The 56114-nt window shown below is 70.4% G+C and carries 50 protein-coding genes (1 of these 50 cut by a window edge); 22 read left to right on the forward strand and 28 right to left on the reverse strand.

Features of this window, described 5'->3' with window-relative positions:
* Nucleotides 1-13 precede the first annotated feature (13 nt).
* Nucleotides 14-1543, forward strand: a complete 1530-nt coding sequence (locus ACTWPT_RS23835; RefSeq protein WP_443179647.1) for an MFS transporter — start codon at nt 14-16, stop codon at nt 1541-1543.
* 35 nt (nt 1544-1578) lie between these two features.
* Nucleotides 1579-2250 (forward strand): DoxX family membrane protein, encoded by a 672-nt coding sequence (locus ACTWPT_RS23840; protein WP_443179648.1) that lies wholly within the window; start codon nt 1579-1581, stop codon nt 2248-2250.
* Between the two features lie 123 nt (nt 2251-2373).
* Here ACTWPT_RS23840 and ACTWPT_RS23845 read toward each other — a convergent pair whose 3' ends face one another.
* Nucleotides 2374-3321: a DMT family transporter gene (locus tag ACTWPT_RS23845; protein WP_443179649.1), complete on the reverse strand. Its 948-nt coding sequence runs from the start codon at nt 3319-3321 to the stop codon at nt 2374-2376.
* A 111-nt stretch (nt 3322-3432) separates the two neighbouring features.
* Between ACTWPT_RS23845 and ACTWPT_RS23850 the strand changes: the two genes are divergently transcribed.
* Both ACTWPT_RS23850 and ACTWPT_RS23855 read left to right on the forward strand, forming a co-directional pair.
* The gene (locus ACTWPT_RS23850; RefSeq protein ID WP_443179650.1) at nt 3433-4464 is read left to right on the forward strand and encodes a LacI family DNA-binding transcriptional regulator; all 1032 of its coding nucleotides are present in this window, start codon (nt 3433-3435) and stop codon (nt 4462-4464) included.
* A 117-nt stretch (nt 4465-4581) separates the two neighbouring features.
* Nucleotides 4582-6423: a ricin-type beta-trefoil lectin domain protein gene (locus ACTWPT_RS23855; protein ID WP_443179651.1), complete on the forward strand. Its 1842-nt coding sequence runs from the start codon at nt 4582-4584 to the stop codon at nt 6421-6423.
* 16 nt (nt 6424-6439) lie between these two features.
* Here ACTWPT_RS23855 and sthA read toward each other — a convergent pair whose 3' ends face one another.
* Complete coding sequence (sthA, locus tag ACTWPT_RS23860) at nt 6440-7855, reverse strand: Si-specific NAD(P)(+) transhydrogenase (RefSeq protein ID WP_443179652.1); 1416 nt, start codon at nt 7853-7855, stop codon at nt 6440-6442.
* Between the two features lie 60 nt (nt 7856-7915).
* Here sthA and ACTWPT_RS23865 point away from each other — a divergent pair, with 60 nt between their 5' ends.
* A complete protein-coding gene (locus tag ACTWPT_RS23865; RefSeq protein WP_443179653.1) occupies nt 7916-8746 on the forward strand; it encodes a PhzF family phenazine biosynthesis protein in 831 nt (276 codons plus the stop codon).
* Here the strand turns inward: ACTWPT_RS23865 and ACTWPT_RS23870 are convergent.
* From ACTWPT_RS23870 to ACTWPT_RS23895, 6 genes are all read right to left on the reverse strand, one after another.
* Nucleotides 8724-9572 carry a biotin-dependent carboxyltransferase family protein gene (locus ACTWPT_RS23870; protein ID WP_443179654.1) on the reverse strand — a complete coding sequence of 283 codons (849 nt, stop codon included), beginning with the start codon at nt 9570-9572 and terminating at the stop codon, nt 8724-8726. The genes ACTWPT_RS23865 and ACTWPT_RS23870 overlap by 23 nt on opposite strands.
* Nucleotides 9569-10183, reverse strand: a complete 615-nt coding sequence (locus tag ACTWPT_RS23875; protein WP_443179655.1) for a 5-oxoprolinase subunit B family protein — start codon at nt 10181-10183, stop codon at nt 9569-9571. The genes ACTWPT_RS23870 and ACTWPT_RS23875 overlap by 4 nt, the downstream gene beginning before the upstream one ends.
* Entirely contained in the window at nt 10180-10935 is a 756-nt protein-coding gene (locus ACTWPT_RS23880) for a LamB/YcsF family protein (protein ID WP_443179656.1), read from the reverse strand. The genes ACTWPT_RS23875 and ACTWPT_RS23880 overlap by 4 nt, the downstream gene beginning before the upstream one ends.
* A 36-nt stretch (nt 10936-10971) precedes the next feature.
* On the reverse strand, nt 10972-11751 hold the full coding sequence (locus ACTWPT_RS23885) for a thioesterase family protein (protein ID WP_443179657.1): 780 nt from the start codon (nt 11749-11751) through the stop codon (nt 10972-10974).
* Nucleotides 11752-11776: 25 nt separating this feature from the next.
* On the reverse strand, nt 11777-13327 hold the full coding sequence (locus ACTWPT_RS23890) for a hypothetical protein (protein ID WP_443179658.1): 1551 nt from the start codon (nt 13325-13327) through the stop codon (nt 11777-11779).
* A gap of 265 nt (nt 13328-13592) precedes the next feature.
* Nucleotides 13593-13817 (reverse strand): hypothetical protein, encoded by a 225-nt coding sequence (locus tag ACTWPT_RS23895; RefSeq protein WP_148441341.1) that lies wholly within the window; start codon nt 13815-13817, stop codon nt 13593-13595.
* 154 nt (nt 13818-13971) lie between these two features.
* Here ACTWPT_RS23895 and ACTWPT_RS23900 point away from each other — a divergent pair, with 154 nt between their 5' ends.
* The 3 genes from ACTWPT_RS23900 (at nt 13972) to ACTWPT_RS23910 (ending at nt 18747) form a co-directional block, all read left to right on the forward strand.
* The gene (locus tag ACTWPT_RS23900) at nt 13972-14541 is read left to right on the forward strand and encodes an HhH-GPD-type base excision DNA repair protein (protein WP_443179659.1); all 570 of its coding nucleotides are present in this window, start codon (nt 13972-13974) and stop codon (nt 14539-14541) included.
* 217 nt (nt 14542-14758) lie between these two features.
* A complete protein-coding gene (locus tag ACTWPT_RS23905) occupies nt 14759-16852 on the forward strand; it encodes a SpoIIE family protein phosphatase (RefSeq protein ID WP_443179660.1) in 2094 nt (697 codons plus the stop codon).
* Between the two features lie 242 nt (nt 16853-17094).
* On the forward strand, nt 17095-18747 hold the full coding sequence (locus ACTWPT_RS23910) for an RNA polymerase sigma factor (protein ID WP_443179661.1): 1653 nt from the start codon (nt 17095-17097) through the stop codon (nt 18745-18747).
* Nucleotides 18748-18813: 66 nt separating this feature from the next.
* On the opposite strand, the gene ACTWPT_RS23915 is transcribed toward ACTWPT_RS23910, so the two are convergent.
* Nucleotides 18814-19560, reverse strand: coding sequence for a YaaA family protein (locus tag ACTWPT_RS23915; protein ID WP_443179662.1), 747 nt, complete (start codon nt 19558-19560; stop codon nt 18814-18816).
* Nucleotides 19561-20005: 445 nt separating this feature from the next.
* Here ACTWPT_RS23915 and ACTWPT_RS23920 point away from each other — a divergent pair, with 445 nt between their 5' ends.
* The gene (locus ACTWPT_RS23920; RefSeq protein ID WP_443179663.1) at nt 20006-20704 is read left to right on the forward strand and encodes a GNAT family N-acetyltransferase; all 699 of its coding nucleotides are present in this window, start codon (nt 20006-20008) and stop codon (nt 20702-20704) included.
* Nucleotides 20705-20803: 99 nt separating this feature from the next.
* On the opposite strand, the gene ACTWPT_RS23925 is transcribed toward ACTWPT_RS23920, so the two are convergent.
* The gene (locus ACTWPT_RS23925; RefSeq protein ID WP_443179664.1) at nt 20804-21034 is read right to left on the reverse strand and encodes a DUF7455 domain-containing protein; all 231 of its coding nucleotides are present in this window, start codon (nt 21032-21034) and stop codon (nt 20804-20806) included.
* Between the two features lie 247 nt (nt 21035-21281).
* On the opposite strand from ACTWPT_RS23925, the gene ACTWPT_RS23930 reads away from it, so the two are divergent.
* The gene (locus ACTWPT_RS23930) at nt 21282-23348 is read left to right on the forward strand and encodes a DNA gyrase/topoisomerase IV subunit B (RefSeq protein WP_443179665.1); all 2067 of its coding nucleotides are present in this window, start codon (nt 21282-21284) and stop codon (nt 23346-23348) included.
* A gap of 217 nt (nt 23349-23565) precedes the next feature.
* Here the strand turns inward: ACTWPT_RS23930 and ACTWPT_RS23935 are convergent, their stop codons facing one another.
* Nucleotides 23566-24060, reverse strand: a complete 495-nt coding sequence (locus ACTWPT_RS23935; protein WP_443179666.1) for a beta-class carbonic anhydrase — start codon at nt 24058-24060, stop codon at nt 23566-23568.
* Nucleotides 24061-24200: 140 nt separating this feature from the next.
* Between ACTWPT_RS23935 and ACTWPT_RS23940 the strand changes: the two genes are divergently transcribed.
* On the forward strand, nt 24201-24518 hold the full coding sequence (locus ACTWPT_RS23940; RefSeq protein WP_443179667.1) for a hypothetical protein: 318 nt from the start codon (nt 24201-24203) through the stop codon (nt 24516-24518).
* A 232-nt stretch (nt 24519-24750) separates the two neighbouring features.
* On the opposite strand, the gene ACTWPT_RS23945 is transcribed toward ACTWPT_RS23940, so the two are convergent.
* Nucleotides 24751-25314 carry a thioredoxin family protein gene (locus ACTWPT_RS23945; protein ID WP_443179668.1) on the reverse strand — a complete coding sequence of 188 codons (564 nt, stop codon included), beginning with the start codon at nt 25312-25314 and terminating at the stop codon, nt 24751-24753.
* Between the two features lie 42 nt (nt 25315-25356).
* On the opposite strand from ACTWPT_RS23945, the gene ACTWPT_RS23950 reads away from it, so the two are divergent.
* The gene (locus ACTWPT_RS23950; protein ID WP_443179669.1) at nt 25357-25728 is read left to right on the forward strand and encodes a VOC family protein; all 372 of its coding nucleotides are present in this window, start codon (nt 25357-25359) and stop codon (nt 25726-25728) included.
* A 196-nt stretch (nt 25729-25924) separates the two neighbouring features.
* Here ACTWPT_RS23950 and ACTWPT_RS23955 read toward each other — a convergent pair whose 3' ends face one another.
* Nucleotides 25925-26749, reverse strand: a complete 825-nt coding sequence (locus ACTWPT_RS23955; protein ID WP_443179670.1) for a TauD/TfdA dioxygenase family protein — start codon at nt 26747-26749, stop codon at nt 25925-25927.
* A 548-nt stretch (nt 26750-27297) separates the two neighbouring features.
* Here ACTWPT_RS23955 and ACTWPT_RS23960 point away from each other — a divergent pair.
* Both ACTWPT_RS23960 and ACTWPT_RS23965 read left to right on the forward strand, forming a co-directional pair.
* Nucleotides 27298-29817, forward strand: coding sequence for a DNA gyrase/topoisomerase IV subunit A (locus ACTWPT_RS23960; protein ID WP_443179671.1), 2520 nt, complete (start codon nt 27298-27300; stop codon nt 29815-29817).
* A 201-nt stretch (nt 29818-30018) separates the two neighbouring features.
* On the forward strand, nt 30019-32136 hold the full coding sequence (locus tag ACTWPT_RS23965; protein ID WP_443179672.1) for a RecQ family ATP-dependent DNA helicase: 2118 nt from the start codon (nt 30019-30021) through the stop codon (nt 32134-32136).
* 40 nt (nt 32137-32176) lie between these two features.
* On the opposite strand, the gene ACTWPT_RS23970 is transcribed toward ACTWPT_RS23965, so the two are convergent.
* Complete coding sequence (locus ACTWPT_RS23970) at nt 32177-33070, reverse strand: carbohydrate kinase family protein (RefSeq protein WP_443179673.1); 894 nt, start codon at nt 33068-33070, stop codon at nt 32177-32179.
* Between the two features lie 167 nt (nt 33071-33237).
* On the opposite strand from ACTWPT_RS23970, the gene ACTWPT_RS23975 reads away from it, so the two are divergent.
* The 4 genes from ACTWPT_RS23975 to ACTWPT_RS23990 all read left to right on the forward strand — a co-directional run bounded on the left by ACTWPT_RS23975 (nt 33238) and on the right by ACTWPT_RS23990 (nt 39439).
* Nucleotides 33238-36216, forward strand: coding sequence for a bifunctional acetate--CoA ligase family protein/GNAT family N-acetyltransferase (locus ACTWPT_RS23975; RefSeq protein WP_443179674.1), 2979 nt, complete (start codon nt 33238-33240; stop codon nt 36214-36216).
* A gap of 120 nt (nt 36217-36336) precedes the next feature.
* Entirely contained in the window at nt 36337-36927 is a 591-nt protein-coding gene (locus tag ACTWPT_RS23980; RefSeq protein ID WP_443179675.1) for a DUF5998 family protein, read from the forward strand.
* Between the two features lie 412 nt (nt 36928-37339).
* A complete protein-coding gene (locus ACTWPT_RS23985; RefSeq protein WP_443179676.1) occupies nt 37340-38515 on the forward strand; it encodes an alkaline phosphatase family protein in 1176 nt (391 codons plus the stop codon).
* Between the two features lie 69 nt (nt 38516-38584).
* Complete coding sequence (locus tag ACTWPT_RS23990) at nt 38585-39439, forward strand: sulfurtransferase (RefSeq protein ID WP_443179677.1); 855 nt, start codon at nt 38585-38587, stop codon at nt 39437-39439.
* On the opposite strand, the gene ACTWPT_RS23995 is transcribed toward ACTWPT_RS23990, so the two are convergent.
* The 4 genes from ACTWPT_RS23995 to ACTWPT_RS24010 form a co-directional block, all read right to left on the reverse strand.
* Nucleotides 39379-42030, reverse strand: a complete 2652-nt coding sequence (locus ACTWPT_RS23995; RefSeq protein ID WP_443179678.1) for a CHAT domain-containing protein — start codon at nt 42028-42030, stop codon at nt 39379-39381. The two genes, ACTWPT_RS23990 and ACTWPT_RS23995, sit on opposite strands and share 61 nt — an antisense overlap.
* Before the next feature lie 46 nt (nt 42031-42076).
* Nucleotides 42077-42532: a hypothetical protein gene (locus ACTWPT_RS24000; protein ID WP_443179679.1), complete on the reverse strand. Its 456-nt coding sequence runs from the start codon at nt 42530-42532 to the stop codon at nt 42077-42079.
* A complete protein-coding gene (locus ACTWPT_RS24005; RefSeq protein WP_443179680.1) occupies nt 42529-43059 on the reverse strand; it encodes an RNA polymerase sigma factor in 531 nt (176 codons plus the stop codon). The genes ACTWPT_RS24000 and ACTWPT_RS24005 overlap by 4 nt, the downstream gene beginning before the upstream one ends.
* Nucleotides 43060-43131: 72 nt before the next feature.
* The gene (locus ACTWPT_RS24010) at nt 43132-44145 is read right to left on the reverse strand and encodes a S8 family peptidase (protein ID WP_443179681.1); all 1014 of its coding nucleotides are present in this window, start codon (nt 44143-44145) and stop codon (nt 43132-43134) included.
* A 164-nt stretch (nt 44146-44309) separates the two neighbouring features.
* Between ACTWPT_RS24010 and ACTWPT_RS24015 the strand changes: the two genes are divergently transcribed.
* Nucleotides 44310-44804 carry a DUF3145 domain-containing protein gene (locus ACTWPT_RS24015; protein ID WP_443179682.1) on the forward strand — a complete coding sequence of 165 codons (495 nt, stop codon included), beginning with the start codon at nt 44310-44312 and terminating at the stop codon, nt 44802-44804.
* A gap of 177 nt (nt 44805-44981) precedes the next feature.
* Nucleotides 44982-45590 carry a dihydrofolate reductase family protein gene (locus ACTWPT_RS24020; protein WP_443179683.1) on the forward strand — a complete coding sequence of 203 codons (609 nt, stop codon included), beginning with the start codon at nt 44982-44984 and terminating at the stop codon, nt 45588-45590.
* 55 nt (nt 45591-45645) lie between these two features.
* On the opposite strand, the gene ACTWPT_RS24025 is transcribed toward ACTWPT_RS24020, so the two are convergent.
* The 9 genes from ACTWPT_RS24025 to ACTWPT_RS24065 all read right to left on the reverse strand — a co-directional run bounded on the left by ACTWPT_RS24025 (nt 45646) and on the right by ACTWPT_RS24065 (nt 53826).
* Entirely contained in the window at nt 45646-47070 is a 1425-nt protein-coding gene (locus ACTWPT_RS24025) for an acyl-CoA carboxylase subunit beta (RefSeq protein WP_443179684.1), read from the reverse strand.
* Nucleotides 47071-48303 (reverse strand): beta-ketoacyl-ACP synthase II, encoded by a 1233-nt coding sequence (gene fabF, locus ACTWPT_RS24030; RefSeq protein ID WP_443179685.1) that lies wholly within the window; start codon nt 48301-48303, stop codon nt 47071-47073. It abuts the gene before it with no gap.
* A gap of 36 nt (nt 48304-48339) precedes the next feature.
* On the reverse strand, nt 48340-48579 hold the full coding sequence (locus ACTWPT_RS24035; protein ID WP_443179686.1) for an acyl carrier protein: 240 nt from the start codon (nt 48577-48579) through the stop codon (nt 48340-48342).
* Between the two features lie 77 nt (nt 48580-48656).
* Nucleotides 48657-49613 (reverse strand): beta-ketoacyl-ACP synthase III, encoded by a 957-nt coding sequence (locus tag ACTWPT_RS24040; protein WP_443179687.1) that lies wholly within the window; start codon nt 49611-49613, stop codon nt 48657-48659.
* Nucleotides 49610-50506, reverse strand: a complete 897-nt coding sequence (locus tag ACTWPT_RS24045) for an ACP S-malonyltransferase (protein ID WP_443179688.1) — start codon at nt 50504-50506, stop codon at nt 49610-49612. The genes ACTWPT_RS24040 and ACTWPT_RS24045 overlap by 4 nt, the downstream gene beginning before the upstream one ends.
* Nucleotides 50507-50609: 103 nt before the next feature.
* Nucleotides 50610-51737 (reverse strand): PucR family transcriptional regulator, encoded by a 1128-nt coding sequence (locus tag ACTWPT_RS24050; RefSeq protein WP_443179726.1) that lies wholly within the window; start codon nt 51735-51737, stop codon nt 50610-50612.
* Nucleotides 51738-51829: 92 nt separating this feature from the next.
* Nucleotides 51830-52261, reverse strand: coding sequence for a DUF350 domain-containing protein (locus ACTWPT_RS24055; RefSeq protein ID WP_443179689.1), 432 nt, complete (start codon nt 52259-52261; stop codon nt 51830-51832).
* 26 nt (nt 52262-52287) lie between these two features.
* Nucleotides 52288-53433, reverse strand: coding sequence for a glutathionylspermidine synthase family protein (locus ACTWPT_RS24060; RefSeq protein WP_443179690.1), 1146 nt, complete (start codon nt 53431-53433; stop codon nt 52288-52290).
* A 3-nt stretch (nt 53434-53436) separates the two neighbouring features.
* Entirely contained in the window at nt 53437-53826 is a 390-nt protein-coding gene (locus ACTWPT_RS24065) for a hypothetical protein (protein ID WP_443179691.1), read from the reverse strand.
* A gap of 101 nt (nt 53827-53927) precedes the next feature.
* Here ACTWPT_RS24065 and ACTWPT_RS24070 point away from each other — a divergent pair, with 101 nt between their 5' ends.
* Nucleotides 53928-54950, forward strand: coding sequence for a PHP domain-containing protein (locus tag ACTWPT_RS24070; protein ID WP_443179692.1), 1023 nt, complete (start codon nt 53928-53930; stop codon nt 54948-54950).
* Here the strand turns inward: ACTWPT_RS24070 and ACTWPT_RS24075 are convergent.
* Complete coding sequence (locus tag ACTWPT_RS24075; RefSeq protein WP_443179693.1) at nt 54947-55312, reverse strand: YciI family protein; 366 nt, start codon at nt 55310-55312, stop codon at nt 54947-54949. The two genes, ACTWPT_RS24070 and ACTWPT_RS24075, sit on opposite strands and share 4 nt — an antisense overlap.
* 268 nt (nt 55313-55580) lie before the next feature.
* Here ACTWPT_RS24075 and ACTWPT_RS24080 point away from each other — a divergent pair, with 268 nt between their 5' ends.
* Nucleotides 55581-56114, forward strand: the 5' portion of a protein-coding gene (locus tag ACTWPT_RS24080) for a helix-turn-helix transcriptional regulator (RefSeq protein WP_443179694.1). The gene runs 195 nt beyond the window's last position; the window shows 534 of its 729 coding nt (coding positions 1-534); its start codon is at nt 55581-55583; its stop codon lies off the right edge, out of view.

Here is a 56114-nt window from a genome sequence, read left to right on the forward strand (position 1 = left end):
TGCAAGGAGGCCCATGACCGTCACACAGGCCGCACCCCTCGTACGGACTGCCGATCGCGGGCGCGGTGACCACCGCTGGTCCATTCTTGTTCTGCTCTGCCTGAGCCTGCTGCTGATCACGGTCGACGCGACGGTCCTGCACATCGCGGTGCCCGCGCTCACGGCCGCGCTTGAGCCCTCGGCGGTGCAGCTGCTGTGGATCATCGACATTTACTCCCTGGTGGTCGCGCCGCTGCTGATCATGTTCGGCACGCTCGGCGACAGGTACGGGCGCAAACGGCTGGTCCTGTGTGGCTTCGTTCTGTTCGGTGTGGCCTCGGCGGCGGCCGCGTTCGCCCCGACGCCGCTGACGCTGATCCTCGCCAGGGCGCTGCTCGGCGTCGGCGGCGCCATGATCATGCCGGCCACCCTCTCGCTCATCCGCCAGGTGTTCACCGACCGGCGCGAGCGGGCCATCGCGCTGGGCGTCTGGAGCGCGGTCGCGGCGGCCGGGGCGGCCGTCGGGCCGCTCATCGGCGGCGTGCTGGTCGGCTTCTGGTGGGGCGCGGTGTTCCTCATCAACGTGCCGATCCTGCTGGTGCTGCTGCCCGCCGCCGTACGCCTGCTGCCCGAGTCTCCCGTGCGCAAGGGACGGCCCTGGGACGCCGTCAGCGCGGTGCTGTCGGTGCTCGGGATCCTGGCGTTGGCGTGCGGGCTGAAAGAGGCAGGTTCGGGCAGTCTGATGCCGCTGTGGGCGGCCGTGCTGGTGTTCCTGGCCGGGCTCGCGCTGCTGGTCGTGTTCGTCCGGCGGCAGACCCGGCTGCGGGTCCCGCTGCTGGAGGTCGGGCTGTTCCGGCGGCGCGAGTTCACGACCGGTGTGGCCGGCGTGCTGCTCGGCGTGTTCGCGCTGGTGGGGCTGCAGCTCATGCTCGCCCAATACCTGCAGCTCGTGCTGGGCGACAGTCCGCTGCGTGCCGCGGTCAGGATGTTGCCGCTGGTGTTGTCGGCCATCGTCGGCGGGCTCGCCGCGGCCCACATCCTGCCCAAGGTCGGCATGCGGGCCACGATGAGCGGCGGCCTCGGGCTCGTCGCGCTGGCCCTGACCCCCACGCTGAGCTGGGGCGTCGAGGGTCACCCCGTGATGCTGGCGATCTGCTTCGTCGGCATCGGGTTCGGCGTCCAGGTGGCGCTGCTGGCCGCCTCCGACACGATCATGACCTCTGCCTCGGAGTCCCAGGCGGGCGGCGCCGCGGCCATCGAGGAGACCGCGTACGAGCTGGGCGCGGGCATGGGCGTGGCCGTGCTCGGCACGATCACCACGATCGTCTACGCCCCCGGACTGCCTGCCGTGCCCGGAGTGTCCGAGGGCGGCATGGACAAGGCCAGGCAGTCACTCGCCGCCGCCGCGCACGTCGCGGACGAGGTCGGCGGCAGCGCGGGCGGTGCGCTGCTCGACGCCGCCCGGTGGGCCTTCGTCAACGCCCTGCACACGACCGTGGTCGTGAGCGTCGTTCTGCTGAGCCTGACCGCCGTAGCGGTGGCCATGCTGCTCAGCCGTGATTGAGGTGTGCCATGTCCCCGTTAGGGCAGACAATTACCGTGAAACAGGTCCTTCGTGATCTTGCCGCATTAGTCGCCCGCGTCGGCGTGGGCGGTATTTTCTTCGCCAACGGCTGGACCAAGCTGGAAGACGGTCTGATCAACACCGGGGCGAAGTTTCTCGAGCAGGGCGCGCCCGCTCCCCAAGCCTGGGCCACGGTCACGATGCTCGCCGAACTCATCGGCGGCGCGTTACTGATCGCCGGGCTCGCGGTCTCCGCCACCGGGCTCATCCTGTTCGCCGAGGCCCTGGCGGTGTTCCTGGTGGCGCCACCGCTCAATCCGATCAGCATGAACGAGCTGATCCTCCTGGGCGCGGCGTCCCTCCTGCTCGCCGTCGTCGGTGCCGGGCGGGTGTCGGTGGATCACATGGTGGTGATCCGGCGGAGGGAGTCGGAGGCGGCGGAGGAGTTCGCCGCCGACAACGAGGCGGACCAGGTCATCGCCTCGCTCCGCGCCCCGGACACGTCCGCCCCGGCCAAGGCTCCGGAGGACGAACCGCCTTCGGAGGCGTCACCGACCGACGACACGGCCCCGCACCCCCGCCCCCGCGGCCAAGCGGCCGAACCCAAGCGGGGCGACGACCCGGCATCCGCTCCGGCGCCGGGTGACACGCTGGTGGCGGGCCGCAAGAAACCCGCCCCCCGCGGTCGCCGCCCCACCGCCGACTGACCCACTCTCGCGAGATCGGCGTCCCCGCCCGCCCGGGCCGTGCTCCAGCCGCCCGCCGTCATGGGCGGCGCGACCACGGGCCGAGCCGAGTGCGGGGCCCGGCCGACGTGCCCGGAGCCCGGCTCAGGCGGCCGGGGCGGTGGCGCGTTCGCGGGACCTCCTCAGGGCGCCCTGCGTGAGAGCGATGGCGGCGAGGATGATGACCGCGCCCACGGGCTGGTTCCAGCTGATCGTCTCACCCAGCACCACCACGCCGGACGCCGCCGCGAACACCGGCAGCAGGTACGTCACCGTCGACGTCGTCGTCACCCCCGCCCGCGCCTGCACCCAGTACAGCAACAGATACGCCAGCCCCGTTCCGAGCCCGCCGAGGGCCGCCAGGCTCCACCACACCGAGGCAGGCGCACCGAAGTCCACCAGCGGTACCCCCGCCACCACCGTGATGGCGGCGAGCTGGAAGGTCCCCGCGACGAGCTGCCCGGCCGCCAGCGCCACAGCGGGCTCAGGACGGCGCCCGGTGATGAATCGCCCCATGTACGCGCCCCCGACCCCGTAGCACAACGCCGCCCCGAAGCAGGCCAGGCTGCCGCCCAGTTGCCCGCCGTCCATCGGCTGCCACACCCCGAGCACTACCATGACCCCGGCGAATCCCAGCCCGAGCCCCGTCACCCGTCCGGGCGTCGATCGCTCGGCACGCAGCATGAGCGTGAAGGCCAGCGTGCAGAGCGGCGTCGTGGCGTTCCAGATCGCGGCCACCACCGACGAGACGTACTGCTCGCCGTACGCGAACAGCGTGAAGGGGAGCGTGGTGAGCACCACGGACGCGATGAGGAAGTGTCCCCAGAGGCGGGGATCGCGGGGGAGCGACCGCCGGGAGATCGCGAGCGCGACGAGCAGGACGGCGGCCCCGATGGCCATCCGGCCGAACGACACCTGCAGCGGATGCAGCGATCCCACCGCGACCTTGATGAAGAAGAAACTGTTGCCCCAGATGGCCGCCAGCACCAGGAATCCCGGCAGCCACCCCGTCACGGTCTTGCTCCGCACGTACGCCTCCCGTTGATGAACCATCGAGAGCGTAGTGATCGGAGCGCCGGAGCACGTAGGGATATATCCCTATTTCGGGGCCTCAGATCACGCAGACGCGTATGGCTATCCTGAGCGGCGGGAGAGGGGGTGCGGATGGCCGGGGCTCGGCGGGCACGGGCGACGGTGCGTGACGTCGCCGCCGAGACGGGGCTGTCCATCGCCACGGTGTCCCGGGTGCTCAACGGCGGCGCCAACGTCGCGCCCCACACCCGCGAGCTGGTGCTGCGCGCCGTCGGCAAGCTCGGCGACCAGGCGCCCAGACCGCGCACCGGCCCGGGGGCCGACGCCGTGCCCGGGGCCGTGTATGTCCGCTGCCCGTACGTGCTCACCGACTATTTCGGGCTGATCGTCTCCTCAGTGGGGGAGACGATCGAGCTGCACGGCCGTCAGATGGTCCTCGGCGCGGGCGAGGCCGGCCAGGGCGCCGCAGTGCTGCCCGGCCTGCCGGACCGGCCAGGTGTCGCCGGCGCGATCCTGATCCTGCCTCCTGAGCGGGGCGACGAGCTCGTACGCCTGCGCGACCGTGGTTTCCCGTTCGTGGTGATCGACCCGAGCACCCCGGCGCCGAAGGACGTCCCCGCGGTGTCGGCCGCCCATTTCGCGGGCGCGCGGGCCCTGATGGCGCACGTCGTCGGGCTGGGCCACCGCAGAGTCGGGATCATCGGCGGCCCGGTGGCGTGGTTGTCCAGCGAGGCCAGGCTGGCCGGCTACACCGCCTCGCTGGCCGACGCGGGCGTGCTGCCCGAGCCCGGCCTGCTGCGCAGCGTGCCGGAGCCGACCATCGAGCACGGTCAACGGGCGGCCGGCGAATTGCTCGACCTGCCGGAGCGGCCGACGGCGCTGGTGGCGTTCAACGACAAGATGGCGGTCGGCGCGTTGCGGGCGGCCGCCGAGCGCGGGCTGAGCGTGCCCGGCGACCTGTCGGTGGCGGGTTTCGACGACATCGACGTCAGCCGGGCGACATCGCCGCCGCTCACCACAGTCCGCCAGCCCTTGCAGGAGATGGGCCGGATGGCGGTCACGCTGCTCATGCGCCTGCTCAGCAGGCACGCCGTGGAGGCCCTGCACGTCTCCCTGGCCACGGAGCTGATCGTCCGCGGCTCCACCGGGCCGGCCCCGCGCTGATCGTTTCATTTGTTACACGACTTGACGGCGCACTTTACTCATGTTTTTCTAAGTAAAGTTTCTTGTCTGTTTCATTTGTTTCAAAGGCATCACCCCCCAGCCAGAAAGGACTCAGCCATGTCCAGAATCCTTCTCGCGCTGGCCTGCGCCGCCGCCTTATGGCTGGCCGCGCCCGCCCCGGCGCTCGCCGCCGGCGAGCAGGTGAACATCTGGCTCACCACCACCTCCGACTCCGGAGGCCGGAACGTCACCCGCGGCCTGCAGCAGCAGAGCCCCATCACCTTCGGTCCCGCGGGCGGCAGCGCCAATCACACGATCACGGTCAACGAGAGCACCACGTACCAGCAGTTCGAAGGCGGCGGCGCGTCGATCACGGACACCACTGCTTATCTGCTGCGCGGCGGCCCCGTCAGCGCGGCCACCCGGGACGCGGTGATGCGCAAGCTGTTCTCCCCGGCCGACGGCATCGGCCTGTCGTTCGTCCGCAACCCGATCGGCGCCTCCGACCTGTCCCGTCCCGGCATGGTCTCGCTCGACGACACCTGCTGCGACCTGAACGACTTCGGCGCCAACGGCTACGACACGAACGTCCGCCTGCTGACCGCCCAGGCCAAGCAGCTCAACCCGGCGCTGCGGGTCAAGGGCGTGCCGTGGAGCGCCCCGGGCTGGATGAAGGACAACGGCCGGATGGACCAGATGGGCTGGTTGAAGTGGGAGTACTACGGCATGTACGCCCAATACCTGGTCAAATACGTACAGAGCTACCAGGCCGCCGGCATCCCGGTGAACTACATCTCGGTCCAGAACGAGCCCAATTGCTGCCAGGCCGCCAACCCGCCGGCCATGAACTACCCGGGCATGTCCTGGAACGCCTCGGGCCTCATCGAGTTCACCAAGAACTTCGTCTACCCGGCCTTCCGCGCCGCCGGGATCACCACGAAGGTCCTCGTCCACGACTGGAACTACGGTGACTACGGCCAGATCGGCAGCCCGATCCTGGCCGACGCGGCGCTGCGCAACGACCCGCTGTTCGGCGGCATCGCCTGGCACGGCTACTGGGGCGACCCGGCGGTCGGCACGCAGGTGCACGATCAGTACCCGTCGGTACCGCAGTTCAGCACCGAGCACTCGGGTGGCACGTGGATCGCCAACCAGCACAACGAGGACATGGCCGACATCGTGACCTACGCCCGCAACTGGAGCCGCAGCCTGGTCAAGTGGAGTCTGGCGCTCAACCAGTTCATGGGCCCGCACAACGGCGGCTGCGGCACCTGCACCGGCCTGATCACGATCCAGGAGGGTGGCGACCGCGCCGGACAGGTCGACTACACGATCGAGTACTACACGACCGGCCACCTCACCAAGTTCGTCAAGCCGGGCGCGTACCGGATCGCCTCGACCGCGAACGGCACGGTCCAGAACGTCGCCTGGCGCAACCCCGACGGCTCCAAGGCCCTGATCGCCCACAACGGGGGCGCGTCGGCCCAGTCGATCAGGGTCGACTGGGGCGACCAGTCCTTCGTGTACACGCTGCCCGCCCGCACCACCGCCACCTTCACGTGGTCCGGCGGCCAGGGCACGAGCGGCGGGCCGATCATCGGCCTGGCCGGCAAGTGCATCGACGTGGCCGGCGGCAGCAGCGCCGACGGCACCCCCGTCCAGCTCTACACCTGCAACGGCACGCCCGCCCAGCAGTGGACCCGCCCCGGCGACGGCACGCTGCGCGCGCTCGGCAAATGCCTCGACGTGGTCGGCCACGGCACCGCCGACGGGAGCAAGCTGCAGCTGTGGTCGTGCGGCGGCGGCGCCAACCAGCAGTGGACCTACACCTCGGGCCGCGACCTGGTGAATCCGGCCGCGGACAAGTGCGCCGACGTCACCGGCAACACCAGCGCCGACGGCACCCGTCTGCAGATCTGGACCTGCACGGGTGCCGCCAACCAGAAGTGGACCCTCTGACAGGAGCGGGCCCGGTTCACATGCCTGCTGTGAGCCGGGCCACCGTCCGCATCTTGTTCATCGCGTCCAGCGCCGCCACCTTGTACGACTCCGCCAGCGTCGGATAGTTGAACACCGCGTTGACCAGGTAGTCCACGGTCCCCCCGCACCCCATCACGGTCTGCCCGATGTGCACCAGCTCCGTCGCCCCCGTGCCGAACACGTGCACGCCGAGCAGCCGCCGGTCCTCGGAGGACACCAGCAGCTTGAGCATCCCGTACGAGTCGCCGATGATCTGCCCCCTGGCCAGTTCCCGGTAGCGCGAGATGCCCACCTCGAACGGGATCTTTTCCCGGGTCAGCTCGTCCTCCGACTTCCCGACGAAGCTGATCTCCGGGATCGTGTAGATCCCGATGGGCGGCAGGTCGGCCAGTTCCTCGACCGGCTCGCCGCATGCGTGCTGGGCGGCCACCCGGCCCTGTTCCATCGAGGTGGCCGCCAGCGCGGGGAAGCCGATCACATCGCCGACGGCGTAAATGTGGGGGACGGGCGTGGCGTAGTTGTCGTCCACCGCGATCCTGCCACGCGCGTCGGCGGCCAGGCCCGCCGCCTCCAGGCACAGTTCTGAGGTCTTGCCCTGCCGCCCCGCCGAGTACATGACGCAGTCGGCCGGGATCTTCTTGCCGCTCTCCAGCAGGGTCAGCGCACCTCCTGGGCGACGCTCGACGGCGGCCACGTTCTCGCCGAACCTGAAGGTCACGGCCAGGTCCCGCAGGTGGTACTTCAGCGCCTCGACGATCTCCAGGTCGCAGAACTCCAGCATGCGCTCGCGCCGCTCCACGACCGTCACCTTGGTGCCGAGGGCGGCGAACATGGAGGCGTACTCGATGCCGATGACCCCGGCCCCCACCACGACGAGCGTCTCGGGCACCCGCTCCATGTGCAGGATCGCGTCGGAGTCGATGACGGTACTCTCGTCGAACTCGACGCTGTCCGGGCGGGCCGGCGACGTGCCGGTGGCGATCACGACCTTGTCCGCGGTGACCTTCTTCTCCGTGCTCTCGTCGTCGTCGTGGACGATCCCGATCGTGTGCGGGTCCAGGAACCTGCCGGTGCCGTGCAGGACGGTCACGTGGTTGCGGGCGAGCTGGCTGCGGATGACCTGGATCTCCCTGCCGATGACGTGCTGCGTGCGCATCCCCAGGTCCGCGACCGTGATCTCCTCCTTGACGCGGTAGCTGGCGCCGTACAGCTCGCGCTGGTTGAGGCCCGTGAGGTAGAGGACCGCCTCCCGCAGGGTCTTGGAGGGGATCGTGCCCGTGTTGATGCACACGCCGCCGATCATGTGCCGTTTCTCGACTATCGCGACGCGCTTGCCGAGTTTCGCCGCCGCGATCGCGGCCTTCTGCCCACCAGGTCCGGAACCCAGGACCACAACATCAAAGTCCGCCACACCGTACAGTCTGGGGGCGGCGTGTTAACGAGGAAAGACCTGTCTGGGAGACTCCGACGTATGTTGCGCGCTTTCACCCAGGTCGATGTGTTTCCCGCCACTCCGTACCTCGGCAACGCGCTCGCGGTCGTGCTGGACGGCGAGGGGCTGAGCACAGAGGAGATGCAGCGGTTCGCCAAGTGGACGAACCTGGCCGAAACCACCTTCCTGCTGCCGCCCACCGCTCCCGAGGCCGACTACCGGGTACGGATCTTCACCACGGAGACCGAGCTGCCCTTCGCCGGGCACCCGACGCTGGGCTCCTGCCACGCCTGGCTGGAGGCCGGGGGCGTGCCCCGCGCCGAAGGGCAGATCGTCCAGGAGTGCGGTGCCGGGCTGGTACGGCTGCGCAGGATCGACGGGCGGCTGGCGTTCCAGGCGCCGCCGCTGGTGCGCTCGGGACCCGTGGAGCAAGAGCTCGTCGAGCGGATCGCCGATTCTCTCGGGATCGAGCGCGGCGACATCGTGGCCGCGGAGTGGGCGGACAACGGTCCCGGCTGGGTCGGCGTGCTGCTCGCGGACGCCGACTCGGTGCTCGCGCTGCGGCCGGGTCCGGTGCCGTGCGAGGTGGGCGTGGCGGGGCCGTACCCGGAGGGTGCGACCTGCGCGTTCGAGGTGCGAGCCTTCATCCCGCACCGGGGCTCCACCGTGGAGGACCCGGTGACCGGCAGCCTGAACGCCTCCTTGGCCCAGTGGCTGCTGCGCGCCGGCCGGGCCAAGGCTCCTTACGTGGCCGCCCAGGGCACCGCGATCGGGTATGACGGACGGATCCATATCTCCGCCGGCTCGCCGGACGACGTCTGGGTGGGCGGCGCGGTCATCACGTGCGTCACCGGCCGGGTCGAGTTGTGAACCGCACCTCGTCGCCCGGCCTGAGCTGAGCGGCGACCGCCAGATCCGCGGCGCGTACGACGGCGATCACCGGATAGCCGCCGGTCGGCGGGTGGTCGGCCAGGAACACGATGGGCTGCCCGCTCGGCGGCACTTGGACCGCCCCGGCGACCATGCCCTCGCTCGGCAGCTCGCCCTCCTTCGCCCGGGCCAGCTCCGGCCCGCGCAGGCGCACGCCGACGCGGTTGCTGTCCTGGCTCACGGTGTACGGGCGCGCGCACATCTCCTCGAGCGCCTCATGTGCGAACCAGTCGTCGCGCGGCCCCGGCAGCACCCGCAGCACGGCCGGCCGCGGCTCCGGCAGCGGCGCCAGGTCCACCGAGATCACGCCCTCCGGCCGGCCCACCGGCAGCAGCGTGCCCGCCCGCAGCGGCTCGGGACCCAGCCCTGACAGGGAGTCGGTGGACCGGCTGCCGAGCACCGGCTCGACCGCGATCCCGCCGCGCACCGCCAAATACGTCCTCAGCCCCCACTCGGGCATCCCCAGCCGCAGCTCAGCCCCCTCAGGAACCCAGAACGGCACCCCCATGCCCGCGCCCTGGACGGGACCGGCCGGCACCGCCGCCCCAGCCAGCGCCACCCACGCCCCCGCGCGGAACCGCAGCCGCGCCATGCCGAACGTCAGCTCGATCCCCGCCGTCCCCTCGGCGTTGCCCACGAGCCGGTTCGCCAGCCGCAGGCTCGCTGCGTCCGCCGCCCCCGAGTGCGGCACCCCGAGGTGGGCATAACCGGGCCTTCCAAGATCCTGAACGGTCGCGTACGGACCCGGCGCCAGTACCTCGATCATGCCCGCTCGAACCGCACACGCATGCCAGGACGGAACAACGAGGGCGGGTCAGCCTCCACGTCCCACACCCGCATGGACGTGCGCCCCAGCAGCCGCCACCCGCCGGGCGAGGCACTCGGATAGACCGCCGAATACGGCCCCGCGATCGCCACCGACCCGGCGGGCACCGACGTGCGCGGCGTGTCCAGCCTGGGCGTCTGCAGCACCGGGTCCAGCCCGGTGAGGTAGGCGAACCCGGGCGCGAACCCCAGCCACCCCACCACCAGCTCACGCCCCGCATGCCGGTCGATCACCTCAGCGACGGAGATCCCGGCCAGTGCCGCCACGGAATCGAGATCCGCGCCGTCATAGACCACGGGAATCGTCACGACCGGACCCTCGACTGCCCCGGCCCGCTCCTTGCCGCGCTCCCGCGCGACGAGCGCCTCCAGCCGCGCCCGCAGCCGTGCCTGGTCCGCGCCCGGAGCCACGAGCAGGACGGTGTCCGGTCCCGGCACGATCTCCACGACCCCTTCGGGCCGGTCCTCCCGCAGCGCCGCGTCCAGCCGGTGCGACAGTTCCAGAGAGCCCGTCTCCACGAGCAGCCCGTGCTCCCCGGCCGTCCGGATCACGCGAACGCCTGCAGGACCACCCCGGCCGTCAGCAATGCGTCCCGCACCCCCTGTGCCAGCCGGACGGCGTCAGGCGTGTCTCCATGGACGCAGATGGAACGGGCGGACATCGGTACGGAACTCCCGTCCACGGCCGTCACAGAGCCTTCCACGGCCATCTGGAGGGCACGCTGGGCCACCACCGCGGGGTCGTGGAGCACGGCGCCCGGCTCCCTGCGCGGGACGAGCGTCCCGGCAGAGGTGTACGCGCGGTCGGCGAACGCCTCGTTCACCGTCGGCACGCCCTCGGCCGCCGCCACCTTGTGCACGACCGAGCCCGGCAACGTGAGCACCGGCAAGGAGGGGTCGTAGTCGGCCACAGCGTCGATCACCGCCGCCGCCTGGACCTCGTCGCGGACGATCCGGTTGTAGAGCGCGCCGTGCGGCTTGACGTACGACACCCGGCCGCCCATCGCCCTGGCGATGCCGTCCACGGCCGCGAGCTGGTAGAGGACCTCGGCGCACAGCTCCTCGGGCTCGACGTCCATCTCCCTGCGGCCGAAGTGCGCCAGGTCGCGGTAGGACACCTGGGCCCCGATCGTCACGCCCCGGTCCACGGCCGCGGCGCAGGTGCGCCTGATCGTGACGGGATCGCCGGCGTGGAAGCCGCAGGCCACGTTGGCGCTCGTGACGATGTCGAGCAGCGCGAGGTCGTCGCCGAGGCGCCAGATGCCGAAGCCCTCGCCCAGGTCCGCGTTGAGGTCGATCACCATGGCACCATCATGGCAACTCTCCGTCATCTTGGCGCCTCATCTCGGCGCGACGAACAGTGTCTGAGTCGCCGTGCCCACCTGACCGCTCCCGTCGTACAGGGTGGAACGGGTCAGTCCGCGGCCGGACGGGCCGATGACGGTCTCGGCGTCCATACATATCCACTCGCCCTCGGGGGAGCGGAACAGGGAGATCGTCAGGTCCACGTTCACGAACACGTGGGTGGTGAAGTCGACGGCGAAGCTGACGCCGTTGCCGCTGTCGGCGAACACCGCCAGCCGCTCGAGCGAGGTCATCTCCTCGCCCTCGACCAGCGGGATCGTCAGCCTGCCCCACACCGTGGCCGGGCCGAGCTCCATGGGGCCGCCGGCGACGAACCGCCAGTCGAGCGCCTTGCCGTACCCGAACCCGGAGCCCAGCCACGAGCGCGCGTGTTCCTCCGAGCGCGGCGGCACGGGAGCGGGCGGGCCGGGGACCGGCGTCGCGGGCGTGCCGGCCTCGCGGAGCTCGCGGATCCGCCAGGCGCTCGCCCTCGCGTACTCGCGGCCGCCGGACGACACGCTCGCCGTGAGGCATTGGACGCGCTTGCCGTCGCGCGCCACGTCGGTCGCGATCTCCAGCTCGGCCACCGGCACCGGCGCGAACACGTCCACCACCAGCCTGGACAGCTCCAATCCCGGGCGCGGCGCCGTGCGGGCCAGCTCGTGGACGATGAGCGCGGTGACCGGGCCCATGTGCTGGGTGGCCGGGTCCCAAGGGCCCTGCGTGTGCTCCGAAGCCAGGTAGCGGCCCTCAGCTAGGCGGGCGTACATCGACATAGAAGAGAGATTTTAGATAGAAATTCTAGATTTCGTCGGGGATGTCGGCGATGTCGTCGAGGGCCGCGGCCAGCTCGTCGGGGTCGCCGCCGATCCGCTCGGCGATCTCGATCAGCACATGGAGCACGTCGTGGCGGTCGTGGCCGAGGTCGAGCAGGCGCTGCGCGGCCTCCCACAGCTGCGGCGGGTCGCCCTCCCACAGCCGGGTGGCGATCTCCTCGTGCCAGGCCAGGTGCTCCTGATCGATCGTGCCGCCGTGGTCGATCTCGAGTAAGGTGCGCCGGTCCGCCTCGTCGGCCGGGTTGAGCCGGTCGAGCTCGATGCCGTTGTGCGTGCCCTGCAAATAGGGGAACGCGAAAACCCGCCTGGCCAGCGCCGACAGGTCGCCGTCCGGCAGCAGCCGCTCCAGCAGCACCCGGTCGAGCCCGAACGACGTCGGATCCCGATAGGCCTCAGGGAACTTGCCCGTGGCCTCCCACACGGCGTCCAGCGTGGCCTTGAGGCCCTGCTCGGGCAGGTCCGTGCGATGCGCGGCGAAGCGCACCCACGCCGACAGCACGTGGGGCATCGCCTCCTGCTCGGTCACGCTCAGCATCACCTTGCGCGGCAGCCAGTCCAGCAGGAACGTCTCGCACTTGGTCGGGCTGACCCGCAGCGGCCGGTTGAAGTCCTGCTCGCAGCCGTAGTCGATGATGTGGTCGGCGCACTGGGAGGCGGCCGAGGGGTCCGACAGGTGCTCGGCCGCGTCCGAGGCCAGGAACTCCGCCGCCAGCATGGCCCGCCGTTCGCGGCTGTAGGGGGCCTCGATGTGCAGCGGGGCCGGGCGCTTGCGGCCGGGTGGCAGCGCCTTGAGCCGGGCGCGGGCGAAGGCGTGGTAGGCGCTGTAGCTGTCGCTCACCGGGGGCGGCGTCTTGGGCTCCCTGGTGGCCTTCATCGCCGACTCGAGCAGCGCTCTGGCCTGCTCGGGCTGGATCTCCTCGAACAGCAGCATCGGGTTGCCCGCCGCCTCGGCCCTGGCTTGCTCGATGAGCTTGTCGACCTGAGAGGACACCCAGGCGTCGCGGGCCATGCCGCTCATGTTGTAGTCGACGACCATGACCAGCGCGTGCCGGTCCGTCAGCTGCGATGTTTCGTTCCAGCGGTAGGCGAAGGTGCAGATCACCGTGTCCTGGTCGCCGTAGGCGTCGCGGGAGACGTAGCAGCCTGCGGGCTTGACGGCGCCGACCTTGTCGGCCCAGCCGGGCCTGGCCACCCCGGACTCCATCATCGCCAGCGCGGCGCCCTCGGCCTTGGCGCCCTGGCGGGCGGTGCCCAGATACGCCAGGCAGATGAGCAGCGTCAGCGAGGCCGGCGTGCCGGCCTTGGCGGCGTAGTCGACGAGCCCCTCGCCGAGCACCTGCTCCACGTCGCCGCCCCTGACACGCCTGCCCCACCAGGCTCCGATCATGTCGGAGACCATCAGCTCCGCGTCCAGGGGGGTGCGTACGGCGAGCAGCTCGCGGGCCGCCTGCACCATCTCCTTGAACACGTCGTCTGGAGGGGTGCTCTCCCGGGGATCTCGTCGGTGTCGGCGCACACCCTCACTCTCTCGTATTCCAGGCGCAAACGGCGCGGAGATCTCGGCCTGGTGACCCCGATGTTATCGGGGTCCCGTCGTGCCGGAGGCGCATATGGGCAGTGTGCCTGAGGCCGATATGGGGCGCATATAGGGCACTGTGCCGGAGGCGCATATAGGGCGCCGTCCGGGAGGCGGGAGTAGGAGTGCCGTGCCGGGGGCGCGCGAGTAGGGGCTGTGCCCGGGGCGCTGCGCCCTGGGCGCGCCGTGCGGCGCTGCTGCGCGGCTATCGCAGGCCGCGCGGCGGAGGCGCCGAGTTGACGATGGCGAGCAGGTGCTCGCGCGCGATGCGTTCCACGATCTCGGGCGTCGCGGAGATGCCGAGATGCTGGGCGCACGCGCACACGTCCGCGACACAGCGGTCGATCGTGTCCACGGGTACGGTCAGGAACTCTTCGGCCAGCCTGAGACTGACCGGCTCCCGCAGGAACCGTGTGGCCAGAGCGAGCATAGATGTGAGATTCCTCTGGAGACCCAGGGGCAAACCCCCAGGAATGTCTGCAGGGCGACTTGCGCTCTCATTTCACCTTTTCTCGGGCGTGTGTCAAGCCTCCTCGGGGGCTGTGTTCACGTCACCGCGTGCCCATTCATGCGAAGCTGTCTCCATGCGCATCCAGCTCGCCCAGCAAAGCGAGGCAGACGAGCTCCTCGGCCGCAACCCGCTCGCCCTGCTCGTCGGCATGCTCCTCGACCAGCAGATCCCCATGGAGTGGGCGTTCACGGGGCCATACACCATCTCCCAGCGGCTGGGGCACGACCTCACGGCCGCGGAGATCGCCTCGTATGATCCTGAGGCGTTCGCCGCGCTGCTCGCCGAGAAGCCGGCCGTGCACCGCTACCCCAAGTCTATGGCGGCCAGGGTCCAGCAGCTCGCGGCCTACCTTGTCGAACACTACGACGGACAGCCGGAGAAGATCTGGGCGGATGCCGCGGACGGCAAAGAGTTGCTGAAACGACTCATGACCCTTCCGGGATACGGCAAACAGAAAGCCCAGATTTTTTTGGCATTGCTGGGGAAGCAGTTGGGGGTCCAGCCATCAGGCTGGCGTGAGGCAGCCGGAGCCTACGGCGAGGAGGGGTCACACCGATCGGTCGCCGACGTCGTCGACGCCGAGAGCCTGGTCCGCGTGCGTGCCGCCAAGCAAGAGGCCAAGCGCGCGGCGAAGGCCGAGTAGCTGCGCTGTAACCTGATCTTGCTGCGCGACGTGGAGCGATTTTGACAGGATGCGTTGACCTTAGAGGCGACCGGGCCGCGGCGGGGGCTTCCGTCCGCACATGCCCATCGCCGATGATGTACTGCAGAATCCGGTCGCCCGGAGCTGCGCTACGCCGATACACGACTATGGAGATGTGCCGCGTGGGAGACCCTGGCACGCGACGGAGGTGCCGACCATGAGCGCCGAGACCTCCGTTCCCCGTCCCCGGGAGTCGGATGTGGACATCTCAGACTCCGCCCTCTTCCAGGGCTTGCTGTCGGAAGCCGAGTTCGCCTTCGCGTTCTTCGACGGCGACACCCGCGTCCAGCGAGTCAACGACGTGTTCTGCGACGTCGTCGGCGTGCCCGCCGAGCGCATGCTCGACCGGCAGCCCGTCGAAGTGCTCGCCGCCGACCTCAGCCAGATCATCACCCACGCCGTGCAGGCCGTCATCGAGACCGACGCGCCGGTCACCGAGGGCCGCGTGCGCGTGCGGTCGGCGGAGGGCGACACCAGGCACTGGTCGCTGTCGTTCTCGCCGGTCCACGACGAGGCAGGCGAGCTGCAGGCGATCGCGCTGGTCGGGCTGGACGTGACCGAGAGCCGCCAGACCGAGGAGGCGCTGCGCCGCAGCGAGGAGCGCTACCGCTCGCTGGTGGAGGCGCAGTCCCAGCTGGTCTGGATCACCTCGCCCACCGGCGCGGTCGTGGAGGACGCCCCGCAGTGGCGCGCCATCACCGGCCAGGGCTTGGAGGAATACCTCGCCAACGGCTGGCTGGAGGTCGTCCACCCCGAGGAGCGCCAGCAGACCGAGGAGGCCTGGCGCGAGGCGCTGCGCGGGCGGACCATGTTCGAGTGGAACTACCGGGTGCGCACCCGGGCCAGCGGCTACCGCCACTTCGAGGTGCGGGCCGTGCCGATCATCAGGCACGGCAGGGTCGTCGAATGGGTCGGCGCCAACACCGACGTCACCCCTCAGCGCGAGGCAGAGGAGATGCGCGGCAGGCTGACCGACCAGCTCGGCGCCGCCGCCCTGCGCACCGCCAGGCTCCAAGGCGCCACCGCCATGCTGGCCGAGGCGCTGACCGTCGAGCAGGTGGTGCAGGTAATCATCGACGTGGGCCGCACCGCCCTGGCCGCGGACCGCTCGGCCGTGGCGCTGCTCGACACCGACCGCGCGGCGCTCAAGCTGATCAACGGCGAGGGCATCCCCGAGGCGTCCGGCGCCTTCGGCGAGGAGATCCCGCTAGCCAGCTCCAGTGTGATGACCATGGCCGTCAACAGCCGCAGGCCCGTGTTCGCCGAGTCGACCGACAGCCTCAAGGCGCAGCTGCTCGAGGCCGGAGGCGACGAGGAGGTCCTGGCCAACTACCTGGCCACCAGCGATGAGCGGGCCTGGGTGGGGCTGCCGCTGCTGGCCGCAGGGCGGGCGCTGGGAGCGCTCCGATTCTCCTTCACCCGGCCGGTGAAGATCTCCCAGGAGGACGGCGTCTTCCTGGAGGCGCTGGCCGGCCAGTGCGCGCTGGCGGTCGAGCGGGCCACCCTGTTCGAGCGCGAGCACCGCACCGCCGAGACGCTCCAGCGCAGCCTGCTTCCTGACCGCCTGCCCGTGGTCAAGGGCCTGGAACTGGCCCAGCGCTTCCGCTCGGGCAGCCGCCACGTCCAGGTCGGCGGTGACTGGTACGACGCCTTCGTGCTGCAGGACGGGCGCGTGGCGGCCGTCGTCGGCGATGTCATGGGCAAGGGCGTCAAGGCCGCGGCGGGGATGGGCCGCATCCGCAACGCCATGCGGGCGCTGGCGCTGACCAACCCGCCGCCCGCGGCCGTGCTCACCGGCCTGGACCGCGTCTTCGAGGCCACCGAAGAGGAAGAGCAGGTCACGACCCTTGCCTACATGGTCGTGGAGCCCGTGACCGGTGAGGGCACGCTGGCCCTGGCCGGCCACCCGCCGCCCGTGCTGGTCTCTCCCCAGGGCACGGCGATCCTGTGCGACGCCGAGCCCGGCACTCCGCTAGGCTGGCCGACCAGCCGCAGGCAGTTCCGGTTCGTGGTGCCGCCCGGCCATACCGCCGTGCTCTACTCCGACGGTCTCGTGGAGAACAGGAAGCGCGGGCTGGATGCCGGACTCGCCGAACTTTGCAGTGTTGTGACAGAAGCGCCGCCTGAGGTCGTAAGTAGTCCGCACATGTTGCTGGACTTCCTGGTTGACCGGATGTTGTCTGGATATGAACAGGATGATGACGTTACTGCGCTAGCAATTCACGTCCCGCCAGCCACGAAGAGTGACTGAATGAAACAGTCATAACGGTTGCTTTCGGGTATCAGTGCCCCGCTTACGTACGCACTACTGTCTGGGTCGGCCTAGGGTGGAGGTCAACCGCCGGGAGGTGGCCGTATGGAGTGCGGGGTCGTGCCACAATGCTGTGCAGGTCCGTCGCGGTCCGCACGGCCTCACTGATCTCCGAGAGAGGGAGCAGCCCCCCAGCGGGCATCTGGGTCCATTGTCGCCACGCGTTCGTTCGAGAGGTGTTCGTGTCGCCTGCAAGTTCGACTCGCTCGAAGCCACAAGAGCTGAACGAGCCCGTCATTCAGCGACTGCTCGAGCGTGGGCGCTCGCAGGGTTTCCTCGAGTCTGAGGATGTCCGTCAGGCCTTCGAGGAGGCGGACATCCCCATGTCGCACGCCGCCGCGTTCTTGCGGAACCTCAGCAAAGAGGGCGTGACCGTGGTGGTGACCGCCGCGGATTCGGCTGCGCCGAAGAAGTCTCGTGGTCCAGCAAAGCGCCGCACCGCCGCCCCCGTCAAGACCAAGACGGCGGCGGCCGCCAAAGAGCAGCAGCCCGAGACCGTGACCGCGGTCGTGGGCGCAACTGAAGCCGAGCCGGCCGCCAAGAAGGCGGCCCCTGCGAAGAAGGCCGCTCCGGCGGCCAAGAAGGCCGCGGCACCCGCCGCCGCCAAGAAGGCCGAGCCGAAGAACGCTGGGCCTGCCGAGACCAAGCCGAAGGCGTCCGAGGCCACCGACTCGGACGACGACGAGGACATCGAGCTCGACGGCGACGTGGAGCTGGAGGAGCTCGAGGACATCGAGGTCGACGACGAGGTGATCGTCGCCGAGGAGCCCGAGGCCGCGGCCGACTCCGACTCCGACGACGAGACCGACGAGGAGCCCAAGCCCTCTGAGATCGCGGCGACGGAGAAGACCGAGGACGAGGTCCTCATCCTGTCCGACGACGACGATGACGCCCCGGTCGCGCAGGTCGCAGCCGCCGGCGCCACCGCCGACCCGGTCAAGGATTACCTCAAGCAGATCGGCAAGGTCCCCCTGCTCAACGCCGAGCAGGAGGTCGAGCTGGCCAAGCGCATCGAGGCTGGCCTGTTCGCCGAGGAGCAGCTGGGCGGCGACGAGACCGGCGGCCTGCCGGTCGACGTCCGGGCCGAGCTGGAGTGGATCGCCGAGGACGGCCGCCGTGCCAAGAACCACCTGCTGGAGGCCAACCTCCGGCTCGTGGTCTCGCTGGCCAAGCGCTACACCGGCCGCGGCATGCTGTTCCTCGACCTGATCCAGGAAGGCAACCTGGGCCTGATCAGGGCCGTGGAGAAGTTCGACTACACCAAGGGCTACAAGTTCTCCACCTACGCCACGTGGTGGATCCGGCAGGCGATCACGCGTGCCATGGCCGACCAGGCGCGGACCATCCGCATCCCGGTCCACATGGTCGAAGTGATCAACAAGCTGGCCCGCGTCCAGCGGCAGATGCTGCAGGACCTGGGCCGCGAGCCCACGCCGGAGGAGCTGGCTCGCGAGCTGGACATGACGCCCGAGAAGGTCGTCGAGGTCCAGAAGTACGGTCGCGAGCCCATCTCGCTCCACACGCCGCTTGGCGAGGAGGGCGACAGCGAGTTCGGCGACCTCATCGAGGACTCCGAGGCCATCGTTCCGGCCGACGCCGTCAGCTTCACGCTGCTCCAGGAGCAGCTGCACTCCGTTCTCGACACCTTGTCGGAGCGGGAGGCGGGCGTCGTCTCGATGCGCTTCGGGCTCACCGACGGGCAGCCGAAGACGCTGGACGAGATCGGCAAGGTTTACGGGGTGACCCGTGAGCGCATTCGCCAGATCGAGTCCAAGACCATGTCCAAGCTGCGCCACCCGTCCCGGTCGCAGGTGCTCCGCGACTACCTGGACTGATGAGCATCGGCTGAAAGAAGAAGCCCCGCACGGATGTCCGTGCGGGGCTCTTTTTTTGGGTTGGCTTCAAGCCGGGTCGGCGACGTGCACGTCCAGCGTCCACGGGCGGTTCGCGCGTGACGGCTCCGTCAGCGTGATGGTGTAGCCGAGGGCGTCCAGGATCTTCGCCAGCTCGTCCGGGGTGGCCGGGGTGGCGTCTTGCTGGAGGAGGGCGCGGGCGATCTCGCCACGGGTCGCCTTGGCCATGTGGCTGACGACCTTGCCGTCCCTGAACACCCGTACCGTCACCGAACGCGCGCCCGGCTGCCAGGCGGCCGCGTACGTGGCCGAGCGAAGGTCCACCACCAAGCCCGGGATCGTGTCCAGCGCCTTGGCGATCTGGGGGCGCCAGAAAGTGGCCAGCCCGCCCACGGGCGGCAGGTTGACGCCCATCGAGAGGCGGTAAGGCGGGATCCGGTCCGTGGTCCGCACGACGCCCCACAGGCCGGAGAAGATCAGAACCGACTCGGCTGCTCTGGCCTTGGCATCGGGATCCAACGTGGTGAGGCCGAGATTGTCGTAGAGCACGCCGGTGTAGAGCTCGGCGGCGGGCAGCGTGGGGGCCGTCGCCAGCGCCGTGTTCTTGGCCGGCTCGCCCGCCAGGCCGGGGGTCAGGCCGAGCACGTCGAGGGCGTCGCGGCGCTTGGAGGCCCGGATGAGCGCGGTCCGCACCCGTTTGCGGTGTTTGTCGAGCGACGGGAAGGACAAGTGCTCGATGGGCGGGCCGCTCCCCTCGGCGGCCTTCCCCTCCGACGGCGGCAACACAATCATCACGCCGTAACCCTATTCGGACGCTCGATGCTTTCCCGCCGTCCGTGGCGATGACCATGCTTTTCCGCCGTCCGTGGCGATGACCATGCTTTTCCGCCGTCCGTGGCGATGACCATGCTCTCCCACCGTCCGTGGCGATGACCATGCTCTCCCACCGTCCGTGGCGATGACCATGCTCTCCCACCGTCCGTGGCGATGACCATCATGTTTTACGGCAGGCCACGTGGGCTCCAAACGCCGACCGGGGCTGGGCTCTGTCCAGGGGGACGCTGCTGACTCGTTCAGTGGTGGGCCGCCGCTACGGCGAGACGTGGGCCGGCCGCTTCGCCGAATCGCTCGGCCTTGGCCGGATCGGCCCTCGCGGCGGTGCCGGGGGTTTCGGCATGGCCGTAGACCTGGCGGTGGGCTGGTCGCGGGGGCTGGTTAGGCTGCGTGGATGGATTTCGACATGCTTGTGCATGAGGCGTGGCCCGCCTATGAGCAGCGCGTTTACGACGGGTGGGTGTTGCGTTACGCCGGAGGCGTGACCAAGCGGGCCAACTCGGTGCTGACTCTGGGGCGGCCGGCTGATCTGGCGGGTGCCATCGAGGCGGCCGAGGGGTTCTACCGGGAGCGTGGGCAGCGGTGTGTCTTCACTGTGGGGCTGGGTGCCACGTCTGGGCTGGATGAGGAGCTGGAGGCGCGGGGCTACGAGCTGGTCGACCCGACATTCGTCATGGCCGCCGGCTCCTTCCGTCCCGATGTGCTGGAAGGGGCGGAGCTCGAGGTCAGGATCGAGGGGCGGCCGTGGCCCGGGTGGCTGGAGGCGTGGTGGGCCGTGGACGGGCGGTACGGCAGCGGGCTCGAGGACGCCGAGCGCATCTGCACCGGCGTACCGGCCTGGTATGGGGCGTACGAGGAGGACGGCGTGGCGCTGGCCGTCGGGCGGGCCGTTCCGCAGGGCGACACGCTGGGGATCTACTGCATGGCCACCCGGCCGGAGGCGCGCCGCCGCGGGCTGGCCCGTGCCGTGCTGCGGGCGCTGGCGCGGCACGCGGGCACGGCTTCGGCATACCTGGTCACCACCGCGCCCAACCAGGCCGCGCAGGCGCTGTATCGCGGCGAGGGCTTCGAGATCGCGGGCCGGTATCACTACCGGGTCCGCTGACCGCCGGGCGTCTAAAGCAGGACGACGACCCCGGGCATGCCCAGGGTCGTCGTCACTGTTACGCGATATGTGGTTATCTCATCACGACCAGCGCTGGGGTCAGCGCTCGTCGTTGGGGGCAATTGAATCGGTCTTGCTGAGTCGAGCCGACTCGTCCAGGATGTCGGCGCCCTTTTCGCGCAGCGCCGCGATGTGCTGACGCCCGTGGTGGGCGCAGAACAGCAGCTCCCCGCCTACTGGCAGGGTCGCGCGAATGTAGGCCTGGGCACCGCAGCGGTCGCAGCGGTCGAGGGCCGTCAGCGGCTTAACGGGGGCGAGAGCTCCAGTCACGTATCGCCTTTCGGGTCACCCCCGCCGAAGCGAGGATCTGGCGTCAGTCACTTGGAACAACATTTAACCGGACGTGGAGCTTCCCAACCTCCCGGTCTCTACGCCCAGAGCGGAATGTGTCCGAAAGTAATGACGATCAGCCGGTTGGTAACGGCAAACGTGTCGCCATGGCAAGCTTGTACGCGTGCGTACGGGAAGAACGGTAGGCTACGCACACGTGTTCGATGCTTAGACCCTGGGAGCTGGAGTGACGCTAGTGGAGGCGGGTTACACGGCTCGTCACCTGTCGGTGCTTGAGGGCCTCGAGGCTGTCCGCAAGCGCCCGGGCATGTATATCGGGTCGACTGACAGCCGCGGGCTCATGCACTGCCTCTGGGAGATCGTGGACAACGGCGTCGACGAGGCGCTGGCAGGGCACTGCGACCGGATCGAGGTCGAGCTCTACGCCGACGGCTCCATCGAGGTCCGCGACAACGGCCGCGGCATCCCGGTCGACATCGAGCCCAAGAGCGGACTGGCCGGTGTGGAGCTCGTCTACACCAAGCTGCACGCGGGCGGGAAGTTCGGCGGCGGCTCCTACGCCGCGTCCGGCGGCCTGCACGGCGTGGGCGCGTCCGTGGTCAACGCCCTGTCGGCGAGGCTCGACGTCGAGGTGGACAGGGACGGACGCGTTCACGAGATCAGCTTTCGCCGCGGCGTCCCTGGGATCTTCGACGGTGACGGGCCGACGGCGAAGTTCAAGAAGAAGTCCGGGTTGCGGGTCGGCGCCACGCTCCCGCGCAAGGTCACCGGCACCCGGGTGCGTTTCTGGGCCGACAAGCAGATCTTCCTGCCCGACGCCGAGGTCTCGATGGACGAGATCCACGTGCGCCTGCGGCAGACCGCCTTCCTGGTGCCCGGGCTGACCCTGGCCGTCTACGACAGCAGGCACGAGGAGCGCACCGAGGAGGAGTTCCGCTTCGACGGCGGCATCTCCGAGTTCACCGAGTTCCTGGCCCGTGACGAGCCGGTCTGCGACGTGCTGCGGCTGCAGGGCGTGGGTCACTTCCACGAGACCGTGCCGGTCCTGGACGACCAGGGCCACATGACGGCCACCGAGGTGCAGCGCGAGCTGAGCGTGGACGTGGCGATCCGCTGGGGCAAGGGCTACGAGTCCACCGTGCGGTCGTTCGTCAACGTGATCGCCACCCCCAAGGGCGGCACCCACCTGACCGGGTTCGAGCGCGGGCTGATGCGTACGATCAACGAGCTGCTACGCGAGACTCGCCTGCTGAAGAACGGCGACGACCCCGTCACCAAGGACGACATCTCAGAAGGCCTGACCGGCGTGGTCACGGTCAGAGTGCCCGAGCCGCAGTTCGAGGGGCAGACCAAGGAGGTGCTGGGCACCTCGGCGGCCACCCGTATCGTCTCCCACGTCGTCTCGCGCGAGCTCAAGGAGATCTTCACCAACCCGCCGCGCGGCTACAAGCAGCCGCTGCGGGCGGTTCTGGAGAAGATCGTCGCCGCCGCCAAGGCCCGCATCGCGGCCCGCGAGCACCGCGACAACCAGCGGCGCAAGAGTGCGCTTGAAAGCTCCGCGTTGCCCGCCAAGCTGGTCGACTGCCGCAGCGAAGGCGTGGACCGCAGCGAGCTGTTCATCGTCGAGGGTGACTCGGCGCTGGGCACCGCCAAGCTGGCCCGCGACTCGGAGTTCCAGGCGCTGCTGCCGATCCGGGGCAAGATCCTCAACGTGCAGAAGGCGTCCGTGAGTGACATGCTCAAAAACGCCGAGTGCGCCGCCATCATCCAGGTCGTCGGCGCCGGCTCCGGGCGATCGTTCGACATCGAGGCGGCTCGCTATGGCAAGGTCATCCTCATGGCCGACGCCGACGTGGACGGCGCCCACATCCGCACCCTGCTGCTGACGCTCTTCCACCGCTACATGCGGCCGATGCTGGAGGCCGGCCGGGTGTTCGCGGCCGTGCCGCCGCTGCACCGCATCGAGCTCTCCAACCCCGGCAAGGGCAAGGAGAAGTACATCTACTGCTACTCCGACGCCGAACTGCAGAGGGTGCTGCGCGACCTGGAGCGGCGCGGCAAGCGGTGGAAGGACCCAGTGCAGCGCTACAAGGGTCTGGGCGAGATGGACGCCGACCAGCTGGCCGAGACGACGATGGACCCGCGGCACCGGATCCTGCGGCGGGTGCGGATCGAGGACGCCGAAGGCGCCGAAGGCATCTTCAGCCTGCTCATGGGGAGCGACGTGGCACCGCGGCGGGAGTTCATCGTCAACAGCGCCGCCGAGGTCGACCGCGACCACATCGACGCCTAGAGGCCGCCAGGCGGCGTTCCGGTTCTTCGTCCCCGCCTTCGAGGTGCAGGGGGCGTAGGAGCCGTCTGGACGCGTTCCTGAGGCCGTCCTAGGCGCTTCGGGGGCTCGTGCGCCGTGTGAAGCCCACCGGTACGTACGAGAGGCCGACGCTCGCAGCACCGCACAAACCTCCTGAGGCGGCACGCGTTGTCGGCGCTCGTGCGGCCGGGCGCCGGGCTCAGAACTCGGAAGGGGTCAGGCGACCCGTCCGGACGTCGTAGACAGCGCCGGCCACCGGCATCTCCGCGGGCAGGAACGGGCTGGTACGGATGCGTGTCAGATCGTGGCGGAGCGCCACGTACTGGTCGGGCACCGTATGGAACTCCAAACTGCGGGTGTCCACCCCATGCTCGCTGGTCAGAGCGTGCACGTCCGAGTCCGTCACCTTGGTCATGCCGCAGTCCGTGTGCGGCATGACCAGCACCCGCTTGACGCCGAGCAAGTAGACGGCCAGCACCAGCGTACGCAGCACGTCGTCCGTCACCCGGGCGCCGGCGTTGCGGAGAATCTTGGCGTCGCCCGCCTGCAACCCGAGCAGGCCGAGCGGGTCAATGCGCGAGTCCATGCAGGTCACGACGGCCAGCCCGCGGGCTGCGCGGCCGGTGAGCTCAGAGCTCCCGAAGTTTTTCGCAAACTTAGCGTTGGCGGCATACAGGTCGTCGAACGCACTCATGCCCCAGATGATGACACCACTCCCCAAGGTGACCGCTCCCGGGGTGGCGACAGGCGGGAGTTGGCAAAGGTCCCACGAAACCGCGTCACCTTGCGTGATGATGTCGTAGCCGCATGTACGTGATCGAAGAAGGTTTAGCCGTGACCAGGTCCGAATCGCTCGCCGCGCATCTCCGTGCTCAAGCCTGGCGCCGCCTCGACCGCGTGGAGTCCAACGACGACGGCCGCAACGCCAGGTGCGCGCTGGCCCTCATCGACACCGCCGCCTACGCCGCCAGCCTGCCCGACGACGATCCGCTCATCCTGATGCTGGACCAGGCGGGCTGCTTCGGGCCATTGGGCTGTGAGGAGTTCGATCCCGGGGAGGCGGGCAGCCGGCTGATCCGGAACTGGCAGGGCGGCCAGCCGCACGAGCTCCTGCTCGCGCTCCCGACGGCGATCATCGCCTCCGCCCGCTGATCGGCCGCCGCCACTTCCCGAGTCTGGCGACCACGCCGTCTCCAAGGGCAGCCGTCTCTAAGGGCAGCCGTCTCTAAGGGGGACGACGGGGACCGCGCCGTGTCCAGCGAGTGCTCGGCCCGTGCCGGGTTTGCGGCGAGTCCAGCGGGCCGAAGGCACGCAGTGCGGTGGCCGGCCCGAGGGGGTTCCCCAAAAGATCTTTTGCCCTTGAAGACGGCGCGCTCAGAGGCGTCTAGGCGGGCTCGTTGCCCGGCTTCCACTTGATGCTGCAGCCGAGCGACGGGGTCTGCTCCGCGGGCACGTCGCCGCCCTCCAGCAGGGCGTTGATGGCCGCCCGCAACGACGAGCCGGTCACCGGCACCGAGTTGCCCGGGCGGGAGCCGTCGAATTCTCCCCGGTAGACGAGCTTGAGCCGGGAGTCGTACAGGAAGAAGTCGGGCGTGCAGGCGGCCTTGTACGCCTTGGCCACCTCCTGAGTGTCGTCCAGCAGGTACGGGAACGTGAACCCGGCCCTGCCGGCCTGCTCGGCCAGGTGTGTGGGATCGTCGTCGGGGTAGTTCACGCTGTCGTTGCTGCAGATGGCGACGATCGACAGCCTGGCGCCGTAGTCCGCGGCCAGCGCGCCGAGGCCCTTCTCGATGTGCCGCACGTAGGGGCAGTGGTTGGAGAGGAAGACCACCAGCGTGGCGGGGGAGTCCTTGAGGTCTTCCAGCGAGACGCTGCCGCCGTCGATGGCGGTGAGATCGAAGTCGGGCGCGGGAGCGCCGAGCGGAACCATGAACGAATTGACAGCCATGACATCTATTCTCGCAACCGTCCCGTCCGAGAGAGGTGAATGATGAGCGGCATCGCGGAATTCCGGAGCATCGTCCTCGACACGCCCGACCCCAAGGGGCTGGCCGAGTTCTACTCCCTGTTGCTCGGCTGGCCGATCACGTCGGTCGAGGACGAGTGGGTGGTCGTGACCGACGGAGGGCCGCCCCGGCGGCTGGCGTTCCAGCTCGCACCGGACTTCCGGCGGCCCACCTGGCCCGACCCTGAGCGGCCGCAGCAGCTCCACCTCGACCTTCGCGTGGATGACATCGAGGAGGCGGAGAAGCGGGCGCTCGAGATCGGCGCCGTCAAGCACGAGCACCAGCCCAGCGAGGACGACAGCTTCCGGGTGTTCCTCGACCCGGCAGGTCACACGTTCTGCCTTTGCCGGGACTGACCCATCCCGCGCGGCGCCGCCACTTGGGTGTTGCCGGCTTTCGCGCCGTGATCAGCGCGCCTCCTCAAACCCCATCCTGTACGGCTGCGCCAGCTGGGCTCCACCCGCCGCACGGGGCCGGGCTCCGTCCAGGGGAACGCTCCTCCGGTTCACGGAGCCGGGCGCCGATACGTGCGCCTCGTGGGCCGGCCGGGGCTCAGGACGGATCCGCGTGCTCCGGGAAGGCGTTGATCGTGACCCGGTGCATGCGGCGGCGCTCGGTGTAGTCGGCCACCGCGTAGTGCTGGGTCGGCCGGTTGTCCCAGAAGGCCATGGTGCCGGGCCGCCACCGCAGGCGGCACTGGTACTCCGGAGAGCGGATGTGATCGATCAGGAACGGCAGCAGCGCCTCGTTCTCCCGGTCCGACAGGCCGACCAGGCGGGTCGTCGAGGACCGGTTCACGAAGAGTGCCTTCCGGCCCGTCTCCGCATGCACGCGCACCACCGGGCGCTCGATCGGTGGCCACTTGGCCTGGATCTCGGCCAGGTCGAACGGATGCCCCTTCGCGATCGCCTTCTTCATCGACATCGTGATGTCGTGCACGGCCGTCAGCTCGTCACACAGCCGCTGCAGCGACGGGGACAGCGTCTCGTACGCCAGGTACGTGTTCGCCCAGCACGTGTCACCGCCCACGCTGGGCAGCTGGACGCAGCGCAACAGCGATCCCATCGGCGGTGTGGGCTCGAAGGTGTTGTCGCTGTGCCACTCGTCGCCCCCTTCGCCCTTGGGTGAGGTCTGGTCGAGCACGTGGATGGGGCTGTCGGCGTCCTTCTTGAAGGCCGGGTGGTTGAGCGTGCCGAAGTTCAGGGCGAACTGCAAGTGCTGCTCGTCCTCGATGTGCTGGTCGCGGAAGAACAGCACGAGGTGCTTGAGCCAGCCCTCCCGCAGGGTCGCGGCCTCTTCCTGTGAGAGCGGCTTGCGCAGATCGACCCCGGTGACCTCGGCGCCGATGTGCTTGGTCACGGGATGAAACTCGATCATGACGCCTCCGGGAACGCGGGATCCTCGTCGGCAACGTAACACCAAGCAATTGCTTGGTCAACAGCAGCGCCGCTATCGAACATGTCTGCGAGAAGTGGCTGGAATCGAGTACCATCTTGGTTTCGGCACGATGTTCGACGTCATACGTTCCGGCTTCCCTGCCGGGGTGTATGACCAGCTCAGTCGTCGGTGAGGAGGCGTCTTCCATGACTTCGGTCCTCGTACGTGATAGGTATGCCCGGACACGCACCGATCGCCATGGTTTTCCCCGCCTCCACCCGGCAAGACGTAAGGAACACTTCGATAGCCCACAGGGGACCTGGCTCATGCCATCATCTCCAAAGGCAAACACGCCGGAACCCATCATGGTCGCGTGGCCGCACGCGCCACTGGCCGCCATCGCCGCGCGACCGGGACGGGTGACGTCGACGCCTCACACGCCGATCTGACGCTTCTTCAGCGAGCTGACGGCTACGGTTACAGCACGAGAGCAGAAGGAGGATGCGCTTCCCCTCGGCGCGACGGCCGAGGTAGCCGCGCAGCACAAGATGGCCCGACGTACGACTGCACCCCCGCCTGAGGACTTCGAGGAGCGGATCGTCGACATCGACGTCTCCTCGGAAATGCGCACGAGCTTTCTCGAGTACGCGTACTCGGTGATCTACCAGCGGGCCCTGCCCGACGCGCGTGACGGCCTCAAGCCCGTGCAGCGGCGCATCCTCTACTCGATGAGCGAGATGGGTCTGCGCCCCGATCGCGGGCACGTCAAGTCCTCACGCGTCGTCGGCGACGTCATGGGCAAGCTGCACCCGCACGGCGACTCCGCCATCTATGACACGCTGGTGCGGATGGCGCAGCCGTTCTCCATGCGGCTGCCGCTGGTGGACGGCCACGGCAACTTCGGCTCGCCCGACGACCTGCCCGCCGCCATGCGGTACACCGAGGCCAGGCTGGCCCCGGCCGCCATGCTCATGGTGGAGTCGCTCGACGAGGAGACCGTCGACTTCAAGCCCAACTACGACGGGCAGGAGACCGAGCCCGTCGTCATGCCGTCGGCGTTCCCCAACCTGCTGGTCAACGGCACGAGCGGCATCGCGGTCGGCATGGCGACCAACATGGCGCCGCACAACCTCACCGAGGTCGTGGCGGCCGCCCGGCACCTGATCAAGAAGCCGGACGCGACGCTGGACGAGCTGATGAGGTTCGTACCCGGTCCCGACCTGCCGACCGGTGGCTCGATCATCGGACTGCAGGGGGTGCGGGACGCGTACGAGACGGGGCGTGGCACGTTCCGGATGCGGGCCAAGTGCATCGTCGAGCAGATCACCCCGCGCCGCAAGGGCATCATCGTCACCGAGCTGCCCTACAACGTCGGCCCCGAGCGCGTGGTCACCAAGATCAAGGAGCTGGTGACCTCCAAGAAGCTCCAGGGCATCGCCGACCTGAAAGACCTCACCGACCGGCACAAGGGCCTGCAACTGGTCATCGAGATCAAGAACGGCTTCATCCCCGAGGCCGTCCTGGAGGAGCTCTACCGGCTGACGCCGATGGAGGAGACGTTCGGCATCAACAACGTCGCCCTGGTGGACGGCGAGCCGCGCACGCTCGGGCTGCGCGAGCTGCTCCAGGTCTACGTCGACCACCGGCTCGAGGTCGTGCGCCGCAGGTCCGAATACCGGCGCCGCAAGCGCGAGGAGCGCCTGCACCTGGTGGACGGCCTGATCATCGCGCTGCTCAACATCGACGAGGTCATCCAGGTCATCCGTGCCTCCGACGACTCGGCGCAGGCGCGGACGCGGCTGATGGAAGTGTTCGACCTGACCGATATCCAGGCCGCCTACATCCTCGACACGCCGCTGCGCCGCCTGACCCGCTACGACAAGCTGGAGCTTGACCGGGAGAAGGAGACGCTGAGCGACGAGATCGCCAAGCTGACCGAGATCCTGTCGTCGGAGGCGAGGCTGCGCCAGGTCGTCTCGGGCGAGCTGGCCGACGTGGCCAAGAAATACGGCACGCCGCGCCGCACCATCCTGCTGGAGGCCCCCGGCGTGGCCCGGACCCCTGTTGCCTCGCTCCAGGTGGCCGACGACCCGTGCCTGGCGCTGCTGTCGTCGACCGGCCTCCTGGCCCGCACCGCCAATGCCGAGCCGCTGCCGGGCGAGGGCGAGCGTGTGGCGCACGACGTGCTGATCTCAGCGGTACGGACGTCGGTACGCGGCGAGGTCGGCGTGGTGACGTCGCTGGGCCGGCTGATCCGGGTCCAGGTGGTGGATCTGCCGACGTTGCCGCCCTCGGCCAATCCGCCGTCGTTGTCCGGCGGTCACCCGGTCTCCGAATACGTCTCGCTGCAGGCCGACGAGAAGGTCGTCGGGCTGGGATCGCTGGATCCCGACGGGCCGGGGCTTGCGCTGGGCACGGCGCAGGGCGTGGTCAAGCGGGTGGTGCCGGACTACCCGGCCAACCGCGACGACTTCGAAGTGATCACTTTGAAGGACGGCGACAGCGTCGTCGGCGCGGTCGAGCTGGTGTCGGAGTCGCATGACCTGGTGTTCATCGCCTCCAACGCTCAGCTCCTGCGTTTCCCCGCCTCGCTGGTGCGGCCGCAGGGGCGGCCGGCGGGCGGCATGGCGGGGATCCGGCTGGACGACGGAGCCAGGGTGGTCTGGTTCGGCGTGGTCGATCCTGAGCTGCCCGCGCACGTGGTCACGATCGCCGGGTCGTCGACGGCGCTGCCGGGGACGCAGGTGGGCGGTGGCAAGCTGTCCGACTACGCCGAGTACCCCGCCAAGGGGCGGGCCACCGGTGGGGTGCGGGCGCAGCGGTTCTTGAAGGGCGAGGACGAGTTGCTGCTGGCGTGGGCGGGTCCTGCGCCGGCCAAGGCAGTGTCCGGGGTGGGCAAGCCGGTGCCGTTGCCGGAGGAGGTCGGGCGGCGGGACGGCTCGGGCGTCCGCCTGACGCACACCATCGGCGCCATCGGCGGCGCCATCGCCTCCGGCCCGGAGATCGCCGCGGCCTCGGTCGAGGGCCTGTCGGAGACGCCTCCTGCAGACGAGCAGACGTCCCTCTAGGCCCGCGTCCGGGCTCGGGTACCTGCTGCCCGGGCGCGCGAGCCCGTGATGCCACACCCGTCTCCCGCTGTGGAGGCCGCAGCCAGGACACCGAAGCTCTCACGCTTTGGTGACACTGTCACGGACCTTTCCGGCTGAAAGGACGGGATTGCTGACAGCCTTTGAGGCTTTCACTCGCGGAAAGGTGGTAACAAGGGGGGCATGATTGACGCCCCAGATGCCGCGATGCTGCGGGAAGAGGCCGAGGAACGCCTTGAAGCACTGGCCGGAGCGCACGCGAAGCTCCGCGACGACCAGTGGGCCGCCATTGAGGCGCTGGTCGTGGACCGGCGCAGGGTGCTGGTCGTGCAGCGCACCGGCTGGGGCAAGTCGGCCGTCTACTTCGTGGCCACCGCGCTCCTGCGGGAGCTGGGCGAGGGGCCCACGGTCATCGTCTCGCCGCTGCTGGCGTTGATGCGCAACCAGATCGCCGCCGCCGAGCGGGCCGGCATCAGGGCCGTCACGATCAACTCCGCCAACGCGGAGGCGTGGGAGGAGGTCTACGGCCAGGTCGCCGACGGCATGGTGGACGTGCTGCTGGTCAGCCCCGAGCGGCTCAACAACCCCGACTTCCGCGACAACGTGCTGCCCGAGCTGGCCGAGAGCGCCGGGCTCGTGGTGGTCGACGAGGCGCACTGCATCTCCGACTGGGGACACGACTTCAGGCCCGACTACCGCAGGCTGGCGCGGTTGTTCGAGGATCTGCCGCCCGGCATCCCCGTGCTGTCCACCACCGCCACCGCCAACGCCCGCGTCACCCGCGACGTGGCCGAGCAGATGCGCCTGCCCGCCGAGCTGCGGCCCGACGGGGAGGACACGCTCGTGCTGCGCGGGCCGCTTGAGCGCGAGAGCCTGCACCTGTCCGTCGTACGCCTGCCTACGGCCGAGCAACGGCTGGCGTGGCTGGCCCAGACGCTGCGCGAGCTGCCCGGCTCCGGCATCGTCTACACGCTGACCGTGGCCGCCGCCCACGAGATCGCGGGCTACCTGCGCGAGCAGGGGCACGAGGTGGCCGCCTACTCCGGGCAGACCGACCCGGCCGAGCGGCTGGCGGCCGAGGAGGCGCTGCTCAGCAACAAGATCAAGGCGCTGGTGGCCACGAGCGCGCTCGGGATGGGCTTCGACAAGCCAGACCTGGGGTTCGTCGTGCACGTGGGGGCGCCGCAGTCGCCGGTCGCCTACTACCAGCAGGTCGGCCGGGCCGGACGCGGGGTGGAGCGGGCCGAGGTGATCCTGCTGCCCGGCGTCGAAGACCGCGACATCTGGGCCTATTTCGCCTCGCTGGCGTTCCCGCCTGAGCCCGTCGTCCGCGCCACGCTCCATATCCTCGAAGAACGCGGCGGCGTCATGTCCACCCCGGCGCTCGAGACCGCCGTCGATCTGAGCCGCAGCCGCTTGGAGATGATGCTCAAGGTCCTCGACGTGGACGGCGCCGTCCGGCGGGTCAAGGGCGGCTGGGAGGCCACCGGTGAGCCATGGGCGTACGACACCGAGCGTTACACCCGCATCGCCGCCGAGCGCAGGTCCGAGCAGGAGGCCATGCTCGGCTACCTGACGACGACCGAGTGCAGGGAGCAATACCTGCGCAGGCACCTCGACGACGAGGCCGCCCGGCCCTGCGGCCGCTGCGACAACTGCACGGGCAGGCACCGCTCGCCGGAGATCGCCGCGCAGGCCGTTGAAACCGCGCGCGAGCGGCTGAGCAGGCCCGGCGTCGAGATCGAGGCCCGCAAACAGTGGCCGACCGGCCTGCCCGACCTGTCCGGGCGGATCAAGCCGGAGCTGGGCGCGGAGCCGGGCCGGGCGCTCGGGCGGCTGACCGACATCGGGTGGGGCAACCGGCTGCGGGAGCTGTTCAACAGTGACGACGGGCCGATGTCCGACGACATGTTCGCGGCCGTCGTACGGGTGCTGTCCGCCTGGGACTGGCGTGCGCGGCCTGTGGCCGTGGTCAGCATGCCGTCCGCGACGCGGCCGAAGCTCGTGCGCTCGTTCGCCGAGCGGCTGGCGCAGGTCGGGCGGCTGACGTACCTGGGGGAGCTGGGCTACCGGGCCGGCTCGCCCGGGCAGCAGTTCAACAGCGCCAAGCGGGTCCAGGCGGTCAGGGGAACTCTGGCCATGCCCAAGGACCTCGGCGCCCAGATCGCCCAGTGCGGCGGGCCTGTCCTGCTCGTGGACGACCGCGTCGACACCGGGTGGACGATGACATTGGCCGCCGCTCTTGTCCGCCACGCCGGCGCTCCGGCCGTGCTGCCGCTGGTCCTGGCGACCGTCAGCTGAAGCCCGTCGTCGGCAGGTCGTGAAACGCCTGGCGCCAGGCCTAGAAGGGCGGGCGGGCGCCCAGATGCGTGATCGCCTTGGCGGCCAGCCGGCATCCCGAGGCCAGCGCTTCGGCCGGCGGCTTGCCCTCCAGCCAGGCGGGCAGGAATCCGGCGGAGAACGCGTCGCCCCCTCCCGTGCCGTCGACGATCTTGTCGACCGGCTCGGCGGCCACGTGGACCGGCTCGGGGCGGCCGTTGCTGAACCACAGCGCGCCCTCGGCGTTCTGCTTGATCACGACCTGGGGGAACCACGCCGTCAGCACCTTGGCCGCGGCCTCCGCGTCGTCGCGGCCGGTCAGCACCTTCGCCTGGTCGGCGTTGGCGAACAGCAGCTTGGCGCCGTTGGTCCACTCCAGGAACGGCTCGGCCCCGGTACGCTCGAGCGGCGCGGACGAGGCGCAGTCCACCGAGATCGACATCCCGCCGCGCCTTGCCATGTCCAGCGCCGCGAGACCGGCGTCGCGCGAGCCCTCGTTGATCAGCGTGTAGCCCGAAAGGTGCAGGTGCGAGCCCGAGGTGAACAGGTCGCGCGGCAGGTCCTCCGGCGACAGCGCGGCGTTGGCGCCGGGGTCGGAGAGCATGGTGCGCTCGCCCTTGTGCGTGACCAGCACCACGCAGGTGCCGGTGGGCCGCTCGGGATCCATGACGAGCCGCGCGTCCACGCCGTAGCCCATCAGCTCCATGTCGCGGTTTCGCCCGGTGATGTCGGCGCCTCTGCGGCCGATGAAGGCCACCTCCGCGCCCTCGACGGCGAGCCACGAGGCGATGTTCGCCCCCGAGCCGCCACCGTGCATCGTCACGATCGCCGGGGTGTCGCTCGCCCTGGCGAGCGCATAACGGGCGCGCGCGACCGCGTCGGTCATGAGATCGCCCACCACGACGACCCGCGTCATGATGTCACCACCTTGCTGCCTTCAGTCCACCCTGGCCACGGCAAAACTAACAGCTTCGGGGCTGCTCGTGGGGCGGACCCATCACACCAAGCTGGAGTCGATGCACAAGCGTTGCCCAACGGGGGCTCCGGTCTTGGCATGTGGGATGCGGGTTTACGCTCGAGGCTGTGGAGGCACAATATCCGGCTCACTGGGAGGCCGACGTCGTCCTGGCCGACGGTGGCACCGCGCACGTTCGCCCGATCAGGCCCGCCGACGCCGGCCGCCTCCGTGCCTTTTACTCGCGACTGTCGGACGAGTCGATCTATTTCCGGTTCTTCGGGCCGCGGCCGCGGTTGTCGGACCGCGACGTCGAGCGGTTCACGAACGTCGACTACGTCAACAGGGTCGCCCTGATCGCCACCATCGGCACCGAGATGGTCGCCGTGATCCGCTACGACCGCACCGGGCCGGGCGAGGCAGAGGTGGCCTTCCTCGTCGAGGACGCCCACCAGGGCAGGGGAGTGGCTTCCGTGCTCCTGGAGCACTTGGCCGCCACCGCCCGCGAGCACGGGATCGAGCGTTTCATCGCCGACGTCCTGCCCGCCAACATGCGCATGATGGGCCTGCTGCGCCAGGCCGGCTACACGGCCCAGAGCCAGTTCGCCGACGGCGTCGTCCGCATGACGCTCGACCTCACCCCCACCGAGACCTCCGCCGAGGTGACGGCGGCCCGCGAGCACCGGGCCGAGTCCAGGTCCATCGCCAGGCTGCTCACCCCGGGTTCGGTCGCGGTCATCGGCGCCTCCCGCGAGCCCGGCGGGGTCGGGCAGACCGTCCTGCGCAATCTGCTGGCCGCCGATTTCACCGGGCCCGTCTACCCGGTGCACCGGGAGGTGCGCGCGGTGGCGGGCGTGCGGGCCTACCCGAGCGTCACCGCCATCGACGGCGACGTGGACCTGGCCGTGGTCGCCGTGCCCGCCGAGGGCGTGATCGACGTGGTCAAGGAGTGTGCGGAGAAGGGCGTGCACGGGCTGGTCGTGGTCTCCTCCGGCTTCGGCGAGACGGGCGCGTCCGGCCGGGCCAGGCAGGACGAACTGGCCCGCATCGCGCGTTCCTACGGCCTGCGCGTGGTCGGCCCCAACTGTCTCGGCATCGCCAACACCGACCCGTCCGTCCGGCTCAACGCCACTCTCGCCGCCACCGTGCCGGGTCGGGGCAAGGTCGGCTTCTTCAGCCAGTCGGGCGCGCTCGGCACCGCGTTGCTGCAGCGGGTGGCGCAGCGCGGCATGGGCATCTCGTCGTTCGTCTCCGCCGGCAACCGGGCCGACGTGTCGGGCAACGACCTCCTGCAGTACTGGGAGGAGGACGACGCCACCGAGGTGATCCTGCTTTACCTGGAATCGCTGGGCAATCCGCGCAAGTTCACCCGGCTGGCGAGGCGTATCGCGCGTAGCAAGCCCATCGTGGTGGTCAAGAGCGGCGGCACCCCGTCGGGGCACTCGGCGGAGGAGCTGGGGCTCCCGGACTCCGCGATCAGCTCCCTGTTCGCGCAGGCCGGGCTGATCAGGGTGGACGACCTCATCCAGCTGTTCGACGTGGGTCAGCTGCTGGCGTACCAGCCGCTGCCCGCCGGGCCCAGGGTCGCGCTCGTGACCAACTCCGACGCGCTCGGGCTGCTCGCCGCCGACGTCTGCCGCGCCGCCGGGCTCGAACCCCGGCCGCCGGTCAACCTGGGGCCCGCCGCGGGGGCCTCGGAGTTCGGTACGGCGCTCTCCGGCGAGCTCGCCTCGCCCGACGTGGACGCCGCCGTCGTGATCTACATGCCGCCCCTTGCCGGTGACACCGAGGCGGTGGCGGCCGAGCTGGTACGGGTGTCGAAGGACGTCCCCAAGCCGGTGCTGACGACGTTCCGCGGCCATCTGGGCATGCATCCGGCGCTGCGGCTGGAAGGCACTTCCGGTTCGCAGGCCACGCCCGGACGGGGTTCCATCCCCTCGTACGCGGCCCCCGAGGAGGCGGTCCGGGCGCTGGCCCACGTGGTGCGCTACGCCACGTGGCGCGCGCAACCGGCGATGCCGCCGCCGGAGCTCGGCGAAATCGACACCGACCGCGCCCGCTCCGTGGTCCACACCCTTCTGGCAGCGGACCCGGACGCTCCGGCCCCAGCCGAGGCGGAGGCGCCCGCCCAGACGGGCCCGGCCGCGTCCCCAACAGACAGGGCGTCCGGCCAGTCGGGGTCGGGCGGCGCATCCGGTCCCACGAGCGGACCGCCCGAACGAGCGAGCGCGCCGGCGGTCGCGCCGCATGGCGCGTCCGGCCCCGTGAGCGCGTCGTCGGAAGAAGCCGGCGGGGCTTTGGCGGGTGCGGCGATCGGTGCCGCTACAGGGCCGGGCGGGACTGGTGGGACGGTCGCTGCCGAGTCGGCGCCAGGGCAGACGGGGGTGGACGAGGCCGCAGCCGGGCGCCCGCGGCCGGGGGTCTTCGCGGAGCCGGGACCACCGGTCGAGATCGACGCCACCGAGCTGCTGTCCTGCTACGGCCTCACCGTATGGCCCGCCGAGGTCGTGCGCTCGCCCGACGAGGCCGTGGCCGCCGCGGAGCGCCTCGGCTGGCCCGTGGTGTTGAAGGTGGCCGACCCGGGCGCCTCGCGCCGCGCGGGCACCGTGCGCCTGGGGTTGGCGGGCCCGGAGATGGTGCGCCACGCGTACGCCGAGTTCGCCGACCAACTGGGCGAGAAGGTGCGGCTGGCCGTCCAGCGCATGGCGCCGCAGCCGGCCGTGCCCACCGTGGTGGGCGTCATCGAGGATCCGGCGTTCGGCCCGGTGGTGTCGTTCGGGCTGGGCGAGGTGACCGCACGACTCCTCCTCGACCAGGGTTTCCGCCTCGCCCCGCTGACGAGGGAGGACGCCGCCGCCCTGGTGCGTTCCGTACGCGCCGCACCGCTGCTCTTCGGCGAGTACGGCTACCCGCCCGTGGCGGTCGACGCCCTGGAGGAATTGCTCGTACGCGTCGGCCGCCTGGCCAACGACCTGCCCGAGGTGGCCCGGCTGGACCTGGACCAGGTGCTCGTAGGGGAGTCGGACGCCATGGTCCTCGGCGCCCGCGCCACCCTCCGCACCCCGGCGGGCCCGCGCCTGGACGGCGGCCCGCGCAGGTTGTCATGACCGCACTCTCTGAAGGGTGAGGCCAGTGCTCCGGAGTGGCTTTTGTGACCTAATTAAAGACGTTATAGAGCGTTATGTCCGGCGGGTGAGTGCACTGCCCGGCCCTGGCAGGATGGACCCATGAGGGAAACCCGAGTCTCAGCCGCGGGCCTGCGTGAAGCGATCGAGCGCAGCGGCTACTATCCCGACCTCGTCACCGATGCGGTCGAATCCGCGCTGGGCAAGGAAGCCGTGACCGCGTTCGTGGTCCACCATGAGGCCACGTTCGATCCTGCGATGGAGGTGCGCAGGCACGTCACCGTGCTGGTGCTGACGGCGACGCGGCTGCTGGTCTGCCACACCGACGAGCATCCCGCGGTGGAGGGCGTCTCGACGGCCCACGCCTCCACGACCACGGAGGCCGTGCGACTGAGCCGCATCCAGTCGGTCGCCGTCACCCGCGTCGTGCCCGACCCCGCCTCCTACGTCCCGGGCGTGCCGCCCACGGAGGTGACGCTGACCATCGGCTGGGGTGCGATCTCCCACGTGGACCTGGAGCCGGCCACGTGCGGCGACGAAAACTGCGAGGCCGACCACGGCTACACGGGAGCGATCACCGCCGACGACCTGTCCCTCAGGGTCAGCGAGGCGGCCGACGGCCCGGAAGCGGTCACCCACGTCCTGTCCTTCGCCAAGGCCCTCTCGGAGGCCACCGCCCGCGCCGCCGCCTGACCCCGGCCTCCACCTCCTCCGGCGCCTTTCCCGGCATCCTCATCTCGCGGCCGGGCACGGCCGCCTGCGCCAATACGTCCGCCGGTGGGTGGACACCCAGCGGGTGGAATCGAAGACGATGGCCAAGATGTCAGCGAAGACGCAGGTCAAGTATGCGCTCGTCACGGCGAGCACCCCGTGAGCCCTCACGACCGGCCATGACAGACGGGAACCAGCGACGGCGAGTGCGGGCAACCTGGCCGGCCGTAAAAGAAGGCGGGCGAGATCCCCGCTAAAAACGGAGAGGTCCGCGATCCCTGCGAAAACGTAGAGGTTGGCGATCCCCGCGAAATTGGAGAGGTCGGCGATCCCCGCGAAATCGGGTCCGCGATCCCGGTGAAAACGGAGTGATCCGCGGGCCTAGGATGAGGGCATGCTGGTGCCGGGGTATGGCGGCGGGTCGCTGGCGGATCTGCCCGGCGCATTGCTGGCCGCGCTGGGAGTTCACGACGCCGATCCGGGCATTCCCGCGCCCGGTCGCAGCGCACCGACCACGCCGAACGAGCAAGGCAAGCCGAATGCGCCCCTCGTCCTGGCGCCCGCTGAGCGCGTCTGCCTGTTCCTGGTGGACGGCCTGGGAGCGGAGCTGCTGCGGGCGCATGCCGAGACGGCCCCGTTCCTGTCCGGGCTGAAGAGCAGGACGCTCACGGCCGGATTCCCCGCCACCACCGTCACCAGCCTCTGCTCGCTGGGCACCGGCCTGCCGCCCGGCGAACACGGCATGCTGGGCTTGACGCTGGCCGTGCCGGGCACCGGATACCTGTTCAACTGCCTGCTGTGGACGCTCCCGGACGGCCTCACGATGGACCCCGAGCAGTGGCAGCCGGCTCCGACCGTCTACCAGCGGGCCGTCCGGGCCGGCATCGCGTCCGCCTACGTCGCCCCCGCCGAGTTCGAGGGCACCGGCCTGACCAGGGCCGTCTACCGCGGCGTGCGCTACGTGTCGGCCGACACCGTGGACGAGCGCGTGGCCCGGACGCACCAGGCGATGCGGGAGCGGCCCGCGCACGTCACGGTCTACTACGGCGACCTGGACTCCGCCGGGCACCTGGCAGGCTGGGGCAGCGAGGAATGGCTGCGGCAGCTGGCCATCGTGGACGATATGGCGCAACGGCTGGCCGAGGGACTGCCACCCGGCTCTGCCATGTACGTCACCGCCGACCACGGCATGGTCAACGCCACAGAGAAAGTCGACGCTGAGACCGTGCCCGAGCTGACCGAAGGCGTGGCGCTGGTCGGCGGCGAGGCCAGGGCCAGACACGTCTACGCCGAACCCGGCGCCGCGCCGCACGTGCTGGAGGCGTGGCGCGAGACCTTCCAGGGCAAGGCATGGGTAGTGTCCAGGCAGGAGGCGGTCGAGTCCGGCTGGTTCGGGCCGCGGGTGCGCGAGGCGTGGCTGGCGCGCATCGGCGACGTCGTAGCCGTCCCCTACGCCGACCTGGCCATCATCGCGCCGAGCGCGAACCCGATCGAGGCGCTCTTCACCGGGTACCACGGTTCGATGACGCCGGCCGAGCAGAACGTCCCGCTCCTGGAGGTACGCACGTGACCGGCTGGAGATCCTGGAGGTACACGTGACCGGCTGGGGCGGTCAAATGATCCTGGAGGTACGCACGTGATGAGCTCGCCTACAAGCCCGGCAAGCCCGACCGACCCGCCGCCGAGTCCGCTGATCAGTCCGGACGGGCTCGCCGCGCTCGGCGACGTGGCACTGTTGGACGTCCGCTGGCGGCTGGGCGGCCCGCCCGGGATCGAGCTCTACCGGGAAGGCCACCTCCCGGATGCCGTCTACTGCGACCTCGACACCGATCTGGCGGCTCCTCCCGGCGAGGGCGGACGTCACCCGCTGCCCGAGGCCGAAGCCTTCCAGAGCGCGATGCGCCGCCTCGGGGTACGCGACGACCGGCCGGTGGTGGTCTATGACGACGTCGGCTCCACCGTCGCGGCCAGGGCCTGGTGGGCGCTGCGGTATTTCGGCCACCAGGACGTCCGCGTGCTGGACGGCGGGTTGCCCGCGTGGACCGCGGCCGGCCTGCCGATCACGAAGGAGTCACCTGTGGTGAAGGAAGGTGACTTCACGGCGCGGCCGGGCGGCATGCCGGTGCTGACCGCCGGCGAAGCGGCCGATCTGGCCGCTGAGGGAGTGCTGATCGACGCCAGGGCGGCGGAACGGTATCGGGGCGAAGTGGAGCCGGTCGATCCGGTGGCCGGGCACGTTCCCGGGGCTGTCAGCGCGCCTACCACGGAGAACGTCGGGCCGGACGGCAGGTTCCTCGACCCCGCCGCGCTCCGGGCCAGGTTCGCGGAGCTGGGTGTGGGTGAGGGGGTCCGGGCGGGGGCGTACTGCGGCTCCGGGGTGACGGCCGCCCACGAGGTGCTTGCGCTGGAGGTGGCAGGCCTGCCCGCCGCGCTCTACGTGGGCTCCTGGTCCAACTGGGTCGCCGATCCTTCGAGACCCGTCGCCACCGGCTGATACAGCGGGCGGTCGCCGGCTCCGAAGCAGGTGAACTCGTACACCCCGGTCTTCGCCGAGGCGTGCGCCAGTGCCGTGTCCGGCGGCTGCCCGGCCGCGATGAGCTCGTGGAACATGCTCATCACCGCCCGCGCCGCCTCGTCCTGCACCGGCACCATGCCCGCGATCACGCACGACGACCCCTTGGCCAGGAATGTCCCCGGCAGCCCCAGCGGAGCCCCCTCCACCGGCGTCCGCGACATGCCCGAATTGCAGGCGGAAAGCACCACGAGCTCCGGCGATCGCGTCACGTTCAGCAGGTCGTACGCCATGAGCGACCCGTCCTCCAGTGTGATCCCGGACACCAGCGGACTACGGGCGTGGAACACCCCGTGCGCCGCCAGATGCAGCACGTCCGCGACCGCCAGCGCGTCCAGCACCGCCCCGGTGCGCCCCGGCACCTCGCGCCCGCCCGGATGGCAGGCCAGCACGTGTGCTACCTCGGCATGCGCATGGGTCAGCGCCGGCCCGGCCGCCGCGACCACCGCCGGAGGCCCGTCCCCGCGAGCGCCTTCCCGTGCCCGCACCCAGGACGCCGCGCTGGCCGCTACGCTCACGGGGCGTCCACGCAGGAACGGCAGCGCACCCCACGGCAACGTGTGCAGTGCGCCCACAGGCACCACCACGAGCGGCGCGTCGCCCAGTTCTGCCGCCAGCGGCCGGAACACCAGCTGCTCGAGGTCCCCGGCCACGACCTCGAGATCCTTGCCGCCATCCCGCGGCGGCCCCGGCGCACGGTCGCGCGCCTCCGACCGCCTCAGGACCGCATAACGCGCCTCCGACCGCCTCCGGACCGCGTAACGCAGCCGCACGATCGCCTCCTCGACCGCCCGCACGGTCCCCAGCCACCGCAGCAGCACCCGCTCTCCAGCGATCATCACCGCCAGCAGCGAGTCCCCGTCGACAACGAACTCCACGAGAGCCCGCGGCCCCAGCTCGGCCCGCACCCGTTCGGGATCCACCAGCGCACAGGCATGGGCGGGCGCCGTGACGGCCCGCCACCGCTCGGCCCACTCGAACACGTCGCAGGACCCTCCGGCACGTACCGCCAGCGCCAGCCCGAACGCCGCCAACCGCTCCCCGGCAATGGCGACGTGCGCCCGCAGCGACGGGTCGGCGAACGTCTCCACCTGCTCGCTCACCTCCGCCAGCCCGTAGCGGACGGCCAGGAAGGCCCCGGGGACGTCCTCCTGCAGCGCCGCCTCCAGCGCGAGCGCGTGCTGGCGTACCGGGATCGGGATCTGTGACGCCCGCGCCAGCTGCCTGGCCTGCGGCTCCGACGCGAGCGAGGTCAGCCGGGCACCCGCGGGCGCCCACCGCTCGCCGGGCTCCGCGAGCTCCGCGGGCTCCGGCACCTCGGCGTGCCGGGTGAGGCGGGCCAGCTGCGTCGAGGCCGTCGGGTGATCGTCGACGGCGAGTGCCGCCTCGGCCGCCACCAGCCGCAACGCCGCCGCCCCCGCCAGGTGGGCGCCTCCGTCCTCCAGCTCGTCCGCGCCCGCGATCAGCTCGGCGACCAGGGCGGGCGTGACGGGTTCGAGGGCCAGGCGCGAGCGCAGCACGACCTCCCTGGCCAGTGGCAGCCACGACGTGCGGTCCTGCGCGGCCAGCTCGCCCGCCGCCTGCTCGGCCACCTCCCTCGCCCGGTGCGGGTCGCCGGTCAGCAGCTCCACCTGCGCCAGCTTCAGCCGCGCCTCGGCCAGCGCCGCCCGGGCCCCGCAGGCCTCGAGATCGGGTACAGCGAGGTTCAGCATGGCCCTGGCCTCGCCGGGCAGGTGGGCGGCCAGCAGGGCGCCGGCGAAGTCGGCCCGCATGGTGGCGAGCCGCTCGGGATAGCCGAAGAGGGTGTCCTCGGCCTCCCGGTAGTGGTGGAACGCCTCGGCGATGTCGCCCCGCCGTACCGCGAGGAACGGCAGGTTGGCGGCGGACAGGCGGGCCAGGTGGCGCAGCCCGGCATGCTGGGAGATCTGCAGGCAGGCGGTGAGGTCGCGCATGGCGGCGTCCCAGTCGCCCCGGTAGGAGTGGACGAGGCCGCGGTTGAGCAGACCGCCCGCCAGGAACCTGCGGTTGTCGAGGGTGCCGGGCGCGGCCGCCAGGGCTCGCAGCGCGCGATCGCACGCGGCGACGGCCTCCTGCGGCCGGCCGAGGTGGGCCAGCGCGACCGCGCGCTGGGTGTCGAGCTTGGCACGGTCGAGGGGGGACAGGTAGGTCCAGGCCAGGGCGGCCACGCGCAGGGCCTGGACAGGGTGGCCGCGTTCGGTGCGTACGGTGACGAGCGACAGCCGGGCCTGCGCCACCCGCTCCCTCGAGGCTCCAGGGGTGGCGATGGCCTGCCGGAGGTGCCACTCGGCGCCCTCCAGATCGCCCAGCTCACGGGCGGCCAGCGCCATCGCCCTGAGCGCGATCGCCGCGGCGTCGGGAGATCCGGTACGGCGGGCGGCGGCGAGCACGACGCGGCCCGCGTGCATGGCGTGACCGGGGTCGACCAGCGAACGCAGCATGGCGGCCTCGGCCGCCGCGACGAGCGGGTCGAGTTCGTCCGAGGTGTCGCTCATGGGCGGGCCTTGGTCGGAACGGCCGGGAGTCCCGGCATCTGGGCGGTCAGGGCCGGATGCGCACCCACATGGTCTGCACCGGCATGTGGCCGGGCCGGTGGCACACCACGCTGACCCAGCCGGGAGGCAGGCCGGTGGCGGCGAATTGGCCGTTGTGAGTTATGCGCGTGGTCAGTGTCAGATGCGGGGTTTTCACATCGACGAGGGTGCCTTCGCCTGGGTACGGGACGACCTGCCCGGCGACGTCGATGAGCCCGTCGCCCACCGTCATTTCCACATCGAAGGTGAGGCCGGCCGTGACGAAGCGCATCAAGTGCGAGCCGTCGTCGTCGCGCGTGCCCGAGCTCGTGCGGGTCGCCGCGCACTCGACGGGGCCGGCGGTCCGCGCCTGGGGGATCCGGAGCCCGTAGACGTCCCGCGCGGCGGCCGACACATGGCTCGGGATGGGGTCGTTCCCGGCGGCGAGCCGGAGTGCCGCCAGAAAGTATTCGTCGTTGATCATTGCGCCGTCTCCTGTGCCGAGATCAAAGTGCGCAGTCTTTCCAGGCAGCGGGCCCTGGTCGGGCCGATGCTGCCCATGGGCAGTCCGAGCCGCATCGCCGTCTGTCGGCTCCCGAGATCGATCGCGACCAGCTGGAGCAGCGTGCGGCAGGGTTCGTGCAGGGCGGAGACCGACTTCCAGAGCAGCTGCCTGCCGTCGGTCTCCAGAACGGCGGCGGCCGGGTCCGGCTCCTCGACGACCTCGGAGGAGAAGACCCGCGGGCGGTCCTGGCGCAAGAGCAGCAGGGCCTCGCGACGTACGGTGGTCGCGAGCCACCCGCCCACCCTGGCCGGGTCCTTGATGCCGTCCAGATGCTGGAGCAGGCGCAGCCAGGAGCCCTGGACCACGTCAGCGGCATCGGCCGGGCTCAGGCCGCACGCGCGGGCCACGGCCCACATGAGCGGCCCGAACCTGGACTCGAGCTCCTCCCACGCCGACCGGTCGCCGTCGGCCGCGGCGTGGACTAGCTCCGCCGGATCGCGGTGCACGCGGCCTCCTCTCACCCGGCGCGGAGAGGCGATCATGCCTCCCCGTGATCGACTGGGAACTGAGCGTAAACTCTACAGACTCGACGGGATGAGCACTCCCAGATCCGGAATTTGCCGGGTGCCCTCGCCGTCGAGGAGCCGGCGGACCACCTCCTTCGCCGGTTCGTTCCTGGCCGAGTCCGCGATGGTCCCGGACACCAGTGCGGTGGCGAACGACGTGCCGCTCCACGCCGCGAAGCCACCGAACTCCTCCGTGTCGAGATAGCTGCTGGTCAGCCAGTCTCCCCGCGCGCAGGCGTCCACCCACGTGCCGTACCCGGAATAGGGGGCCCGGCCGGCCTGCGCGGCGTCCAGCGCCGCCACGCCGACCACGGTGGGCAGCGCGCCCGGCCAGAACGGCCGGTCGGAGGAGGTGTTCCCGGCGCAGGCCACCGTCACGGTGTCCGTCAGCCCGGCGATGGCGTCGGACAGCAGCGGCGGCGGGCGGTCGTCGAAGGTGTGGCCGCCGAAGGACAGGTTGAGCACCTGAGGGGGTCGCTCGCGCAGGCGGTGGAGCGCGCGTACGACGGACGCCTCGTCGCCGACGCCGTCGCGGTCCAGCACCCGCCCTACGTGCAGAGCCGCGCCGGGCGCGCTGCGAGCCAGCAGGCCGGCGAGGAACGTCCCGTGCCCGGCCTGCTGCCCCTCGGACGCGTCGGCCTCCTCGGGGCCGACCTGGCCGTACCAGTCGGTGCCCGACCACCACGGGTGCTTGGCGATGCCGGTGTCGAGCAGGCCCACCGTCACATCCGATCGGGACCTGCCCGGTTTGTACGAGATGGGCGGGGCGGGGAAGGGTCTGGACGCCGGACCGCCGAAGAACAGCGGCTGGCCGCGGAGGATGTGGTTCGGCGACGCTCTGAGACCCTGCCCGCGCAGCTCGGCCGTGAGCTCGCAGGGATCCACGCCCGGCGCCAGGTGGATGACGCAGACCCCGTCCGCCTCGGAGACGGCCTGGGTCCAACGCGCTGTGGCGGACAGCGCGCTGCGGTCGGTCAGCAGCTGACCTGGCCGGATGAAAGCCTCTCCGACAGATTGCATTTCCATGGCCGGGTATGTATCCCGCCTGTATCAGGTGTCACGCACCAACTTGGTATGGACTCCCTCTGGTGTCGAGTAGCGACCGACGGTAGTCTCTCCCTAGTCACTTGTGATCATCCCGGGACGAGGCCGTTGGGGAAGGCGCACCTCGTACCGAAACGGGAGGTCCGGTGTCTGCTCGTGGCGTCCTTTACGTCCACTCGGCTCAGCCCGCGCTGTGCCCACACATTGAATGGGCAGTCGCGGGTGTCCTTGGCGTGCCCGTAGACCTGACGTGGACTCCGCAACCCGCCGCGCCCAACGTCGTGCGCGCACAGGCGGAGTGGGAGGGCCGTGCGGGCATCGCGGCGGCCATCGCCTCCTCGCTCATGGGCTGGCAGCGCCTCAGGTTCGAGATCACGGAAGACGCCTCACCCGGGGTGGACGGCTCCCGGCATGCCTACACGCCGACGCTCGGCGCCTTCACCGCGGTCATCGGCGTCTCCGGCGACATCATGATCCCCGAGGACCGGCTCCGCACGGCCATGATGATGGCGGCCCAGGGGCGGTGCGTGCTGGAGGAGGAGATCGACAAGATGCTCGGGCGCCCGTGGGACGAGGAGCTGGAGCCGTTCAGGTACGCCGGCGACGGCGCCCCGGTCCGCTGGCTGCACGCCGCCGTCTGACCCGGGCACGTGTCCATGGTCGGTACTCCCGACGGGTCCTCGCTGGTTACGCGGTGCTGCCGCTCTCGGACCCTGCTCGTTGCTCCGTAGGAAAGCATTAAGGATTCCGTAACGGCGTGTTGCGAGGCTGAAGGCGCAGGAAAGAAAGGCACCTCACCTCGAGAGAAGGATCGACAAATGGCCAGCAAGCTCGTGGTCGGAACGTTCGTGACGCTGGACGGGATCATGCAGGCTCCCGGCGGGCCTGGCGAGGACCCTTCCAACGGTTTCCCGCACGAAGGATGGTTGCCCCCGTACGTGGACGAGGGGTTCGGCCGCATCATGGGCCCCCTGCTGGACCGCGCGGACGGGATGCTCCTGGGCCGCAGGTCGTACGACATCCTCTCCTCGCACTGGCCCAACGTGCCCGACGAGGAGGGCGGCGCCAAGATCAACAGCATGCCGAAGTACGTCACCACCAGATCCCCGATGACCGCCGAGTGGCGCAACACCGAGGTGCTGGTGGGAGAGGCCGCCCAGACGGTCGCCGACCTCAAGCAGCGCACCGACGGCGTGATCCTCGTCCAGGGCAGCAGCGACCTCCTGCGCACGCTGCAGCAGGCCGAGCTGGTCGACGAGTACCACCTGCTGGTCTTCCCCGTCGTCCTCGGCCAAGGGAAGCGGCTCTTCGCCGAGGGCGCCACTCCGGCCGGGCTGAAGCTCACCGGGTCGTCCACCACCGACGCCGGCGTCGTGTACATCACGTACGAGTGGGAGGGCAAGCCCGCTTACGGTTCCGTCGTCTGAGGCCCATGCGAACGGCCCCGCACCGGCAGGGTGTGCGGGGCCGTTGCCGTGGAACCTACAGCGGGATGTTGCCGTGGGCGCCGCGGGCCGGGGTGGCCTGGGCCAGAAGCTTGGCGATCGCGCCGCGCGTCTCCTCGGGCTTGATCACCTCGTCGATGACCCCCAGCTCCTGGGCCCGGGCGAGCCCGCCGGCCAGCTTCTCGTGCTCGGCGGCCAGCCGCTGCTCCAGCTCGGCCCGCTCCTCCTCCGGCACGGCGGCGAGCTCGCGCCGCTTGAGAATGCGCACGGCCGCCACCGGGCCCATGACCGCGATCTCGGTCGTCGGCCAGGCGAACACCTTGGTGGCGCCCAGGGCGCGCGAGTTCATCGCGATGTAGGCCCCGCCGTACGCCTTCCGCGTCACCAGCGTGACCCGCGGCACCGACGCCTCGGCGAAGGCATGCAGCAGCTTGGCGCCGCGCCGGACGACGCCGTCGTGCTCCTGTCCGACACCCGGCAGGTAACCGGGCACGTCCACGAGGACAACCAAAGGCACGCCGAACGCGTCACACATACGTACGAAGCGAGCGGCTTTCTCGGCGGACGTGGCGTCGAGGCAGCCGCCGAGCCGCATCGGGTTGTTGGCGATCACACCGACCGTCCGGCCGCCGAGGCGGCCCAGCGACGTGACGATGTTCGGCGCCCACTTGGGGTGCAGCTCGATGCCGGGCTCATCGAGCAGGCCGTTGACGAGCGGCTTGACGTCGTACGCACGCCGCGCGGACTCGGGCAGCAGCGTGGAGAAGTCCACTTCCTCGATGCCGGACGTCCGCACCCGGCCCTGGTGGCCGAGCAGCGTGGCGAGCTGGCGCGCCTTGACGTAGGCGTCCGTCTCGGTCTTGGTGACGACGTGGACGACGCCGCTGCGCTTGCTGTGGGGTTCGGGGCCGCCCAGGGCCGCGGCGTCGACGTTCTCGCCGGTGACGCTGCGGACCACGTCGGGGCCCGTGACGAAGATCCGGCCCAAGTCGGCCAGGATGACGAGGTCGGTGAGCGCTGGGCCGTACGCGGCGCCGCCGGCGGCCGCGCCGACGACGACGGAGATCTGCGGCACGATGCCGGACGCCTTGGTCATGGCGGCGAAGACCCGGCCGACGGCGTGCAGCGACTCGACGCCTTCGGCGAGTCGCGCACCGCCGGAGTGCCAGATCCCGATGACCGGCACCCGTTCACGGACGGCCACGTCGTAGGCGTGGACGATGTGCTCGCAACCTTCGCTGCCCAACGCGCCGCCCTGGATCCGGGCGTCGCTGCAGAAGGCGACCACGGGGACGCCCTCGACTCGGCCCATGGCGGCCAGAGCGCCGCTCTGGTCCGCAGGAGTGATCAGCCGCAGCGAGCCCTCATCGAGCAGCGCGGCCAGGCGGACGGCTGGATCGCGGGGATCGGCGGGCTCCTGATCGGAGCCCTGCGTCACCACCCGGTTGTCGAGCACGGTCATTTAAGCCCCCTTAAACACGACGGACACGTTGTGCCCGCCGAATCCGAACGAGTTGTTGACCGCTGCGATATCGCCTTCCGGCAGGGGGCGGTTCTCGCCGTAGACGAGGTCCACCTCGATGCCGTCGTCGATGTTGTCGAGGTTGATGGTGGCGGGGACGATCCGCTCCTGCAGCGCCTTGATCGTGAAGACGGACTCGATGCCGCCGGCGCCGCCGAGCAGGTGCCCGGTCATGGACTTGGTGGAGGTCACCAGCGGGTGGGTGCCGATGGCCTTGGCCACCGCCTGGACCTCGCCGACGTCGCCCGCGGGGGTCGAGGTGGCGTGCGCGTTGACGTGCTTGACGTCGAGGCCGGTGATGCCCGCGTCGTTGAGCGCGTGGGTCATCGCCATGATGATGCCCCGGCCCTCGGGCTCTGGCTGGGTGATGTGGTGGGCGTCGGCGGAGTAGCCCACCCCGGCGCAGTAGGCGTAGATCCGCGCGCCGCGCGTCTTGGCGTGCTCCTCCGACTCCAGCACGACGATGCCGGCACCCTCGCCGAGCACGAACCCGTCACGGTCGCGGTCCCACGGCCGGGACGCGCCCGCAGGGTCGTGGTTGCGGGTGGACATGGCCCGCGCGGCGGCGAAGGCCGCCATGTTGAGCCCATGGATCGCCGCCTCGGTGCCGCCAGCGACCACCACGTCGGCGCGGCCTGCCCTGATCATGTCCATGGCGTAGCCGATGGCCTCGGCGCCGGACGCGCAGGCCGACACCGTGGCGTGCACGCCTGCCTGGGCGCCCAGGTCGAGGCCGATCCAGGCGGCCGGGCCGTTGGGCATGAGCATCGGCACCGTGAAGGGAGACAGCCGGTTCCAGCCGCGCTCCCGGTAGGTGTCGTAGGCGGCCAGCGTGGTGTTGATGCCGCCGATGCCGCTGGAGACCACGACGCCGAGCCGCTCGGGCGCCACCTTGGGGGCGCCGGCGTCCTGCCAGGCCTCCCTGGAGGCGACCATGGCGAACTGCTCGCTGCGGTCGAGCCTGCGGGCCTCGGGCCGCGGCAGCACCTCAGCGGGGTCCACCGCGGCCGTCCCCGCGAACTTCACGGGGACGGTGTCGATCCAGTCCGTGGTGAGAGTCTTGACACCCGACTGACCGGCGAGGAGCGCCGTCCAGGTCGAGGTGACGTCTCCACCGACGGGCGTCGTCGCGCCAAGCCCGGTGACGACGACACGTACCCGGTTCGCACTCACGTTTTCGCGCTCCTTGCTAGTCAGAAAGGGTGATCTCTAGGCCTGGATGAAGGTGAGGACGTCCTTGACCGTCTTCAGGTTCTTGAGCTGGTCGTCGGGAATCTCGACACCGAACTCGTCCTGGGCGGCCACGGCGATCTCGACCATGGACAGGGAGTCGATGTCGAGATCGTCCACGAAGCTCTTCTCGGGCGTCACTTCGGAGGCCGGAATGCCGGTGATCTCGTTGATGATCTTGCCGAGGCCTTCGAGGATCTCCTGCTCGCTGGCAGCCATGTTGTTGGTTCTCCTTTGATTTCCTGGGTTTCTGTGCGGCTGCGCCGCACAAGCCTTTGAGTGGTACGGGCGTGATCCTACGGAATCTCGATCACTTGGCCCGCGTAGGTGAGCCCCGCGCCGAAACCGAGCATGAGCGCGAGACCGCCCGAGCGGACCTCGCCGTGCTCCAGCATGCGCGACAGCGCGAGCGGGATGGACGCGGCGGAGGTGTTTCCGGCGTTGACGATGTCACGCGCCACGACGGCCTTGCCGGCGCCCAGCTTGCGGGCGATGGCCTCGATGATGCGCAGGTTGGCCTGGTGGGGGACGAACGCCGACAGCTCGGCCGGATCCACCCCCGCGCGGGAGCAGGCTTCCAGTGCCACCGGGTACAGCGCGGTGGTGGCCCAGCGGAAGACGGTCTGTCCCTCCTGGTGCAGGAACGTCGTGCGGTCGTCGATGCGGATGGCGTCGGCCTTGTCGCCGGCGCTGCCCCAGACGACGGGCCCGATGCCGGGCGTGTCGGAGGGGCCCACCACCGCGGCTCCGGCGCCGTCGGCGAAGATCACGGCGGTGGACCGGTCGGTCCAGTCGACCCACTGCGACAACTTCTCCGCGCCGATGACCAGCACATGCTTGGCCGCGCCTGCGCGTACGGCGGCGTCGGCGGTGCCGAGCGCGTAGCAGAAGCCGGCGCAGGCGGCGTTGACGTCGAACGCGCCCGGCGCCTTGATGCCGAGGCGGTGCGCCACGATGGCGGAGGCGTTGGGGATCTGCGATTCGAGCGTGCAGGTGGCGACGATGACCAGGTCGATGTCCTCGGGCGACAGGCCGCTCGCGGCCAGCGCCTTGCCGCCGGCGATGGTCGCCATGTCCTCCAGCGACTCGCCCTCGGGTGCGACCCTGCGCTCCTTGATGCCGACGCGCGACTGGATCCACTCGTCGTTGGTGTCAATGGTCTTGGCCAGGTCGTCGTTGGTGACGACATTGGCCGGCTGGTAGTGGCCGAGCGCCAGCACCCTGCCGCCAGGGGCGATGTCGGGAATCCTCATTTGATCAGCTCCCTGGCCGCGTCGAGGTCGTCTGGAGTCTTCAGTGCCACGGTCTGCACGCCGCGCAGACCGCGTCTGGCCAGGCCGGTCAGCGTTCCGCCGGGCAGTAGCTCGATCATCGTGGTGACGCCGAGCGCGGCCACGGTCTCCGAGCAGGCGCCCCACCTGACGGGGCTGCTGACCTGCTTGACCAGCCGCTCGACGAACTCGGCGCCGGAGGCGACGGGCTTGCCGTCGGAGTTGGACAGCAGCGTGACCTGCGGGTCGCCGGGCACGATGGCCCTGGCGGCCTCGCGCAGGCTCTCCACGGCTGGCGCCATGTGGTGCGTGTGGAACGCGCCGGCCACCGACAGTGGGATGAGCCGGGCGCGGGCCGGCGCGTCGTCCTTGAACGCGGCCAGCTGTTCCGTCGTGCCGCCGGCCACGATCTGGCCGGCGCCGTTGATGTTGGCGGGCGTCAGCCCGTGCCGCTCGATGGCGGCGAGCACCTCGTCCTCCACGCCGCCGAGCACGGCGGTCATGCCGGTCGCGGTGATGGCGGCGGCCTTGGCCATGGCCTGGGCGCGCTCGCGGACGAGGGTGAGCGCCTGCTCCGGGGTGAGCACCCCGGCCAGCGCGGCCGCGGCGAACTCGCCCACACTATGGCCCGCGAGCACGTCGGGGGCGACGCCGAGCGCCTCGGCGGAGGCCAGGGCGGCGGCCACGAGCAGCGGCTGAGCGACGGCGGTGTCGCGGATCTCGTCGGCGTCGGCGGTGGTCCCGTAGGCGATCAAATCGATCCCTGCGACCTCCGACCAGGCGCCGAGCCGGTCCGCGAGACCGGGCAGCTCGAGCCACGGGGACAGGAAGCCTGGGGTTTGGGCACCTTGGCCCGGAGCGACGACTACAAGCACGAAATCCACCTTGCCCTGTAGAACTCCGACACGCGGATAGAGATCCGTACGAACTTTGTCCACGGCGATTTGTAGGAATCCTACAGTGGGGATTTCGGCACCATTACGTTAGGGCCCGCCAGGTTACGGCGCTCTCCGCGAGCCTGCCGAGAATCAGGCCGACCTGGAGCGTGAAGGCGGACCGGCCCTCCGTCGGCTGGTACCCGGTCAGCTCGGTGATCTTCTTGAGCCGGTAGCGGACAGTGTTGGGGTGGACGAACAGCAGCCGTGCCGTCGCCTCCAGCGAGGTGCCCTGCTCCAGGTATGTCGCCAACGTGTCGAGCAGCGGAGTGCCGGCGAGCGGCAGGTAGACGTTCTCGATGAGCTGCTCCCTGGCGTCGTCGTCGCCGTCGAGCGCCCGCTCGGCCAGCAGGTCCTCGGCGTGCACCGGACGGGGCGCGTCCGGCCACCCGGAGGACGCCTTCAGCCCGGCCAGCGCGGCCCTGGCCGACCTGGCGGCCGCGTGCAGGTCGGGGACCTCGGGCCCGATCACGATGGGGCCGATGCCAAAGCGGCCCACGACCTGCTTTGCCGCGTCGTCAACGCTCTGCGCGCCGCCGACGATCACGATCAGCCGGTCGGCCTGCACACCGGCCAGCAGATCCATGCCGATGCGGCGGCCCTTCTCCCGCAGGCCGTCGATCACCGCGCGCGGGTCGCCCTCGGGGGCGTGGCCGGCGATGACGACCACGGGGGAGGAGGTCCAGCCGAGCGCGGCGGCCCAGGAGTGCAGCCCGTCGTCCACCTCGCCGCGCACGAGGGCGTCCACGATCAGCGCCTCCAGCCGGGCGTCCCACGAGCCCCTGGCCTCGGCCTCGCGGGCGTAGACGTGGGCGGCGGCGAAGGCGACGTCCCGGGTGTAGCGGAGCATGGCCTGCTGCAGCTGGTCCTCGCCGCCTAGGGCGGCCAGTTCGTGGGTGCGGGCCTCGACGATCTCGACCACGACCCTGACGATGTCGACGGTCTGCTGGAGCGAGATCGAGCGCTTCAGCTCGCGCGGGGCGGTGCCGAAGAACTCGATGCTGGGCGTGGGCGGGTCCTCCTCCCCGGCGGTCGAGAACCACTCCACGAACGCCGCGATGCCGGCCTGGGCCACGAGCCCCACCCACGACCGGTCTTCGGCGCTGAGCGCGCGGAACCACGGCAACTGCTCGTCCATGCGTGCCATCGCCGCGGTGCCGAGCGAGCCCATGGCCCGCTCGAGCCTGCGCGTGGTGTCCTCCCGGGTCCGCTCTGTCACGTCTCCTAGAGTGCCAGCTCGGCCCAGGTGAACGCGACGGCCGGTCAGATGACCGCGACGGCGGTGATCAGACCGATCGCCACATGCGTCACGGCCAGCAGCCGCGCCCCCGGCTGCAACTCCTGCTCCTTGACCAGGTCGCGTACCGAGATGCCGACGATCTTGTCGAAGACCAGCATCGCCACGGTCTGCACCACGATGCCGACCAGGCCGAACACCGCCGTGCCCGCCAGGCCTTCGGCGAGCCGGCCGCCGGAGGACCAGATGGAGGCGGCCACGATCAGGCCGACGGCGGCCAGGGCGGACGTGGCGAGCAGGGTGGCGTTCGGGTTGCGCTCGCTACGGATGATCTCGCTCAGCTTGCCGGGGGTGGCCCAGTCGATCACGTAGAAGCCGATGATCATCAGGATCACGCCGACGGCGGCGTATGAGGCGATGGCACCCGCGCCGCGGGCGAGGGTTTCGAGAAGGGTCACGTCAGTTCCTATCACAGTGGGAGGTGTCAGCCCGCGATGCGATGCGGGACAAAGGAGGAGGTGTCATCGGTGATCAGGCCGGTCGTCTCCCTGATGCCGAGGCCGGCCGACTCGTCGGCGACCATCCAAGCGCCGAGCACCGGCCGCTGCCCCTCGAACGCCGGCAGCGCCTCGAAGCCCTGGAAGACGTAGCCTTCCTGGCCGTATCTGCCGGGCGTCTCCTGAGTGCCCTCCGGGGTGACGATCCGCATGGAGGCGCCCTCCCTGCCGAGCAGCGGCTTGGCGATGTAGGAGGTCAGCTCGCGCGGGCCGTCCAGGTAGGCCGGCAGCAGCGAAGGGTGCCCCGGATAGAGCTCCCACAACACGGCCAGCAGCGCCTTGTTCGACAGCAGCGCCTTCCACAGTGGCTCGATCCAGGTGGAGTGCCGCGCTGCGTGCTGCCCGAACTCGTCAGTCAGCATCCACTCCCATGGGTAGAGCTTGAACACCGAGCGGATCATCTGCTCGTCGAGGTCGACGAAGCGCCGGTTGAGCGAGTCCCAGCCGATGTCCTCCATGGCGATGGCGACCGTCTGCAGGCCCGCCTGCTCGGCGGTCTCCTGCAGGTACGCCACCGTCATGGCCTCCTCACCGGTCTCGTCCGCGTTCGTGAACGAGAAGTGCACCGGCCCAGGCGGCAGCCGCAGCTCGCGCCAGCGGTCGATGAGCCGCTCGTGCACGGAGTTCCACTGGTCGTCATCCGGGTGCGTGTCCTGCAGCCAGAACCACTGCACGACGGACGACTCCACCAGCGAGGTCGGCGTGTCGGCGTTGTACTCCAGCAGCTTGGCCGGGCCGGTGCCGTCGTAGCGCAGGTCGAAGCGGCCGTACACGTGCGGATCGCGGCGCTCCCACGAGCGCGACACCTCCTCCCACGCCCACTCGGGGATGGCGAAGTCGGCGAAGCGCCCGGTGGAGATCACATGCTCGACGGTGCGCAGGCACATGCCATGGAGCTCTTCGACCTGCCCCTCCAGCGCCTCGACCTCGTCGATCGAGAAGACGTAGTGCACCGACTCGTCCCAGTAGGGCCGGCTCAGGCCCTCGGGGTGTGCGGCCCGGTGGTAGGCCAGGCCGTGGCTTTCGATCGTCTTCTCCCAGTCGTCCCTGGGAGTGCCATGTTCGCGACGCACGTCTCAGCTCCCGCCGCTCCAGCTCTTGCCGAACCCGCCCCGCTGGATCGACTTGCCGTTACGAGAGGAGATGTTCACGTCAGAGGGCCGGTAGGTGGTGCCGCCCTCGACCCGGTTGCCGACCCTGCGGCCGCCGTAATACCAGATGTACGCCCCGCGCGAGCCGCCGTAGTAGTGCGTGCGGCCGTTGTCGTCCTCGCAGTAGTCCTCGTCCACGACCTCGTAGGTGCCGTCCGCAAGCTGGACGACGCAGTCCGCGGTGACCTCGTCGTCGTCCTGCACGGCGGAGCAGTATCCCACCACCATCACGGACAGGACGCCGAGAACGACCAGTGGGACCACCTTCGACGATTTGCGCGGCTGCTCTGTGGGCGCGTGTGGCGGTTTTGCCATAAACTCCTGCTTTCCTGGGCCGATCAGCCTAGCGGTGGCCCTCGTCGCTGATCAATGTGTAGCGGCCCGCGGTTGCCGTTGGCTTGGGTATGACTTAACGCATGGAACCGACTGAGGCGCTGCGCGAGATCGCCTTCCTGCTGGAGCGCGCCGGCGAGCCTACATACCGCGTGCGTGCCTTCCGCCGCGCCGCCGCCGTCGTCGCCGACCTTCCCCAGGACGAGCTCGTGCGGCTGGCCCGCACCGGCGGACTCGGCGACCTGCCCGGCATCGGGAAGGTCACCGCTCTTGTTGTGAACGAAAGCCTGGACGGCCAGGTTCCTACGTATTTGAGAAGGATGCGGGCCACCGCCGGAGTCGAGCTGGACGCCGAGACCGCCGCGATGCGTACCGCGTTGAAAGGCGACCTGCACAGCCACTCCGACTGGTCGGACGGCGGCTCGCCGATCGACGAGATGGCCGAGGCGGCCATCGGGCTCGGTCACGAATACATGGCGCTGACCGATCACTCGCCGCGGCTGACCGTGGCGAAGGGGCTGTCGGCGGAGCGGCTGGAGCGGCAGCTGGAGGTCGTGGCGAAGCTCAACGAGCGGCTGGCGCCGTTCAGGATCCTCACCGGCATCGAGGTGGACATCAACGTGGACGGCACGCTCGACCAGGACCCCGCGTTGCTGGAGCGGCTGGACGTCGTGGTCGCCAGCGTGCACTCCAAGCTGCGCATGGGCGGGGATGACATGACGCGGCGGATGGTCACCGCGATCGCCAACCCCCTCGTGGACGTGCTCGGGCACTGTACGGGGCGGGTGGTGCAGGCCGGCGGCAAGCGGGGCGTCAAGCGGCCGGAGTCGGAGTTCGAGGCCGAGCTGGTCTTCGAGGCCTGCCGACGGTTCGGGGTGGCGGTCGAGATCAACTCCCGGCCCGATCGGCTCGATCCGCCGAAACGGCTGATGCGGCTGGCGTACGAGATGGGCTGCGTGTTCGCGATCGACTCCGACGCGCACGCGCCCGGGCAGCTCGACTGGCAGCGGTACGGGTGCGAGCGGGCGGCCAGGTGCGGCATCGAGGCCGAGCGCATCGTCAACACCTGGCCGCTGGACCGCCTGCTCGACTGGGCCGGCGCCTAGATCTTGTTGCCCGGGGCCTCGTGCGGGACCGGCCAGACCTCGACCGCGCCGACCGAGGCGAAGGGCAGCTCGGCGGCGAGGGCGAGGGCGCGTTGCTCGTCGTCGACTTCCACCAGATACCAGCTGGCCAGGTATTCCTTGGACTCCAGGTAGGGGCCGTCGGTGACGGCGGGCAGGCCGTTGCGCACCCGCACGGTCTTGGCCTCGACGGCGTCGGCGGTGCCGTACGCGCCCAGCAGCTCACCTGTCTCGGCGTACTTGCGGTTGAACGCGTCCTGCTCGGCGATGTGCTTCTGCGTCTCCTCGGCCGAGAACGACTCCCACAGTTCCTGGTTGCCGTAGATGATGATCATGTATTTCATGGTCTCCTGCCTCCTTCGGATGCTGTTGTCAGCGGGTCGGAGCCGGCGCGGCCTCTTTGACATCACCGGCGGAAAAACCTGCGATCGTTTGCCGGGCGTGAAAGCGGGCTCCGCCGTCCGGGGCTCAGGCGGCGGTGTGAGATGCGCCACAGGGGCGTCAGGACACTGGCCGAAACCGTGATAGCCGTGTGACCCGGCAGTGAGGAGGGTATCTCGGGGCTGCCCGGGCGCCCGGCGATTGTCGGTGGCGCGGCGTAGCGTCACGGCTGTGAATCGTACCGACCGACTCTACGCACTCGTCGAGGACCTGCGTGCCATCGCCCCCCGCTGCCGTTCCGCGCGGGAGCTGGCTCAGCGGTTCGAGGTCAGCGCGCGCACGATCGAGCGCGACATCACCGCGCTGCAGGAGTCGGGCGTGCCGATCTACGCCGAGCCTGGCCGCAAGGGCGGTTACGCCATCGACAAGAAGATGTCCCTGCCGCCGCTCAACTTCACCCCCGCCGAGGCGGTGGCCATCGCGGTGGCGCTCAGCCGGGCCGGTGACCAGCCGTTCGGCCGGCAGGCCCGCAGCGCCTTACGCAAGGTGGTCGCCGCCATGCCGGGTCCCGAGGGCGATCTGGCCAGGGAGCTGGCCCGCCGGGTGCAGCTCATGCGGCTGCCCGAAGAGCCGGGCAGCGCGATCCAGCCGCTCGGCGGCGAGGGAATCTCCCGGGCCATCGAGGAGGCGTTGCTGCGCCGCCGGGTGCTCAGGCTCGAATACGCCGACGCCAAGGGGGCCCTCACCTCTCGCGATGTCGAGCCA

Source organism: Nonomuraea sp. 3N208 (genome assembly GCF_052245935.1).
Classification (GTDB): Bacteria; Actinomycetota; Actinomycetes; order Streptosporangiales; family Streptosporangiaceae; genus Nonomuraea.

What these genes read in the sequence shown, in the direction of transcription:
- ACTWPT_RS23880 (WP_443179656.1), bottom strand. Translation starts at nt 10,935, where the DNA reads ATGGTGATCGACCTCAACGCGGACCTGGGCGAGGGCTTCGGCATCTGG.
- ACTWPT_RS23905 (WP_443179660.1), top strand. Translation starts at nt 14,759, where the DNA reads ATGAGCGCCGAGACCTCCGTTCCCCGTCCCCGGGAGTCGGATGTGGAC.
- ACTWPT_RS24020 (WP_443179683.1), top strand. Translation starts at nt 44,982, where the DNA reads ATGGCCAGCAAGCTCGTGGTCGGAACGTTCGTGACGCTGGACGGGATC.
- ACTWPT_RS23935 (WP_443179666.1), bottom strand. Translation starts at nt 24,060, where the DNA reads ATGAGTGCGTTCGACGACCTGTATGCCGCCAACGCTAAGTTTGCGAAA.
- ACTWPT_RS24070 (WP_443179692.1), top strand. Translation starts at nt 53,928, where the DNA reads ATGGAACCGACTGAGGCGCTGCGCGAGATCGCCTTCCTGCTGGAGCGC.
- ACTWPT_RS23965 (WP_443179672.1), top strand. Translation starts at nt 30,019, where the DNA reads ATGATTGACGCCCCAGATGCCGCGATGCTGCGGGAAGAGGCCGAGGAA.
- ACTWPT_RS23985 (WP_443179676.1), top strand. Translation starts at nt 37,340, where the DNA reads ATGCTGGTGCCGGGGTATGGCGGCGGGTCGCTGGCGGATCTGCCCGGC.
- ACTWPT_RS23900 (WP_443179659.1), top strand. Translation starts at nt 13,972, where the DNA reads ATGCGCATCCAGCTCGCCCAGCAAAGCGAGGCAGACGAGCTCCTCGGC.
- ACTWPT_RS24025 (WP_443179684.1), bottom strand. Translation starts at nt 47,070, where the DNA reads ATGACCGTGCTCGACAACCGGGTGGTGACGCAGGGCTCCGATCAGGAG.
- ACTWPT_RS23995 (WP_443179678.1), bottom strand. Translation starts at nt 42,030, where the DNA reads ATGAGCGACACCTCGGACGAACTCGACCCGCTCGTCGCGGCGGCCGAG.
- ACTWPT_RS23855 (WP_443179651.1), top strand. Translation starts at nt 4,582, where the DNA reads ATGTCCAGAATCCTTCTCGCGCTGGCCTGCGCCGCCGCCTTATGGCTG.
- ACTWPT_RS23955 (WP_443179670.1), bottom strand. Translation starts at nt 26,749, where the DNA reads ATGATCGAGTTTCATCCCGTGACCAAGCACATCGGCGCCGAGGTCACC.
- ACTWPT_RS23970 (WP_443179673.1), bottom strand. Translation starts at nt 33,070, where the DNA reads ATGACGCGGGTCGTCGTGGTGGGCGATCTCATGACCGACGCGGTCGCG.
- ACTWPT_RS23980 (WP_443179675.1), top strand. Translation starts at nt 36,337, where the DNA reads ATGAGGGAAACCCGAGTCTCAGCCGCGGGCCTGCGTGAAGCGATCGAG.
- ACTWPT_RS23870 (WP_443179654.1), bottom strand. Translation starts at nt 9,572, where the DNA reads ATGATCGAGGTACTGGCGCCGGGTCCGTACGCGACCGTTCAGGATCTT.
- ACTWPT_RS23885 (WP_443179657.1), bottom strand. Translation starts at nt 11,751, where the DNA reads ATGTCGATGTACGCCCGCCTAGCTGAGGGCCGCTACCTGGCTTCGGAG.
- ACTWPT_RS23950 (WP_443179669.1), top strand. Translation starts at nt 25,357, where the DNA reads ATGAGCGGCATCGCGGAATTCCGGAGCATCGTCCTCGACACGCCCGAC.
- ACTWPT_RS24035 (WP_443179686.1), bottom strand. Translation starts at nt 48,579, where the DNA reads ATGGCTGCCAGCGAGCAGGAGATCCTCGAAGGCCTCGGCAAGATCATC.
- ACTWPT_RS24065 (WP_443179691.1), bottom strand. Translation starts at nt 53,826, where the DNA reads ATGGCAAAACCGCCACACGCGCCCACAGAGCAGCCGCGCAAATCGTCG.
- ACTWPT_RS23945 (WP_443179668.1), bottom strand. Translation starts at nt 25,314, where the DNA reads ATGGCTGTCAATTCGTTCATGGTTCCGCTCGGCGCTCCCGCGCCCGAC.
- ACTWPT_RS23865 (WP_443179653.1), top strand. Translation starts at nt 7,916, where the DNA reads ATGTTGCGCGCTTTCACCCAGGTCGATGTGTTTCCCGCCACTCCGTAC.
- ACTWPT_RS24000 (WP_443179679.1), bottom strand. Translation starts at nt 42,532, where the DNA reads ATGATCAACGACGAATACTTTCTGGCGGCACTCCGGCTCGCCGCCGGG.
- ACTWPT_RS23845 (WP_443179649.1), bottom strand. Translation starts at nt 3,321, where the DNA reads ATGGTTCATCAACGGGAGGCGTACGTGCGGAGCAAGACCGTGACGGGG.
- ACTWPT_RS24075 (WP_443179693.1), bottom strand. Translation starts at nt 55,312, where the DNA reads ATGAAATACATGATCATCATCTACGGCAACCAGGAACTGTGGGAGTCG.
- ACTWPT_RS23960 (WP_443179671.1), top strand. Translation starts at nt 27,298, where the DNA reads ATGGCCCGACGTACGACTGCACCCCCGCCTGAGGACTTCGAGGAGCGG.
- ACTWPT_RS23895 (WP_148441341.1), bottom strand. Translation starts at nt 13,817, where the DNA reads ATGCTCGCTCTGGCCACACGGTTCCTGCGGGAGCCGGTCAGTCTCAGG.
- ACTWPT_RS23920 (WP_443179663.1), top strand. Translation starts at nt 20,006, where the DNA reads ATGCTTGTGCATGAGGCGTGGCCCGCCTATGAGCAGCGCGTTTACGAC.
- ACTWPT_RS23990 (WP_443179677.1), top strand. Translation starts at nt 38,585, where the DNA reads ATGAGCTCGCCTACAAGCCCGGCAAGCCCGACCGACCCGCCGCCGAGT.
- ACTWPT_RS24050 (WP_443179726.1), bottom strand. Translation starts at nt 51,737, where the DNA reads ATGGGCTCGCTCGGCACCGCGGCGATGGCACGCATGGACGAGCAGTTG.
- ACTWPT_RS24040 (WP_443179687.1), bottom strand. Translation starts at nt 49,613, where the DNA reads ATGAGGATTCCCGACATCGCCCCTGGCGGCAGGGTGCTGGCGCTCGGC.
- ACTWPT_RS23835 (WP_443179647.1), top strand. Translation starts at nt 14, where the DNA reads ATGACCGTCACACAGGCCGCACCCCTCGTACGGACTGCCGATCGCGGG.
- ACTWPT_RS24010 (WP_443179681.1), bottom strand. Translation starts at nt 44,145, where the DNA reads ATGGAAATGCAATCTGTCGGAGAGGCTTTCATCCGGCCAGGTCAGCTG.
- ACTWPT_RS23850 (WP_443179650.1), top strand. Translation starts at nt 3,433, where the DNA reads ATGGCCGGGGCTCGGCGGGCACGGGCGACGGTGCGTGACGTCGCCGCC.